The 44,259-nt window shown below is 65.5% G+C and carries 36 protein-coding genes, 1 tRNA gene and 1 pseudogene; 21 read left to right on the top strand and 17 right to left on the bottom strand.

Annotated features, from left to right (window positions below; translation table 11 throughout):
* From ACO2Q5_RS22535 to ACO2Q5_RS22510, 6 genes and pseudogenes are all read left to right on the top strand, one after another.
* A pseudogene (locus ACO2Q5_RS22535) lies at positions 1-117 on the top strand (erythrose-4-phosphate dehydrogenase); the annotation flags it as partial.
* 74 nt (positions 118-191) lie between these two features.
* A complete protein-coding gene (gene fba, locus ACO2Q5_RS22530) occupies positions 192-1,271 on the top strand; it encodes a class II fructose-bisphosphate aldolase (protein WP_423295273.1) in 1,080 nt (359 codons plus the stop codon).
* A gap of 10 nt (positions 1,272-1,281) precedes the next feature.
* Positions 1,282-2,736 (top strand): form I ribulose bisphosphate carboxylase large subunit, encoded by a 1,455-nt coding sequence (locus tag ACO2Q5_RS22525; RefSeq protein ID WP_423295271.1) that lies wholly within the window; start codon positions 1,282-1,284, stop codon positions 2,734-2,736.
* An 11-nt stretch (positions 2,737-2,747) separates the two neighbouring features.
* Positions 2,748-3,137 (top strand): ribulose bisphosphate carboxylase small subunit, encoded by a 390-nt coding sequence (locus tag ACO2Q5_RS22520; RefSeq protein ID WP_423295269.1) that lies wholly within the window; start codon positions 2,748-2,750, stop codon positions 3,135-3,137.
* A gap of 85 nt (positions 3,138-3,222) precedes the next feature.
* Positions 3,223-4,155: a CbbX protein gene (gene cbbX, locus ACO2Q5_RS22515; protein WP_423295267.1), complete on the top strand. Its 933-nt coding sequence runs from the start codon at positions 3,223-3,225 to the stop codon at positions 4,153-4,155.
* Positions 4,152-4,877 (top strand): HAD-IA family hydrolase, encoded by a 726-nt coding sequence (locus ACO2Q5_RS22510; RefSeq protein WP_423295265.1) that lies wholly within the window; start codon positions 4,152-4,154, stop codon positions 4,875-4,877. The genes cbbX and ACO2Q5_RS22510 overlap by 4 nt, the downstream gene beginning before the upstream one ends.
* On the opposite strand, the gene ACO2Q5_RS22505 is transcribed toward ACO2Q5_RS22510, so the two are convergent.
* A complete protein-coding gene (locus ACO2Q5_RS22505; protein ID WP_423295263.1) occupies positions 4,849-5,214 on the bottom strand; it encodes a winged helix-turn-helix domain-containing protein in 366 nt (121 codons plus the stop codon). The two genes, ACO2Q5_RS22510 and ACO2Q5_RS22505, sit on opposite strands and share 29 nt — an antisense overlap.
* Positions 5,215-5,398: 184 nt before the next feature.
* On the opposite strand from ACO2Q5_RS22505, the gene ACO2Q5_RS22500 reads away from it, so the two are divergent.
* Together ACO2Q5_RS22500 and ACO2Q5_RS22495 are read left to right on the top strand one after the other, a co-directional pair.
* Positions 5,399-6,343 carry a GAF domain-containing protein gene (locus tag ACO2Q5_RS22500; RefSeq protein ID WP_423295261.1) on the top strand — a complete coding sequence of 315 codons (945 nt, stop codon included), beginning with the start codon at positions 5,399-5,401 and terminating at the stop codon, positions 6,341-6,343.
* 148 nt (positions 6,344-6,491) lie between these two features.
* On the top strand, positions 6,492-8,009 hold the full coding sequence (locus tag ACO2Q5_RS22495; RefSeq protein WP_423295259.1) for an aldehyde dehydrogenase family protein: 1,518 nt from the start codon (positions 6,492-6,494) through the stop codon (positions 8,007-8,009).
* 105 nt (positions 8,010-8,114) lie between these two features.
* On the opposite strand, the gene ACO2Q5_RS22490 is transcribed toward ACO2Q5_RS22495, so the two are convergent.
* From ACO2Q5_RS22490 to ACO2Q5_RS22480, 3 genes are read right to left on the bottom strand one after another with little or no spacing between them, the layout of a single operon-like run.
* Complete coding sequence (locus ACO2Q5_RS22490) at positions 8,115-9,632, bottom strand: DHA2 family efflux MFS transporter permease subunit (protein WP_423295257.1); 1,518 nt, start codon at positions 9,630-9,632, stop codon at positions 8,115-8,117.
* 9 nt (positions 9,633-9,641) lie between these two features.
* The gene (locus ACO2Q5_RS22485; RefSeq protein ID WP_423295255.1) at positions 9,642-10,757 is read right to left on the bottom strand and encodes an HlyD family secretion protein; all 1,116 of its coding nucleotides are present in this window, start codon (positions 10,755-10,757) and stop codon (positions 9,642-9,644) included.
* Between the two features lie 2 nt (positions 10,758-10,759).
* The gene (locus ACO2Q5_RS22480) at positions 10,760-11,218 is read right to left on the bottom strand and encodes a MarR family winged helix-turn-helix transcriptional regulator (RefSeq protein ID WP_423295252.1); all 459 of its coding nucleotides are present in this window, start codon (positions 11,216-11,218) and stop codon (positions 10,760-10,762) included.
* Between the two features lie 200 nt (positions 11,219-11,418).
* Here ACO2Q5_RS22480 and ACO2Q5_RS22475 point away from each other — a divergent pair, with 200 nt between their 5' ends.
* The 13 genes from ACO2Q5_RS22475 to ACO2Q5_RS22415 all read left to right on the top strand — a co-directional run bounded on the left by ACO2Q5_RS22475 (position 11,419) and on the right by ACO2Q5_RS22415 (position 25,154).
* Entirely contained in the window at positions 11,419-12,261 is an 843-nt protein-coding gene (locus ACO2Q5_RS22475) for an urease accessory protein UreD (RefSeq protein ID WP_423295250.1), read from the top strand.
* Positions 12,258-12,572 carry an urease subunit gamma gene (locus ACO2Q5_RS22470; protein WP_423295248.1) on the top strand — a complete coding sequence of 105 codons (315 nt, stop codon included), beginning with the start codon at positions 12,258-12,260 and terminating at the stop codon, positions 12,570-12,572. The genes ACO2Q5_RS22475 and ACO2Q5_RS22470 overlap by 4 nt, the downstream gene beginning before the upstream one ends.
* Positions 12,573-12,667: 95 nt before the next feature.
* Positions 12,668-12,973: an urease subunit beta gene (locus tag ACO2Q5_RS22465; RefSeq protein ID WP_423295246.1), complete on the top strand. Its 306-nt coding sequence runs from the start codon at positions 12,668-12,670 to the stop codon at positions 12,971-12,973.
* Complete coding sequence (gene ureC, locus ACO2Q5_RS22460) at positions 12,973-14,724, top strand: urease subunit alpha (RefSeq protein WP_423295243.1); 1,752 nt, start codon at positions 12,973-12,975, stop codon at positions 14,722-14,724. The genes ACO2Q5_RS22465 and ureC overlap by 1 nt, the downstream gene beginning before the upstream one ends.
* Positions 14,725-14,835: 111 nt before the next feature.
* Positions 14,836-15,006 carry a hypothetical protein gene (locus ACO2Q5_RS22455; RefSeq protein ID WP_423295240.1) on the top strand — a complete coding sequence of 57 codons (171 nt, stop codon included), beginning with the start codon at positions 14,836-14,838 and terminating at the stop codon, positions 15,004-15,006.
* Positions 15,007-15,036: 30 nt separating this feature from the next.
* A complete protein-coding gene (locus tag ACO2Q5_RS22450) occupies positions 15,037-15,666 on the top strand; it encodes an urease accessory protein UreE (protein ID WP_423295238.1) in 630 nt (209 codons plus the stop codon).
* Positions 15,663-16,295, top strand: coding sequence for an urease accessory protein UreF (locus tag ACO2Q5_RS22445; protein WP_423295236.1), 633 nt, complete (start codon positions 15,663-15,665; stop codon positions 16,293-16,295). The genes ACO2Q5_RS22450 and ACO2Q5_RS22445 overlap by 4 nt, the downstream gene beginning before the upstream one ends.
* Positions 16,292-16,918, top strand: a complete 627-nt coding sequence (ureG, locus tag ACO2Q5_RS22440; RefSeq protein WP_423295234.1) for an urease accessory protein UreG — start codon at positions 16,292-16,294, stop codon at positions 16,916-16,918. Before ACO2Q5_RS22445 ends, ureG begins: the two co-directional genes overlap by 4 nt.
* A 142-nt stretch (positions 16,919-17,060) precedes the next feature.
* Positions 17,061-17,651, top strand: a complete 591-nt coding sequence (locus tag ACO2Q5_RS22435) for an OmpW/AlkL family protein (protein WP_423295232.1) — start codon at positions 17,061-17,063, stop codon at positions 17,649-17,651.
* Positions 17,652-17,866: 215 nt separating this feature from the next.
* On the top strand, positions 17,867-21,193 hold the full coding sequence (locus ACO2Q5_RS22430) for a DUF2126 domain-containing protein (protein ID WP_423295230.1): 3,327 nt from the start codon (positions 17,867-17,869) through the stop codon (positions 21,191-21,193).
* 41 nt (positions 21,194-21,234) lie between these two features.
* Positions 21,235-23,631, top strand: coding sequence for a circularly permuted type 2 ATP-grasp protein (locus tag ACO2Q5_RS22425; RefSeq protein ID WP_423295228.1), 2,397 nt, complete (start codon positions 21,235-21,237; stop codon positions 23,629-23,631).
* Positions 23,631-24,506 (top strand): transglutaminase family protein, encoded by an 876-nt coding sequence (locus ACO2Q5_RS22420; protein WP_423295226.1) that lies wholly within the window; start codon positions 23,631-23,633, stop codon positions 24,504-24,506. Before ACO2Q5_RS22425 ends, ACO2Q5_RS22420 begins: the two co-directional genes overlap by 1 nt.
* Before the next feature lie 87 nt (positions 24,507-24,593).
* Positions 24,594-25,154 carry a hypothetical protein gene (locus tag ACO2Q5_RS22415; RefSeq protein WP_423295224.1) on the top strand — a complete coding sequence of 187 codons (561 nt, stop codon included), beginning with the start codon at positions 24,594-24,596 and terminating at the stop codon, positions 25,152-25,154.
* Positions 25,155-25,193: 39 nt separating this feature from the next.
* Here ACO2Q5_RS22415 and ACO2Q5_RS22410 read toward each other — a convergent pair whose 3' ends face one another.
* The 13 genes from ACO2Q5_RS22410 to ACO2Q5_RS22350 form a co-directional block, all read right to left on the bottom strand.
* Positions 25,194-26,984: a monovalent cation:proton antiporter-2 (CPA2) family protein gene (locus tag ACO2Q5_RS22410; protein ID WP_423295222.1), complete on the bottom strand. Its 1,791-nt coding sequence runs from the start codon at positions 26,982-26,984 to the stop codon at positions 25,194-25,196.
* A gap of 75 nt (positions 26,985-27,059) precedes the next feature.
* Positions 27,060-30,149, bottom strand: coding sequence for a multidrug efflux RND transporter permease subunit (locus ACO2Q5_RS22405; protein WP_423295220.1), 3,090 nt, complete (start codon positions 30,147-30,149; stop codon positions 27,060-27,062).
* 6 nt (positions 30,150-30,155) lie between these two features.
* Positions 30,156-31,325: an efflux RND transporter periplasmic adaptor subunit gene (locus ACO2Q5_RS22400; RefSeq protein WP_423295218.1), complete on the bottom strand. Its 1,170-nt coding sequence runs from the start codon at positions 31,323-31,325 to the stop codon at positions 30,156-30,158.
* A 278-nt stretch (positions 31,326-31,603) separates the two neighbouring features.
* On the bottom strand, positions 31,604-35,833 hold the full coding sequence (gene rpoC, locus ACO2Q5_RS22395; RefSeq protein WP_423295216.1) for a DNA-directed RNA polymerase subunit beta': 4,230 nt from the start codon (positions 35,831-35,833) through the stop codon (positions 31,604-31,606).
* 71 nt (positions 35,834-35,904) lie between these two features.
* The gene (rpoB, locus tag ACO2Q5_RS22390) at positions 35,905-40,038 is read right to left on the bottom strand and encodes a DNA-directed RNA polymerase subunit beta (protein ID WP_423295214.1); all 4,134 of its coding nucleotides are present in this window, start codon (positions 40,036-40,038) and stop codon (positions 35,905-35,907) included.
* A 243-nt stretch (positions 40,039-40,281) separates the two neighbouring features.
* Positions 40,282-40,656, bottom strand: coding sequence for a 50S ribosomal protein L7/L12 (gene rplL / locus ACO2Q5_RS22385; RefSeq protein ID WP_423295211.1), 375 nt, complete (start codon positions 40,654-40,656; stop codon positions 40,282-40,284).
* Positions 40,657-40,724: 68 nt separating this feature from the next.
* On the bottom strand, positions 40,725-41,240 hold the full coding sequence (gene rplJ, locus ACO2Q5_RS22380) for a 50S ribosomal protein L10 (RefSeq protein ID WP_423295209.1): 516 nt from the start codon (positions 41,238-41,240) through the stop codon (positions 40,725-40,727).
* A gap of 227 nt (positions 41,241-41,467) precedes the next feature.
* Positions 41,468-42,166: a 50S ribosomal protein L1 gene (gene rplA, locus ACO2Q5_RS22375; RefSeq protein ID WP_423295207.1), complete on the bottom strand. Its 699-nt coding sequence runs from the start codon at positions 42,164-42,166 to the stop codon at positions 41,468-41,470.
* A gap of 5 nt (positions 42,167-42,171) precedes the next feature.
* Positions 42,172-42,624, bottom strand: a complete 453-nt coding sequence (gene rplK, locus ACO2Q5_RS22370) for a 50S ribosomal protein L11 (RefSeq protein WP_423295205.1) — start codon at positions 42,622-42,624, stop codon at positions 42,172-42,174.
* 96 nt (positions 42,625-42,720) lie between these two features.
* A complete protein-coding gene (gene nusG, locus ACO2Q5_RS22365) occupies positions 42,721-43,257 on the bottom strand; it encodes a transcription termination/antitermination protein NusG (RefSeq protein WP_423295202.1) in 537 nt (178 codons plus the stop codon).
* A gap of 159 nt (positions 43,258-43,416) precedes the next feature.
* Positions 43,417-43,602 carry a preprotein translocase subunit SecE gene (gene secE / locus ACO2Q5_RS22360; protein ID WP_423295200.1) on the bottom strand — a complete coding sequence of 62 codons (186 nt, stop codon included), beginning with the start codon at positions 43,600-43,602 and terminating at the stop codon, positions 43,417-43,419.
* Between the two features lie 117 nt (positions 43,603-43,719).
* A tRNA-Trp gene (locus ACO2Q5_RS22355) sits at positions 43,720-43,795 on the bottom strand.
* Positions 43,796-44,148: 353 nt separating this feature from the next.
* Positions 44,149-44,259, bottom strand: a 111-nt coding sequence (locus ACO2Q5_RS22350) for a hypothetical protein (protein WP_423295275.1), incomplete at its 5' end; no start/stop codon positions are given.

Genomic DNA, 44,259 nt, shown 5'->3' with positions numbered 1-44,259 from the left:
GACCAGACCAAGGTCATGGACGGCACAATGTGCTCGGTCCTGAGCTGGTACGACAACGAATGGGGCTTCTCCAACCGCATGGCGGATACCGCCGTCGCCATGGGGAAACTCATCTGAAACCGCGGAAGGCGGGGGGCCAGCCCCCCGCACCCCCCGGGATATTTCCACCAAGATAAAGGGAGGACAGGGGCATGGCCCTGATCACGCTGCGGCAATTGCTGGATCACGCGGCCGAACGCGGCTACGGCGTTCCGGCCTTCAATATCAACAATATGGAACAGGCGCTGGCCATCATGGAGGCTGCCGCCGCCTGCGATGCGCCGGTGATCCTGCAGGCCAGCCGGGGCGCGCGCGGCTATGCGGGCGATCTGATGCTGCGGCGCATGGTGGAGGCCTTGGCCGAGACCTGGCCGGGCATTCCGATCTGCCTGCATCAGGACCACGGCAATGACGAGGCGACCTGCATGACGGCGATCCGCCACGGGTTCACCTCTGTCATGATGGACGGCAGCCTGATGGCCGATATGAAGACCCCGGCCCCCTATGACTACAACGTGCAGATCACCGAGCGGGTCGCGCGGATGGCGCATTGGGTGGGTGCCAGCGTCGAGGGCGAGCTGGGCGTTCTGGGCAGCCTTGAGACCGGCGAGGGCGAGGCGGAGGACGGCCATGGTGCGGAAGGCAAGCTGGATCACAGCCAGCTTCTGACCGATCCCGCACAGGCCGAGGATTTCGTGGCGAAGACCGGGGTGGATGCTTTGGCCATTGCCTGCGGCACCAGCCACGGCGCCTACAAGTTCAGCCGCCGCCCCGATGGCGAGATTCTGGCCATGTCGGTGATCGAGGAGATCCACCGCCGCCTGCCCAACACCCATCTGGTGATGCACGGCTCCTCATCCGTGCCGCAGGAATTGCAGAACATCATCAACGAGAACGGCGGCCAGATGCCGCAGACCTTTGGCGTGCCGGTGGAGGAAATCGTCCGCGGCATTCGCCACGGCGTGCGCAAGGTGAACATCGACACCGATTGCCGCATGGCGATGAGCGCCGAATTCCGCCGCATCGCCACAAAGAACCCGCGGGAATTCGACCCGCGCAAGTTCCTGAAACCCGCGATGGACGCCATGGCGCGTCTGTGCCGCGAGCGGTTCGAGGCTTTCGGCACCGCCGGGAATGCCCATCGCATCTCGCCCCTCCCGCTGGACGGGATGGCGAAGCGCTACGCCTCGGGGGCGCTGGCCCCCGTCCCTTCCACATCCAAGGCCGCCTGAGGAGGAGCCCATGACCGAGATGAAGGAAATCCGCGGCACCGAGCGCTATCGCGCGGGGGTGCTGAAATATGCGCAGATGGGCTATTGGGACGGCGATTATGTGCCCAAGGACACCGATCTGCTGGCGCTGTTCCGCATCACCCCGCAGGACGGCGTGGATCCGGTCGAGGCCGCTGCCGCGGTGGCGGGGGAAAGCAGCACCGCCACCTGGACCGTGGTCTGGACCGACCGGCTGACCGCCTGCGACCAGTATCGCGCCAAGGCCTACCGGGTGGACCCGGTGCCGGGCCGGCCGGGCGAATATTTCTGCTATGTCGCCTATGACCTGATCCTGTTCGAGGAAGGCTCCATCGCGAACCTGACCGCCTCGATCATCGGCAATGTCTTCAGCTTCAAGCCGCTGAAGGCCGCCCGGCTGGAGGATATGCGCCTGCCGGTGGCCTATGTGAAAACCTATAAGGGCCCGCCCACGGGCATCGTGGTCGAGCGCGAGCGGCTGGACAAGTTCGGGCGGCCTTTGCTGGGCGCCACGACGAAGCCGAAGCTGGGCCTTTCGGGCAAGAACTATGGCCGGGTGGTTTATGAGGGGCTGAAGGGCGGCCTTGATTTCATGAAGGATGACGAGAACATCAACTCGCAGCCCTTCATGCATTGGCGCGACCGCTTCCTGTATTGCATGGAGGCGGTGAACAAGGCGCAGGCCGAGACGGGCGAGGTGAAGGGCCATTACCTGAACATCACCGCCGGCACGATGGAGGAGATGTATCGCCGCGCCGAATTCGCCAAATCGCTGGGCAGCGTCATCGTGATGATCGATCTGATCATCGGCTATACCGCGATCCAGTCGATCAGCGAATGGTGCCGCCAGAACGACATGATCCTGCACCTGCACCGCGCAGGCCACGGCACCTATACCCGCCAGAAAAACCACGGGATCAGCTTCCGCGTCATCGCCAAATGGATGCGGATGGCCGGGGTGGACCATATCCACGCAGGCACCGCCGTGGGCAAGCTGGAGGGCGATCCGCCCACGGTGCAGGGCTATTACAATGTCTGCCGCGAGATGCGGAACGAGGTGGATCTGGCCCGCGGCATCTATTTCGAACAGGACTGGGCCGATCTGAAGAAGGTGATGCCCGTCGCCTCGGGCGGGATTCACGCGGGGCAGATGCACCAGCTGATCGACCTCTTCGGCGATGATGTGGTGCTGCAGTTCGGCGGCGGCACCATCGGCCATCCGATGGGCATTCAGGCAGGGGCGACCGCGAACCGCGTCGCGCTGGAGGCGATGGTCTTTGCCCGCAACGAGGGCCGCGACCTGAAGACCGAAGGGCCCGAAATCCTGCGCAAGGCGGCCAGGTGGTGCAAGCCGCTGGAAGCTGCCCTCGATACCTGGGGCAACATCACCTTCAACTATACCTCGACCGACACGTCGGACTTCGTGCCGACCCCGGCCGTCAGCTAAGGGAGACCGGAATGCGTATCACTCAGGGCTGTTTTTCGTTCCTGCCGGATCTGACGGACGAAGAGATCACCGTGCAGGTGGAATATTGCCTGCGCATGGGCTGGGCCGTGGGGGTGGAATGGACCCACGATCCCCACCCGCGGAACACCTTCTGGGAGATGTGGGGCAATCCCATGTTCGACCTGAAGGACGCGAAGGGCGTGCTGATGGAGTTGGCCGAGTGCCGCAAGGCGGAGCCCGAGGCCTATATCCGGCTGAACGCCTTCGATTCCACCCGCGGGTTCGAGACGGTGACGATGAGTTTCATCGTCAACCGCCCGAAGGTGGAGCCGGTCATCCGCATGACCCGGCAGGAGGTGGACGGCAGGTCCATCCGCTATACCCATGAGGTGGTGCGCTAGTCTGCACCGCCGCCCGGGGGGCTGTCTGCCCCCCGCAGTGCCGCCCTAGGGGGCGGCACCTCCCCCCGAGGATATTTCTGAACAGATGAAAGGGCATGCCATGGACGGCGACGGGCCGCGGCCGGTGAATCCGCAGACGGTGGACCTGCGGGCGGAGTACGAAAGCTCGGGCGTGCGCGAAGTGCTGGACGAGCTGGAGACGGAGCTGATCGGACTGGCGCCGGTCAAGGCGCGCATCCGCGAGACGGCGGCGCTTTTGCTGGTGGACCGGGCGCGGCGGGGGCTCGGCCTGTCGGGCGAGGTGCCGACGCTGCACATGTCCTTTACCGGCAATCCGGGCACCGGCAAGACCACGGTCGCGCTGAAGATGGCGGGGCTTCTGCACCGCCTTGGCTATGTGCGCAAGGGGCATCTGGTCTCGGTCACGCGGGACGATCTGGTGGGCCAATACATCGGCCATACCGCGCCCAAGACCAAGGAGGTGCTGAAGAAGGCCATGGGCGGTGTGCTGTTCATCGACGAGGCCTATTACCTCTACCGCCCCGACAATGAACGCGATTACGGGCAGGAGGCGATCGAGATCCTGCTGCAGGTGATGGAGAATATGCGCGACGATCTGGTCGTGATCCTTGCCGGATATGCCGACCGGATGGACCGCTTCTTCCAGTCGAACCCCGGCTTCCGCTCTCGCATCGCCCATCATATCGAATTCCCCGACTACTCGGATGCCGAACTGGGGCAGATCGCGGGCACCATGCTGGAGGCGCAGGGCTATCGGCTTTCACCCGAGGCGGAGGCGGTCATGGCGCGCTACATCACGCTCCGCCGCGGACAGCCGCATTTCGCCAATGCCCGGTCGATCCGCAACGCGCTGGACCGCGCGCGGCTGCGGCAGGCGAACCGGCTGTTTCAGGCGGGAGGCTTGGTGGATGCAGGGACCCTGTCCACCATCGAGGCCGCGGATATCGCCGTCAGCCGTGTCTTCACCGGCGGGCTGCTGACGGGGGCGCCGGAATGAAGGCGCTGATCTTCGATGTGGACGGCACTCTGGCCGAAACGGAAGAGCTGCATCGCGCCGGGTTCAACGCGGCCTTTGCGGCGGCGGGTCTGGGCTGGCACTGGGACGTGGAGACCTACCGCCGCCTGCTGACCACCACCGGCGGCAAGGAGCGGATCGCGCGTTATGCCGCCGAGACCGGCGCTGGCGCCGTGCCGGTGGCCGCGCTGCATGCCGAAAAGACCCGCATTTTCGGGGCGCTGATGGCCGCAGGCGGGGAACAGCCCGGCCCTTCGGTCAGCGAGCTTCGCCCCGGCATCCTGCGGCTGATGACAGAGGCGCGGCGCACGGGAATCCTTCTGGCCGTGGCCACCACCACCAGTGCCGCCAATGTCGAGGCTTTGTGCCGCGCCGTATTTGACCAGCCCTCGGCACAGGTGTTCGACGTGGTGGCCGCCGGGGATCAGGTGGCGGAAAAGAAGCCTGCGCCCGACGTCTATCTGCTGGCTTTGCGGCGTCTGGGGCTGCGCGCGGCCGAGGCGGTGGCATTCGAAGACAGCGCGAACGGCGTCCGCGCGGCGCGGGCGGCGGGATTGCCGGTGATCCTGTCCCGCGGGATCTATACCCTGCACGAGGCGGACGCGGGGGCCACGCTGGCGCTGGACTGCTTTTCGCAACTGGGCGGGCTGGAGGGGGTGCGGCGCGCGCTGTCCGTCACGCCTTCGGACGCAGGAGCGCGGTGATCGCGGCGATATCATCGGCGCCCGCCTGCAAGGTGGCGGCGATCAGGGCGCGGTAGCGGGTCAGCACCGACTGCCCCTCGGCGGTCAGATGGGCGCCACCGCCGCCTGCGCCGCCACGGGCACTGGCCACAAGGGGCGCGGTGAAGGCGGCGTTCATCTCCTCGACGAGGCTCCAGGCGCGCTTGTAGCTCATCCCCATGCGGCGGCCTGCAGCGGCGATGCTGCCGGTCTCGGCAATGCCCTCCAGAAGATCGGCCTTGCCCGGTCCCAGCATCAGCCCGCCGGGCAGGTAAAGCCGCAGCCGCAGGCGCAGTTCAGGTGGGAGGTCATCGCTCATCCCCCGCAGTCTTCGGGTAAGCCCGGCGCAGGATCAAGCCCCGGAATGAAGCCCTGCTCCGCACGGCCAGCGGCACATTTTCGCCCGGCGCACAAAAAATTCCCCCATAGGCCCGAAATGCGCTAGCCTCAGGCCTTGTGGCAGATCGGTGGAGGAGCTGCCTTCACAGAAAGGGATGGACGGCATGATACGGCACGTCCGCAGCCATGAGGAAGCCGTGGCCGCCGCGCTGGCGCAGGGGGCGGCGGCGAAATCCTCGATCGTGGCCAGCTGGGCCCGGTCGGCCAATGTGCATGGCCTTGATCCCGCGCGCAAACCCCGCGACGAGCGCCTGACCGAGGGCGAGCTGCGCGCCCTTCACCAGCGCATGGAACCTGTGAGCATTGCCGCCCGCCCCACGCTGGAGCGGCTGTTTCAGGCCGTGGGCGGATTCGGCGCCAGCGTGATTCTCGCCAGCGAGGAAGGTGTGGCGGTGGACCGGCTGGGCAAGCCGTCCGAGGACCGCGATTTTGCCGATGCGGGCCTGTGGACCGGCACCCGCTGGTCCGAATCGGCCGTGGGCACCAATGCCATCGGCACCTGTCTGGTGGAACGCCGCCCGGTGGTGGTGAACCGCGACCAGCATTTCCTGTCGCTGAACATCGAACTGACCTGCATCTCGGCCCCGGTGCATGATGCCAATGGCGATCTGATCGCCGTGCTGGACGTGTCCACCGTGCGCAAGGATCTGGGCGAAGGCTTTGCCGGGCTGATCAGCCATTCCGCCACCGAGGCCGCCCGCAAGATCGAGGCGGACCTGTTCCACGCGCGGTTTCCCAAGGCGCGGATGGTGCTTGTCCCCGGCATAGACCGGGGTCTGGGCGCGCTTCTGGCGGTGGATGCCGACGATCTGGTGATCGGCGCCACCCGGGCCGCGCGGCAGCATCTGGGCCTGTCGGGCGATCTGACAAAGGCGCCGCTGCCGGTGTCGGACCTTCTGGGGGTCGAGGCGCATGTCCGCCCCGAAGACGGCGAACGCGCCGTGATCACCCGGGCGATTGCGCGGGCGGGCGGGAATCTCTCGGCCGCGGCGCGGGCGCTTGGCATCAGCCGCGCAACTTTGCACCGCAAGCTGGGCCGGTCAGAGTAACTTTCTTTCTATCATTCGCACCTCCGACTGTCTCAGTTCTGAGACAGCTTTCGCCGATGCAGCACGAAGGTCGGGGTGACGCAGGGGTCGATAAGCCGCAATCTTCTTTCATGGCCGCCAGGGAGGGTGGCTTCTGGAGGAGATGATCATGACCAAGCACGAGGAATTCGGCCTGTCGGCCGCGCCGTTCAAGACCCGCTATGAAAACTACATCGGCGGTCAGTGGGTGGCCCCGAAATCGGGCCGCTATATGGAGAACATCTCGCCCGTGACCGGCGCGGTGATCTGCGAGGTCGCCCGCTCGGACGCCAAGGATGTCGAAGCCGCGCTGGACGCCGCCCATGCCGCCCGCCGCCGCTGGGCCGCCACCAGCGCGACCGAGCGGTCGAACATCCTGCTGAAGATCGCCGACCGGATCGAGCAGAACCTTGAAGCCATCGCCATTGCCGAAACCTGGGACAACGGCAAGCCGCTGCGCGAAACGATGGCCGCCGACATCCCGCTGACCATCGACCACTTCCGCTATTTCGCCGGGGCCATCCGCGCGCAGGAAGGCTCGATCGGGCAGATCGACGATGACACCGTGGCCTATCACTTCCACGAACCTCTGGGTGTCGTCGGCCAGATCATCCCGTGGAACTTCCCGATCCTGATGGCGGCATGGAAGCTGGCTCCCGCTCTGGCCGCGGGCAATTGCGTGGTGCTGAAGCCCGCGGAACAGACCCCGGCCTCGATCCTGTATCTGATGTCCTTCATCGAGGACCTGCTGCCGCCGGGGGTTCTGAACATCGTCAACGGCGTCGGCGAAGAGGCGGGCGCCGCCCTGTCGTCCAGCCCGCGGATCGCCAAGATCGCCTTCACCGGATCGACCCCGGTGGGCAAGATGATCATGAAGGCCGCCGCCGACAACCTGACCAACATCACGCTGGAACTGGGCGGCAAGTCGCCGAACATCTTCTTCGAAGACGTGATGGACGAAGACGACGACTATTTCGACAAGGCGCTGGAAGGCTTCACCATGTTCGCCCTGAATCAGGGCGAGGTCTGCACCTGCCCGTCGCGGGCGCTGGTCCATGAAAAGATCTACGACCGTTTCATGGAACGCGCGCTGAAGCGGGTGGATGCCATCGTGGCGGGCGACCCGCGGGTCGGCAACACCATGATCGGCGCGCAGGCCAGCCAGGAGCAGTTCGACAAGATCACCGGCTATCTGGACATCGGTCGCAAGGAAGGCGCCAAGGTTCTGGCCGGCGGCTCGGCCCAGAACTTCAACGGCGACATCTCGAAAGGCTTCTACGTCCAGCCGACGGTCTTCGAAGGCAACAACAAGATGCGCGTCTTCCAGGAAGAGATCTTCGGGCCGGTCGTCTCGGTCACGACGTTCAAGACCGCGGACGAAGCCATCGAGATCGCCAATGACACGGTCTTTGGTCTGGGCGCGGGCGTCTGGTCGCGCAATGCGAACACCGCCTATCGTGCGGGCCGCGCCATCGAGGCGGGCCGGGTCTGGACCAACTGCTACCACCTCTATCCAGCAGGTGCAGCCTTCGGCGGCTACAAGCAGTCCGGCATCGGGCGTGAAACCCACAAGATGATGCTGGATCACTATCAGGAAACCAAGAACCTGCTGGTCAGCTACAATCCGAAGAAGCTGGGCTTCTTCTGATCCTGCAAGACTCCCGGCCGGAGGCCTTCCTCCTCCCCCTGCGTTCTCTGGCCGAACAGGCCCCCGTCGCAAGACGGGGGCCTTTGCCATTACGTCCGGGGGCTCTCAGCGGGCGGGCCGCCGCATCAGCAGGGCCAGCGGAATGGCCGCCAGCGTCACCCACATCATCAGCCAGAAGTCGTCGACGTAGGAAATCATCGCCGCTTGTGCATTCACCAGCTGGTCCAGCGTGGCCAAAGCCGAGGCATTGCCCGCTGCGGCCGCCGGGCTGGCCTGCTGCAGCACCGGGTTGAACGGGCTGATCGACGCCGCAAGTTCGGCATGGTTGACCTGCACGTTCCGCGTCAGCAGGACCGAGACCAGAGAGATCCCGATGGAAGAGCCGATGTTGCGCACAAGGCTGAAAAGGCTGGTCGCATCGGCGCGAAACTTCGGGTCCAGCGTGGCAAAGGCCACCGTGGACAGTGGCACGAAGACCAGTCCAAGCCCCAACCCTTGGGTGACGCCGGACCGGATCACCGGCCAGGCATCCATCTGCGGGGTGAACCCCGTCATCTCCCACAGCGACAGCGCGGTCAGCGACAGGCCGGTGACAACCAGAAGCCGCGGGTCCACCACCCGGACAAGCCGCCCGACGAGCAGCATCGAGATCATCGTCCCCACCCCGCGTGGCGCCATGACAAGGCCGGTCGTGACCACCGGATAGCCGAAGATCTTGGACAGCATCGGCGGCAGCAGTGCCAGCGAGGACAGCAGCAGCACCCCGATCACGAAGATGAACACAAGACCCGTGGCAAAGTTGCGGTCGGCAAAGATCGCCGGATCCAGAAAGGGCTTGTCCGTGGTCATGATATGGACCGCGAACATCCACAGCCCCGCCGCGGTCAGCACGGTATAGACCCAGATTTCCCCGGCAGCGAACCAGTCCACCTCGGCCCCGCGGTCCAGGATCATCTGCAAGGCGCCGATGCCCAGGGCCAGAAGCCCAAAGCCGATCATGTCGAACCGGCGCAGCCGCCGCGCGCTGCGCGGCAGGAAGGCGGCACAGCCCAGAAAGGCCAGGATGCCCACCGGCAGGTTGATGAAGAACACCCAGCGCCAGTTGAAACTTTCGGTCAGCCAGCCGCCCAGGGTGGGCCCGATGATCGGGCCGACCATGATCCCCGCGCCCCACATCGCCATGGCTTGCCCGGCCTTCTCGCGGCTGTTGATGTCCAGAAGGAAGGTCTGCGACAGCGGCACGATGGCCGCGCCGAACAGGCCCTGCATCAGGCGGAAGCCCACCATGGACGGCAGGCTCCATGCCAGACCGCAGGCCACCGAGGTGGCAACGAAGCCGACGATGGAGACCAGAAACAGCTCGCGCCGGCCAAAACGGTCGGAGAGCCAGCCGGTCAGCGGCGTGGCGATGGCCGCGGCCACGATATAGCTGGTCAGCACCCAGTTGATCGTGTCCTGCGAGGCGCCCAGATCGCCCGTCATCGACGGCAGCGCCACATTGGCAATCGTGGTGTCCAGCACCTGCATGATCGTGGCCAGCATGATGGCCAGCGTGATCAGGCCCTTGTGCCGGACCTGAGGCTCGGAAGCGGCGGGCACAGCCGCGGCGGAAGCGGTGGCCATGGCATCACCTTACTCGGCAGCCATGGCGGCCATGATCCCGGCATCCTGTCCGGTTTCCACCGTCACCTCGGCCGAGAGGCCGGTGGCCAGCCCGCTGACCCGGGCGGGATCGTCCAGACGGATGCGCACCGGCACCCGCTGCGTGACCTTCACCCAGTTGCCGGTGGCATTCTGCGCGGGCAGCAGCGAGAATTCGGCCCCCGTGCCTGCGCCGATCGCCTCGACCGTGCCGTGCAGCGGCTGGCCCGGCAAGGCATCGAAGGTAATTTCGGCCCGCTGGCCCGCGGCCATATCCGCAAGCTGGGTTTCCTTGAAATTCGCCTCGACCCAGACCTCACCGGTCTCGACCAGCGCGAAGACCGCGGTTCCGGCCGCCACCATCGCCCCGGGGCGGAAACTGGCGGCCTGCGTCACGATACCGTCCGCGGGCGCGGTTACCGTGGTCACCGACAGGTTGTAGCGGGCGCGGTCCAGTTCGGCCAAAGCGGCCGCAACGGCGGGATGACTGTCGGTCGCGGCATCGGGATCGCCCCCCAGCGCGGCCCGGGCCGCACCCGCGGTCATGGCGGCCACGGCCGACTGTTCCTCGGCCTGAAGGGCGGCGTGACGGGCATCGTCCAGATCGGTCACGGCGGCAACACCCCGTTTCGCAAGGGCTTCCTTGCGGTCCGACTCATGACGCAGATAGGCCGCATTGTCGGCGGTCAGCTTTTCCTGCGCCAAAGCCTGCGCATAGGCGGCCTTCAACTGCTCGACCTGCAGCCGCGCGGCCGCGACCGCAGCCTCGGCCTGGGTGACGGCCAGTTGATAGGGTTCCGGGTCCACCCGAAACAGCAGGTCGCCCGCCTTCACATGCTGAAGCTCGGTCACCGCCACCTCGACCACGCGGCCCCCGATGGTGGGGGCGATGGACAGCCGCGCTTGGCGCAGCTGGGCGTTTTCAGTGCTCTCGCTGCCACCGCCAGCAAACCACAGATAGCCCGCACCAGCGGCCAGCGCGAGCGGCACGGCCAGAATCAGCGCAAGACGGCGGGGGGATTTGCGGGCGGGGGCTGCGGCGGCAGGCGCCGCCACAGCAGGGGCAGCCGCGGCAGGGGCGGCGGGAAGTTCGGGAATGTCACTCATGATTACGGCTCGGCAAAGGCGGCCGGAGCGGGAGCGGCGGTCGCAAGGGTTTCGATGATCGTCACCAGCGCATGCTGCAGCTGGCGGCGCTGGTCGTCGTTCAGGCGAACCAAAGCTTCGTCAAAGACTTCATGCGCAATGCTGCGCACGCTGTCGGCCACCGCGGCGGCCTTGTCGGTATGGCGCACCAGACGGGCGCGGCGGTCATCGGGATGCGGAATGCGCTGCACCCAGCCCCCCGCCTCCATCCGGTCGACCAGACGCGATACGCTCATCGGTTCGACATCCAGACGGTCGGCCAATGCGGCCTGCGTCATCGGCCCTTCGTGAAAGCTCAGCGCCAGAAGGCGCCATTGCGTCGCCGAAAGCCCATGACAGGCCGTCCGCTCTTCAAACCGGCGGCGGATACCGCGTGAGGCATCGTGCAACAATTGACCAAGACGCTCGATTCTGTGTTCCATGCCCTATGGATATAATAACCATAGTTACTATTCAATCTGGAATGGTAACTATGGATACAATAATCATGCACATGACCTGTGCATTTGCGGAATTGCCCGGTTTTTGGGCAATACGCATTTTCCCGGCGCGCAAAGCGCCCGCCTTCCGTTGCCTTGACCGCAGGCCGCGCCCATCCTGCGGCGGAATGACCGGAGGATACATGACGGCACTTGCCCCGATGCAGACCGCGAGGGCCCCGATGCAGCGCAGCCGGGGCGAAGCGGCCGTGTCCCTGCGCACGCACGGGGCGCGCACGGTGCTGGCCGGCCTGCGCCAGCAGGGCAATGCCAAGGCGATCCTGCCGCATGCAGGCACGGTGCCGGAAGTCGTGTTCCTGAACACCTCGGGCGGGCTGACCGGCGGGGACCGGCTGTCCTACCGGCTGGATTTGGGCGCCGGATGCAGGGCCGTGGCGATGACCCAGACGGCCGAACGCGCCTATCGCGCCGGGGACGGGCAGGCGCAGGTGGACATCGCGCTGACGGTGGGTGCGGGCGGCTGGCTGGACTGGCTGCCGCAGGAGACCATCCTCTTCGACCGCTCTGCCCTGTCGCGGCGCACGCGGATCAGCCTTGCCCCCGGCGCGGGCTGCCTGATGCTGGAATCGGTGGTGCTGGGCCGCAGTGCCATGGGCGAAACCCTCGAAGACCTGACCTTCCGCGACCGGCGCGAGGTCTGGCGCGACGGCACGCCTGCACTGGTGGAGGCGGTGGTGCTGGACCGTGCCGCGCTGACCGGTGGCCGGGCCGTGCTGGACGGATCGCGCGCCTTTGCCACGATTGCACTGGTGTCGCAGGACGCGACCGATGCGCTGGCGCCCCTGCGCGCCGTTCTGGATGAACCGGGGGTCGAGGCTGCAGCTTCGGCCTTCGACGGGAAACTGGTCTGCCGGATGCGGGCGGGGGATGGGTGGCCGATGCGCCGTCAGATCGTCCGCGCGCTGGCGGTCCTGCGGCGCGCGAAAGCCCCGCGCGTCTGGCAAACACTGGAGAGACTGGCATGAACCTGACCCCACGGGAAAAGGACAAGCTCCTCGTCAGCCTTGCGGCCATGGTGGCGCGCGGGCGGCTGGCGCGGGGGGTAAAGCTGAACCACCCCGAGGCGGTGGCGCTGATCACCGATTTCGTGGTGGAGGGCGCGCGCGATGGCCGCTCGGTCGCAGAGCTGATGGAGGCCGGCGCCCATGTCATCACGACCGAGCAATGCATGACGGGCATCCCCGAGATGATCCATTCCGTGCAGGTCGAGGCCACCTTTCCGGACGGCACCAAGCTGGTGACCGTCCATCACCCGATCCGCCACGCCATCCTGTAAGGGGACCCCATGGCCCGCATCCTTGCCGTCTCCCTTGCCCTGCCCGCGCCCGCCGTGCCGCGGGTCCTGCATGTCTTCTTTCGCCGGGGGCAGAAATGATCCCCGGTGAAATCTTTCCGGCCGAGGGCGACCTGATCCTGAACGCAGGCGCCGAAGTGACCGTCTTGACAGTATCGAACACCGGCGACCGTCCGGTGCAGGTGGGCAGCCACTACCATTTTGCAGAAACGAACCCCGGGCTGGATTTCGACCGGGAGGCCGCCCATGGCAAGCGGCTGGACATTCCCGCCGGAACCGCCGTCCGTTTTGAATCGGGGCAAACGCGCGAGGTGGCGCTGGTGCCGCTGTCCGGCGCCCGGACGGTCTATGGTTTCAACGCGCGTGTGATGGGAACGCTCTGATGGCACATATCATCTCTCGCGGCACCTATGCCGACATGTATGGCCCCACCACGGGCGACCGTGTGCGCCTTGGCGATACCGAGATCATCATCGAGGTGGAGCGTGACCTGATCGCCGAACGCACGGGCGCGGCGACCAAGGGCGCCAATGGCCCGGTTTACGGCGAAGAGGTGAAGTTCGGCGGCGGCAAGGTCATCCGCGACGGAATGGGCCAGTCGCAGCTGACGCGCGCGCAGGGCGCGATGGATACGGTCATCACCAATGCGCTGATCCTGGACTATACCGGGATCTACAAGGCGGATGTCGGCCTGCGCGACGGGCGGATCGCCAAGATCGGCAAGGCGGGCAATCCCGACACCCAGCCGGGCGTTGACGTGATCGTCGGCCCGGGGACCGAGATCATTGCGGGTGAAGGCCGCATCCTGACCGCGGGCGGCATGGATGCCCATATCCACTTCATCGCGCCGCAACAGATTGACGATGCGCTGCATTCCGGGCTGACCACCATGCTGGGCGGCGGCACGGGACCGGCCCATGGCACGCTGGCCACCACCTGCACCCCCGGCCCGTGGCATCTGATGCGGATGTTTCAGGCCGCCGATGCCTTTCCGATGAACCTGGCCTTCGCGGGCAAGGGCAATGCTTCGCTTCCCGCCGCGCTGGAGGAACAGGTCCGCGCCGGGGCGTCCTGCCTGAAGCTGCATGAAGACTGGGGCACCACCCCCGCCGCCATCGACTGCTGCCTGACCGTGGCGGATGCGATGGATGTGCAGGTGATGATCCACACCGACACGCTGAACGAAAGCGGCTTTGTGGAAAACACGCTGGCCGCCATCCGGGGCCGCACCATTCACGCCTTCCACACCGAAGGCGCGGGCGGCGGCCATGCGCCGGATATCATCAAGGTGGTCGGCAGCCAGAACGTCCTGCCCAGTTCGACCAATCCGACGATGCCCTATACGGTGAACACCATCGAAGAGCATCTGGACATGCTGATGGTCTGCCACCACCTGGACCGCCGCGTGCCAGAGGATGTGGCCTTTGCCGAAAGCCGCATCCGGCGCGAAACCATCGCGGCCGAGGATATCCTGCACGATATGGGGGCGTTCTCGGTCATCTCCTCGGACAGTCAGGCCATGGGCCGGGTGGGTGAGGTGATCACCCGGACATGGCAGACCGCCCACAAGATGAAGGTCCAGCGCGGCCGCCTGCCAGAGGAGCAGGGCGCGAACGACAATGTCCGCGCCAAACGCTATGTGGCGAAATACACCATCAACCCCGCCATCGCGCACGGGTTGTCGCAGCACATCGGCAGCATTCAGGAAGGCAAACGCGCCGATCTGGTGCTGTGGTCCCCCGCCTTTTTCGCGGCCAAGCCGGAAATGGTGCTGATCGGCGGCGTGATCGTCGTGGCACAGATGGGCGACCCCAATGCCTCGATCCCGACGCCGCAGCCGGTGCATACGCGGCCGATGTTCGGCGCCTTTGGCCGCAGCGTGGAGCGGAATGCGGTAATCTTCACCTCCAAAGCCGGGTATGAGGCGGGGATCAGGGACAGCTACGCTCTGGCCAAGGACCTGCTGCCGGTAGAAAACACCCGCGACATCGGCAAGCGCGACATGAAGCTGAACGACCTGACCCCCATCATCGAAGTGGACCCAGAAACCTATGAGGTGCGGGCCGACGGTGTGCTTCTTACCTGTGAACCCGCCACCGAGCTGCCTTTGGCACAACGGTATTTCCTGTTCTGACGGAAAGGGTTGAGGCAGACGCAATGCCGGTATTCGGTCAGCATGGTTGCCGTTTTTGCTGCACTGCGGCATTGTGGCTTCAGGGAGGGAACGAACCGAAAGGGGATTCCCATGTCGTCTTCAAAATCGCTCTGGACCCGTCTGGTCGCCATCGCCGAGCAACGGTCGGACTTCAAGGCACTGTCGCGGCTGTCACAGCAGTCGGACGCGGAACTGGCCGCGCGCGGCGTCACCCGCCTGGGCGAGATGCAGCGCATTCTGGGCGCGCGCGCCTACTATTGACCTTCCGCGCCGCGGGCGGGAAGGTTCGGCATGGCTGATCTTCCCCCCGCCCGCTCTGTTCTGAAATCCGCGCCCGACCGGGTGTATGATCTGGTCGTTCTGACCTATGACGAACGGCTGATGCGCCGCAAACGTCTGGTCACCGTCCATGACGAAGGGTTTCTGGTCGATCTGCCCGCCGTCACCAATCTGGATGACTATTGGGGCTTTCTGCTGCTGGACGGCCGCGCGGTGCAGGTCGTGGCGGCGGAAGAGCAGCTGATCGAGATCACTGGCGCGGACTTGTTGCGCTATGCCTGGCACATCGGCAACCGCCACACCCCCTGCCAGATCGAGCCGCGGCGGCTGCTGATCCGGGCCGATCATGTGCTGGAGGATATGTTGCGGGGGCTTGGCGCCAGCCTGACCCCGGTTTCCGAACCCTTCACCCCCGAAGGCGGCGCCTATGGCCATGGCCGGACGATGGGGCATTCTCATGGTCCGGAGAACCACCCGGCGCCGCATTCCCATCCGCAGGCCCATGGTCTGGAGCAGGCAGCTGAGCCGGATTTCGGCTGGCATCACCACGGCGACGGGCATCTGCATTATCACCCTCCGGTCAAGCCCGAGGTGGCGACAGAGATGCCCGCCCTGCCCTACGGCCATCGCGAAGCGAAGTGAGCGGCCGCCTTGCGTTGATCCAGTGGCTTTCCCCGGCGTTTCCGACCGGGGCTTTTGCCTGTTCCCACGGGCTGGAGCAGGCGATTGCCGATGGCACCATCCGCACCGCCACCGATTTTGCCGATTGGCTGCACGGGGTTCTGGCCCATGGCGCGGGCTGGCAGGATGCGGTCCTTCTGTCGCTGACCCTGCGGCCCGGGGCCGATCCGGCGGCACTGGCCGCACTGGCGCGGGCGCTCACCCCTTCGGCCGAGCGGCTGGCCGAGACGCTGGACCAAGGCACCGCCTTTGCCCGCACCGTTTCTGCCCTGACCGGGCGCGCGGTGGCCGCTGCGCCGCTGCCGGTGGCGATCGGGCAGGCCGCGGCCCCGCTGGATCTGCCCGCGGAGGAGGTGATCGGGCTGGCATTGCAGGCCTTTGCCTCCAACCTCGTGACCGTGGCCACCCGCGCGGTGCCTCTGGGCCAGACCGCGGGTCAGGCCGTTCTGGCGGGCCTTCTGCCGCTGATCGCCACGCTGGCCGCCCGCGCCGCCACGGCGGGCGAGGATGATCTGGGCAATGCCGCCATCGCCGCCGACCTGCAGTCGATGCGGCATGAGACTCTGGACGTAAGGATTTACCGGACATGACCTCTCCCAACGGCCCCTTGCGGGTGGGAATCGGCGGCCCCGTCGGCGCGGGAAAGACCACGCTGACCGAGCAACTCTGCCGCGCGCTGGCGCATCGCTGCGACATGGCGGTGATCACCAATGACATCTACACGCGGGAGGATGCCGATTATCTGGTCCGCGCGCAGGTCCTGCCCGAGGCACGCATCCGCGGGGTGGAGACGGGCGGCTGCCCGCATACCGCCATCCGCGAGGATGCCAGCATCAACCTTGCCGCCGTGGCCGATCTGAACCGCGCCTTTCCGGCGCTGGACCTGATCCTGATCGAATCCGGTGGCGACAATCTGGCCGCCACCTATTCGCCGGAGCTGGCCGATCTGACGATCTACGTCATTGACACCGCCGCCGGGCAGGACATTCCGCGCAAACGCGGGCCGGGGCTGGCAAAGTCCGACCTGCTGGTCGTGAACAAGACCGATCTTGCCCCGCATGTGGGCGTGGACCTTGCGCTGCTGGAGGAAGACACCCGCCGCGCCCGCGGGCCGCGCCCCTATGTCATGGCCCGTTTGCGGCAGGGCACGGGCGTAGAGGAAATCGTGGCCTTTCTGGAACGCGATGGCGGTCTGATGCTGGCGCCGGGCTGAAACCCGCATCTTTCGTGTATTTTTGTAAATCATGACAATGGTTTACACGAAAATCTGTCGCACCCCGGCTTGACACAGATCAACGCCGGGATGCCGCAACGGGCGCAAGGCTCGGGCCGCAAACAAAAGTGCGAGACCCGATATGAAGACCCTTCTCCCCGCCGTTCTGGCCTGCCTGATCGCCGCCCCCGCTCTTGCGCAGGAAGCCGGACAATTCACCATCGGCCTTGGCGTCGGACTGGTGCAGCCGAAAGATGACAACGGCATCGTCGCGGGCGGCACGACAGAGATCGGCAACAGCACCCGCCCCACCGTGACCTTCGAATATTTCCTGCGCGACAATCTGGGGCTGGAGGTTCTGGCCGCAACCCCGTTCAAGCACGATATCCGGATCGGCGGCACCTCGATCGGGTCGACGAAACAGCTGCCACCCACCGTCTCGTTGAACTGGCACTTCCCGACGGGCGGGGCGATCACGCCCTTCGTGGGCGTCGGCCTCAACTACACCACCTTCTTCGAGGACCGTTCGCCTCTGGGCGATTTGAAGATCAAGGACAGCTGGGGCCTTGCCGCCCATCTGGGCGCCGATTTCGCGGTGAATGACAAGGCCGCCGTCCGGCTGGACCTGCGCTATATCGACATCAACAGCGACGTGTATCTGAACGGCACCAAGGTCGGGGAGGTCGAGGTGAACCCGCTGGTCGCAGGCGTATCCTATGTCCTGACGTTCTGATCCCGGGTTCATCCCGCCATGATCCCTCGGGAACCGCAGGACCAAAGGGGCGCGGGCCAACCGCGCCCCGCTTTCGTTTCCGCGCCCGATTTCGCGGCAGATCAGACACGATTGCCGCTTTCATCGTCAAAATTCCGGGCCGCGCGCCACGGACGCTTCCTTTCAGGCCCGCGCGCGGAAAGAATGGGCGGGAAAAAAGGGACCGGACCGCGCGCATGTCGATCAAGGCCAGCATCTACCACCTGACCCATTACATCTATGACCGGCCGGTCCGCCTTGGCCCGCAGATCATCCGGCTGCGCCCGGCCCCGCACAGCCGCACGCGCGTGATCTCGCACAGTCTGAAGATCTCGCCCGGCGGGCATTTCGTGAACCACCAGCAGGACCCCTACGGCAACTGGCTGGCCCGCTTCGTCTTTCCCGAACCGGTGAAGGAACTGAAGATCGAGGTCGATCTGGTGGCCGACATGACGGTCTACAATCCCTTCGATTTCTTCGTTGAGGAATCGGCCGAGGAATGGCCCTTCGACTATCCGCTGGATCTGCAGGACGACCTGTCGATCTACCGCAAGGCCGATCCGATGGGGCCGGAGCTGGAGGCCTATATGGCCACCATCCCGCGCAAGAAGGCGCGGACGGTGGATTTCGTGGTGGGGTTGAACCGCGATCTGGCCAATCACATCAAATATCTGATCCGGATGGAGCCGGGGGTGCAGACGCCCGAGCAGACGCTGGCGCTGGCCGCCGGATCCTGCCGGGACAGCAGCTGGCTTCTGGTCAACATGCTGCGCCATCTGGGCTTTGCCGCGCGCTTCGTCTCGGGCTATCTGATCCAGCTGAAGCCCGATCTGAAAGCGCTGGACGGCCCCTCCGGCACCGAGGTGGATTTCACCGACCTGCATGCCTGGGTCGAGGTCTATCTGCCCGGCGCGGGCTGGATCGGCCTGGACCCGACCTCGGGCCTTCTGGCGGGGGAAAGCCATATCCCGCTGGCCGCAACCCCGCATTACCGCAATGCCGCGCCGATTTCGGGTGGGTATTTCGGACAGGCCGAGGTCAGCTTTGACTTCGACATGAAGGTGTCGCGGGTGGCGGAGCACCCCCGCATCACCAAACCCTTCAGCGATGAAAGCTGGGACGATCTGAACGCGCTTGGCAAGAAGGTCGATCAGGCGCTGCAGGCGGGCGATGTGCGGCTGACCATGGGGGGCGAGCCGACCTTCGTGTCGATCGACGATTTCGAGGCGGCCGAATGGAACACCGCCGCCGTCGGCCCCACCAAGCGCGACCGCGCCGATGTGCTGATCCGCAAGCTGCGCGACCGTTTCGCCCCCGGCGGCTTCCTGCATTACGGGCAGGGCAAATGGTATCCGGGCGAGACGCTGCCGCGCTGGACCTTCAGCCTGTACTGGCGCCGTGACGGCCAGCCGGTCTGGCAGAACCCCGAACTGATCGCCGCCGAAGGGGTGGATCAGGGCGCCACGACCTTGCAGGCGCAGGAGCTGCTGCGGGAAATCGCGGTCGAACTGGAACTGCCCGAGGACAACATCCTGCCCGCCTACGAAGACCCGGCCGAATGGCTGGTGAAAGAGGCGCAGCTGCCGGACAACGTCACGCCTGAAAACTCCAAGCTGAAAGACCCCGAGGCGCGGCACCGGCTGGCGCAGGTGTTTGACCGCGGACTGACCAATCCCACCGGCTTTGTGCTGCCGGTGCAGCCGTGGATGGGCCGTGACGGGCGGCGGAAGTGGTATTCCGAACGCTGGCGGCTGCGGCGCGGCAAGGTGTTCCTTGTGCCGGGCGACAGCCCCGTCGGCTATCGTATCCCGCTGAACAGCCTGCCCTATCTGACCCCGGCGCAATATCCCTATGTGAACCCGGCGGACCCGACCGTCGACCGCGCCCCCCTGCCCGAGCCGGAAAAGATCGACCCCAACCGCAAGACCCAGCCTATGGCCTCTTTCGTGGCCAATGCGCCCGTGCAGGTGATGCCGGGCCAGTCGGTGGCCGAGGTGGAAGGCTTTGTCCGCACCGCTTTGACGGTGGAGCCGCGCGAGGGGCGGCTCTGCATCTTCATGCCGCCTGTCACCAATCTGGAAGATTACATCGACCTGCTGCATGTGGCCGAAAGTGCCGCGGCCCGGCTGGGGCTGAAGGTGCATGTCGAAGGCTATCAGCCGCCGCAGGACCCCCGGCTGAACGTGATCCGCGTGGCCCCCGATCCCGGCGTGATCGAGGTGAACATCCATCCCGCCACGTCATGGGAGGATTGCGTGGCCATCACCCAGGGCGTCTATGAGGATGCGCGCGACAGCCGCCTTTGCGCCGAAAAGTTCATGATCGACGGCAAACACACGGGCACCGGCGGCGGCAACCATGTGGTGGTCGGCGGCGCCACCACGCTAGACAGCCCGTTCCTGCGCCGGCCTGACCTGCTGAAGTCGCTGATCCTGCATTGGAACCGCCAGCCTTCGCTCAGCTACCTGTTCTCGGGCCTGTTCATCGGCCCGACCTCTCAGGCGCCGCGGATCGACGAGGCGCGGCATGATGCGCTGTATGAGCTGGAAATCGCGCTGAGCCAGATCCCCGCCCCGGGCGAGGGGATGATCCCGATGCCGTGGCTGACGGACCGGCTGCTGCGGAACCTGCTGACCGACGTCACCGGCAACACCCACCGGGCGGAAATCTGCATCGACAAGCTTTACTCCCCGGATGGCCCCACGGGGCGGCTGGGGCTGGTGGAATTCCGCGGGTTCGAGATGCCGCCGGATGCCCGCATGTCGCTGGCCCAGCAACTGCTCCTGCGGGCGCTGATCGCGCGGTTCTGGGCCAATCCGGCCCGCGGCGACCTGACCCGCTGGGGCACCGCGCTGCATGACCGCTTCATGCTGCCGCATTACGTCTGGGAAGATTTCCTCGACGTGCTGCGCGACCTGCGCGAGCATGGCTTTGATCTGAAAGAGGAATGGTTCGTCGCGCAGGGCGAGTTCCGCTTCCCCTTCTGCGGCGAGGCCGAATATCAGGGCGCGCATCTGGAACTGCGGCAGGCGCTGGAGCCGTGGCATGTGCTGGGCGAAACCGGCGCCATCGGCGGAACGGTGCGCTACACCGACAGCTCGACCGAGCGGCTTCAGGTCAAGCTGACCGCGGCCGAGACGAACCGCTATACCGTCACCTGCAACGGGCGCGAGGTGCCCTTGGCGCAGGTCTCTCCGGGCGTTTCGGTGGCGGGCGTGCGGTTCAAGGCCTGGCAACCCGCCAGCGCGATGCACCCCACCCTGCCGGTGCAGGCGCCGCTGACCTTTGACATCTACGACCGCTGGTCGGGCCGCGCCATCGGCGGCTGCACTTATCACGTCGCCCATCCGGGCGGGCGCAATTACGACACCTTCCCCGTCAATGGCAACGAGGCCGAGGCCCGGCGTCTGGCCCGGTTCCAGCCGAACGGCCACCGCGCGGGCACCTTCTGGCAACCCGCGACCGAACGCCGGTCGGCCGAATTCCCGATGACGCTTGACCTCCGGCGCCCGATCGGCGTCTGATCCGGTTTGATCAAACGCCCGCCTTTCGGGCGGAGGAAGCGATGGCCGGCGAGGGGACCGAAGGAATGGAGGAGACGCGCGTGCCCGCACCGCGCGGATATGTGCGCCAGCCCGGCATCCCGGACGAGATGATCGGCCCGGACGGCACGGTCCGGCCGCTGTGGCGCGGGCTGGCCGCGGCATTGGCGCGCGCCTCATCCCATGAGATGGAACTGCGCCGGGCGCGGGCCGACCAGTATCTGCGCGATTCCGGGGTGTTCTACCGGCAATATGGCGCGGGCAGCTCGGACGAACGGCCGTGGCCGCTGTCGCCGGTGCCGGTTCTGGTCGGGCAAGAGGACTGGGACCGGCTGACCCCCGGCCTGATCCAGCGGGCTGAGCTGCTGGAGCGGCTGATGGCCGATCTGTATGGCCCGAACCGCATGGTGGCGGGCGGCCACCTGCCGCCGGAACTGGTGGCGGCCAATCCCGAATGGCTGCGCCCCATGGTGGGGGTGGCGCCGCGGTCTGGGCATTACCTGCATTTTCTGGCGTTTGAGATCGGCCGCGGCCCGGACGGCAACTGGTGGGTACTGGCCGACCGCGCTCAGGCCCCTTCGGGCGCGGGCTATGCGCTGGAAAACCGCGTCGCCACCAGCCGCGCGTTTTCCGAGCTTTACTCGACCGGCAACATCCATCGTCTGGCCGGATTCTTCCGCGATTTCCGCAACAGCCTGTTGCAGGCGGGAGAGGACAACGAAAGCCGCGTGGTCATCCTGACCCCCGGGCCGATGAATGAAACCTATTACGAACACGCCTATATCGCCCGCTATCTGGGCTTTACCCTTGTGCAGGGCGAGGATCTGACGGTGATCGACGGGCGGGTGCATGTCCGCACCGTCTCGGGCCCGCGCCCGGCCGAGGTTTTGTGGCGGCGGCTGGATTCCACCTATGCCGACCCTGTGGAGCTGGACCCGGCCTCGCAGATCGGCACGCCCGGGCTGGTCTCTGCCCTGCGCGCGGGCGGGATGACGATGATCAACTCGCTGGGATCGGGCGTGCTGGAGACGCGGGCGCTGATGGCCTTTCTGCCGCGGCTGGCGCCGATCCTGACCGGCAAGCCGCTGATCCTGCCCAATATCGCCACATGGTGGCTGGGCGGCGCGGCAGAACGGGCGGCGCTGCTGGCCGATCCGGCAAACCGGGTGCTGTCGCGCGCCATGGCAACCGGCGCCCCCTTCGACCATCAGGGGGAACTGGGTCTGGCCGCCGCGTTGCCGCCCGGCCTTCTCGCCGAACGGCTGGCCGCCACCGGGCCGCGGCTGGTCGCGCAAGAGGTGGTGCAGTTGTCCACCACCCCCACGCTGGTGGAAGGGCGGCTTCTGCCGCGCCCCATGACGATGCGGGTGTTTCTGGCGCGGGTGCAGGGCGAATGGCGGGTGATGCCCGGCGGCTTTGCCCGGATCGGTGCCAGCCCGGACCCCGCCGCCATTGCCATGCAACGCGGCGGATCGACCGCCGATGTCTGGGTCGTCAGCCCCGGGCCGGTGCCCGAAGTCTCGCTCTCGGCGCCGGCCTCGGTGCCCTATCGCCGGGTGACGCCGGGCGCCCTGCCCGCGCGCGCCGCCGACAACCTGTTCTGGCTGGGCCGCTATGTCGAACGGACCGAGGCTTCGGTGCGCCTCTTGCGCGCCTGCCATGTGCGGCTGGCCGAAAGCGGTGCCACCGCGCGCCCGCTACTGCGGGCGATCCGGCCCTTGCTGGATTTCAACGGGGTGGACCCGGACAAGGGCATTCCACCCGGCCTTCTGAACACCTTGTCGGCGGCCTTTGCCACGGCGGGCCGGGTGCGGGACCGGTTTTCCCCCGATGCCTGGTCGGCTCTGGCCGATATTGACAAGACCGCCCGGCGGATGGCCGCACGGGTGACGCCCGGCGACGATGCGGCGCGCGCGCTGTCCGCACTGTTGCGCAAGCTGGCCGGGATCAGCGGTCTTGTGAACGAGAACATGTATCGTTTCATGGGCTGGCGCTTCCTGTCCCTTGGCCGCCAGCTGGAACGCGCCATGGGCATGACCGCGGGTCTGGCCCATCTGGCGGACCCCGCCATGCCCGAAGGCGCGCTGGATATGGCGGTAGAGCTGGGGGACAGCGTCATGACCCACCGGCGCCGCTTTGCCGTCTCCACCAGCCGTGACACGGTGGTGGATCTTCTGGCGCTGGACGGGGCAAACCCGCGGTCCGTGCGCCATCAAGTGGACGGGATGGTGGAACAGGTGGCCCATCTGCCCGGCACCCAGGGGGAAAGCACGATCTCCCCCCTCTTGGCGCAGGTGCGGCAGATTCAGCTGGAGCTGGAAGCGGGGCGGCCCGAGGCGCTGACCACCAACGCTCTGTGGCTGATCCGGTCGCGGCTGGCCACCTGGTCCGATCACCTGACGGGGACCTACTTCCGCTGATGGATTACACGCTGCGCCTTGAAATCCGCTACCGCTTTCAACGCCCCTCCGGCGGCGGGCGGCAGATCGTGCGGGTGATGCCTGCCACCCTGCCCGGACGGCAGCTGGTGAAATCCTGCCGTCTGGCGATCCAGCCCGCCCCGCTGGAGGAACACGGGTTCACCGACTTTTTCGGCACCGGCGCGGTCGAGGTGGTGCTGCCCGCCGGGCTGCGCGATCTGAGCGTGGTGATGGCGGCAGAGGTGGATCGCCGCCCCATCCCGTCGGGGCCGGATGCCTCGCCCCCGCTGTCCGCTTTGCCCGGGGAACTGGCTGCGGTGCTGGATGTGTCCGGCGACAGCCCGCATCATTTTCTGTCGCCCTCGCCCCGGATACCGGATGTGGGCGAGATCTGCGCCTTTGCGCTGACCGCCACCGCAGGTGCCGCCACCGCGGTCGAGGTGATCGAGCAGCTGGGTCTGGCCCTGCACGAGGCGATGGCCTTCGACGCCGACGCGACCGAAGTGGACACACCGGTGGCCGAGGCTTTTGCCGGCCGAAAGGGCGTATGCCAGGACTTTGCCCAGATCATGATTGCGGGCCTGCGCCATCTGGGCGTGCCCGCGGCCTATGTCGCGGGCTATCTGCGCACCCTGCCCCCGCCCGGCAAGCCGCGGCTTCAGGGGGCCGATGCCATGCACGCCTGGGTGCGCGCCTGGGCCGGGCACCAGACGGGCTGGATCGAATATGATCCCACCAATGCCTGCCGGGTGGATACCGACCATATTGTCGTGGGCTATGGCCGCGACTATGGCGATGTGGCCCCGGTGACAGGATCCCTGCGGCTGGAAGGCGGACAGCAGGGATCCCACAGCGTGGACATCGCCGAAGCCTAGCGGCGGGCGCATCGGGAATCCCGCGGTTGCGCGGCTGGCAGGGGTCAGGCAAACCTGATGCCGCACCATTCATCGAGAGAGGATTTCATGCGCGCCGTTGCCCTGCTTTTATGTCTTGCCCTGCCCGCCCCGGCGCTGGCCGATGAGGTCAGCGACGCCCTGTCCGAGGCGCTGGCCGCCTATGAGGCCGGCGATCTGAACACCACATCCGCCCGGATGATCACGGCGCAGAAGGCGCTTCAGACGCAATTGACGGCCAAGCTGGCCGCCTTTCTGCCCGCCGCGCCAGAGGGCTGGACGCTGAGCCAGAACACCGACACGGTGGACGGCATGGCAATGATGGGCATGGCGGGTGTGCTGATCGAAGGCGTCTATGCCGATGCCGCGGGCAACAGCTTTACCCTGACCCTGACGGCGGACAGCCCGCTGGTTCTGTCCATGGCGGGGATCCTAGGCAATCCCCAGATGATGGCCATGATGGGCAAGGTCACCAAGGTCGGCGGCCTGGACATGCTGGATCAGGAGGGCAGTCTTTCGGCCCTGATCGCCAACCGCGTGCTGGTGCAGGCGCAGGGCATGGATTCTGCAGCCATGGTGCCGGTTCTGGCGGCCATCGACTTCGACGCTCTGGCGACCTTCGACAAGTAAGGGGCGACGGGGCCGCCTCTCCGGCGGCCCCGGCCCGCATCAATGCGCGGGCGGCTGGTTCAGGTTGCCCAGCAGAAGATCACGCCCGGCATAGATCCCCTCGACCGTTTGCACCGCAAACCGTTCCCGGTCGCGCTGCAACACGCCTTCGATCAGCTCTTCCGCCTCTTCATCGCTGGCGCCCAGACGGATCACCGCCTCGCGCCCCATGGCGACGGCGCTTTCAAAAGTCTCGCGGATCTGCCAGTCCGCACCCTTCGCCACCAGTTCCAGCGCATGGCCGCGGTCAAAGGCGCGGGCCAGCACGGGGATCATGGGGAATTCGTGCTTCAGCATCTCGACGATGCGGGTCGTCGTCTCGGCCTTGTCGGTGGCTACCACGATCAGCCGCGCATGGCCCGCGCCTGCCGCATGCAGGATGTCCAGCCTTGTGCCGTCGCCATACCAGACCTTGAAGCCGAAACTTTCGGCGGCGCGGATCATGTCGGTATCCGTCTCGATGGCGGAAATGCTGTGCCCGCGCGCCAGCAGGGGCTGGCTGACGATCTGGCCCACACGGCCGAAGCCGATGATCAGCACCGGCGCCGACAGCGCCTCGGGTATCTCTACCCCCTCCATGTCTTCGGTCACCATGCGGCGGCCAAAACGGTCATGGAGGATGACCATCAGCGGGGTCAGCACCATCGAGATGATGATGATCGCGGTGAGGTTTGCGTTCCATTCCGGCTCCAGAATACCGAACTGGGTGGCGCTGGCGTAGAGCACAAAGGCGAATTCGCCGCCCTGCGCCATCAGGACGGCACGTTCCACCGCCTCGGACCGGGGCGCGCGGGTCAGGCGGGCGACACCGTAGATCACCAGCATTTTCAGGATCATGAAGGCCGGCACACTGATGACGATCACCGCCCAGTTCGCGGCGATGATATTCAGGTCCAGCGCCATGCCGACACCCAGGAAGAAAAGTCCAAGAAGAAGGCCCCGGAACGGCTCCACATCCGCCTCCAGCTGATGGCGGAAGCTGGATTCGGACAGGAGCACCCCGGCCAGGAACGCCCCCATGGCCATGGACAGCCCGCCCGCCTGCATCAGGACCGCCGCCCCCAGAACCACCAAAAGCGCCGCCGCCGTCATCACCTCGCGCGCGCCGAACCGGGCCAGCAGGCGGAACATCGGGTCCAGAAGGTAGCGTCCCGCCACCACCAGCGCGGCAATGGCCCCAAGGCCAAGCGCGACGGACCACAGCCGGTCCGCCAGCGTGGCGCTTTCGCCGCCCGGCGCCAGAAAAGCCACCAGCGCCAGCAAGGGCACGATGGCCAGATCCTCCAGCAACAGGATGGCGATGATCCGCCGCCCGGGGGGCGTGCCCATCTGGCGCCGCTCCTCCAGCATCTGCATGACGATGGCGGTTGAGGTCAGAACGAAGCCGGTGCCCGCGACGAAACTCGCCTCCATCGGATATCCCAGAGCCCAGCCCACCCAGGCCAGCGCCACGATGGCCAGCCCGACCTGAAGCGCGCCCAGCCCAAAAATCTCGGCCCGCATCGACCAGAGGCGCGAGGGCTGCATCTCCAGCCCGATGATGAACAGGAACAGCACGACGCCCAATTCAGCCACATGGATGATGGCCTGCGCATCGCTGAAAAAGCCCAGCCCGTAAGGCCCGATCGCCAGACCCGCGGCAAGATATCCCAGCACAGACCCGAGGCCGATCCGCCGGAACAACGGCACCGCAACGACCGAAGCGGCCAGAAGGACCACCACCGCCACCAGATCGACGCCGCCACCGTGATGGGCCACGGTCTCGGCCGCCGCTGTCACTTCACCCGCCATGAAATCCCCACGCGTTCACAAACCCGTGTCCAGAATACAGGTCTGGCGGGCGGGCGCCATGCGCGTGATTGCGGGTCAGCCCTGCCCGGTGGTCTTTTTCACCAGCACGTAAAGCGCGGGCACCATGAAAAGGGCAATTGCCGTCGAGGCCAGCATCCCGCCCAGCACCCCGATGCCGATGGCATGCTGCGTGGCCGCCCCTGCCCCGCTGGCGATGGCCAGCGGCAGCACCCCAAGCGCGAAGGCGAAAGAGGTCATCAGGATCGGCCGCAGCCGCAGTTCCGCCGCGTGGCGCGTCGCCTCCAAGAGGGCGACGCCGCGCCGCCTTTGCGCCTCGGCGAATTCCACGATCAGGATAGCGTTGCGCGCGGCCAGGCCGATGGTCGTCAGAAGGCCCACCTTGAAATAGACGTCGTTCGATTGCCCGAACAGCCAGGCCGCCACCAGCGCACCCAGAATGCCCACCGGCACCGACAGCATCACCGCAAAGGGCACGGTCCAGCTTTCATACAGCGCGGCAAGGCACAGGAAGACCACCAGCGCCGACATGGCAAACAGCATCGGCGCCTGATTGCCCGCCAGCCGTTCCTGATACGACAGCCCGGTCCATTCGATGCCAAAGCCGCCCGGCACCTCGGCCAGCAGAGCTTCGATCTGGACCATCGCCTCGCCCGTGGACAGATTTTCACCCGGGTTGGCCGAGATCGAGATTGCCCGCGTGCCACCATAGCGGTTCAGCGAGGGGGAGTTCTCGGTCCAGACCTTGTTGATGAAGCTGGCAAAGGGAACCATCTCTCCGGCGGCATTGCGGGCATGCCAGACGTCGATCTGGTCCGGCTGCATCCGCCATTCCGCCGCGCCCATCACCATGACCGGGCGCAGTTCCGCCCCCAGTTCGAAATCACCGACAGACCGGCCCGAGAAAATGACCGACAGCATGGAATTCACGCTGGAGACGGTGATGCCCATGGCGCGGGCCTTCTGCTGGTCGATCTCCAGCTTCAGCGCAGGACGGCGGTTCGGTTCGTGTCCGCGAAAGCCCGAGGCGACGCCCCGCTCTTCGGCCAGCGCGGCCAGCGCCTGCGCGCCTTCTTCCAGCGCGGCCTGACCCAGCCCCCCCTGATCAATGAGGTAGAACGAAATCCCGGCATTGGCGCCCAACCCCTGAATGGCGGGCGGCTGGCTGAAGGTGATATTCCCCGCCCTGTGGCCGCGGAACTTCGCAGTGCCCGCCTGCTGCAGCATCAGCGCGGATTTGCCGGGGCGGTCGGCAAAGGGCTTCAGCTTCACATACAGCATCGCGGTGTTCTGCCCGCCGCCGCCGAAGGAAAAGCCAAGCGCGGTCATCACGGTATCCACCACATCGGATTGCTCGGCCGCCAGCCAGTCGGCCACCTCGGTCGCCACGGCGGCGGTCTGCGCGGTGGTGGACCCTTCGGCCAGCCGCAGGTTGATCATCAGGACACCCTGATCCTCTTGCGGCACGAAAGAGGACGGCAGCCGCTGGAACATCTGGAACGCGCCGAAGGAAATGCCGGCCAGCAGCACCAAGGACAGCACCGGCACCCGCATGGCCAGCCCGACCGCACGGCCATAACCGCGGGTCACCGCCGCCATGCCGCGGTTGAACCAGCGCGCCGGGGCAAAGCCGCCGCCATGATGCCCCTTCGGCTTCAGGAGCCCCGCGCTCATCGCCGGGGACAGGATCAAGGCCACCGCCAGCGACAGCGCCATGGCCGAGATGATGGTGACCGAGAATTGCCGGTAGATCACTCCGGTCGAGCCGGACATGAAGGCCATGGGCAGGAACACCGCCGACAGGACCAGCGCGATCCCCACCAGCGCGGGCGTGATCTGGGCCATGGACTTGCGGGTGGCGGTGACAGCATCCAGCTTCTCCTCCTCCATCACCCGTTCGACGTTTTCCACCACGACGATGGCGTCATCGACCAGAAGGCCGATGGCCAAGACCAGTGCGAACATGGTCAGCGTGTTGATGGAATAGCCCAGCACCGACAGCACCCCGAAGGTGCCGAGAAGGACGACCGGAATGGCGATCACCGGAATGATCGTGGCGCGCCAGCTTTGCAGGAAAACAAGGATCACAAGGAACACCAGCCCGACCGCCTCGAACAGGGTGGTGTAGACGGTGCCGATGGATTCCTCGATGAAGGGTGTGGTGTCATAGGGGAAGGCGATCTCCACCCCTTCGGGCAAGGCGGGGGCAATGGTCTGCAGCACCGCGCGCACCCGTTCCGCCGTGTCCACCGCATTGGCGCCGGTGGCCAGCGTCACCGAAAACCCGGCGGCATTCGCCCCGTTGAACAGCGCCGAAGCGCCATAGCTGACCTGCCCGATTTCCACCCTTGCCACATCGGACAGGATCACCTGACTGCCGTCTTCATTGGTGCGCAGGGAAATATTGGCGATCTGATCGACCGAACTCATCTGCGTCTGCGCCGACAGGGCCACCGTCAGCTGCTGGCCCGGCACCACCGGCTGGGCCCCCAGATTGCCCACGGAGACGGTGGAGTTCTGGTCCGAAATGGCCGAGGTCACATCCGCCGTGGTGATCTGGTATTCCGCCAGTTTCAGCGGGTCCAGCCAGATCCGCATCGCATAGCCCGAGGAGAAGCTGTCGATGGAGCCGACACCCTCAGTCCGCAGGACGGCATCCTCGATCAGGGCGGTGGTCAGGTCCCCCAGCTCCAGCGTGGAATAGCGGTTGTCTTGCGAGACCAGCGCACCGACGAGAAGCGAGCTTTCGCCAGACCGGTTTACGTTCAGCCCGTTGTCGCGCACGGTTTCCGGCAGCGCGTTCTCCACCAGCTGCAGCTTGTTCTGCACCTGCGCCTGCGCAACATCGGCATCCACACCATCATCGAAGGTCAGCGCCACATTGGCGCGGCCCGTAGACGAGGAGGTCGAGGTCATGAACAACAGCCCGTCGATCCCGGTCATCGCGCCTTCGATCACCGAGGTGACGGAGTTTTCCGTCGCCTCGGCCGAGGCGCCGGAATAGCTGCCCGAGATGCTGATCCGGACCGGTGCAATGTCGGGATATTGCTCGATCGGCAGGCGGCTGAGCGCGAAGGCTCCGGCCAGCATGGTGACGATGGCCAGAACCCAGGCGAAGACGGGGCGGGAAATGAAGAACTGTGCCATGGCGGATCAGTTGCCCGGTGCGGGGGCCGGGCCGGCATCGCGCACGACGCCGGTCTCGTCGATCACCGCCGGAACCGGCGCCACCTCCTGGCCCTCCCGCAGATTGGCGGTGCCATCCAGAAGCAGCCATTCGCCCGGCTGAAGCCCGGCCTTCACGATCCATGCATTCCCCGCGGTGCCGGTCTCGGTCAGCTTGCGCTTTTCAGCCTTGCCGTCCACGGCGACCCAGGCAAACAGGCTGCCGTCGCGTTCACGCCCGGTGGCGCGCTGCGGGACGAGGACACCGGTTTCCGTACCCAATTGCAGCTCGGCATGCAGGAACATGCCCGGCGCGATCAGCCCCTGCGGATTGGGCAGTTCAAAGCGCAGCACCCGCGTGCCGGTGGTGGCCGAAACCGTCGCCCCCGCCGACACCAGCCGCGCCGTGCCCGACACGCGCTGCCCGTCATCCAGCAGAAGCGTCAGCTGCGGGTCGGACAGCGCCACCTCCCCCGCCGCGGCCCGCGCCTCAATCTTCAGGCGGAGGGGCCAGGGTTCGGTGACATCCACCTGAACCGGGTCAATCTGCACGATTTCCACCAGCGCGTCCGATTGGTTCTGCGTCACCAGATCCCCGACGGAGACCTGCGGCAAACCCGCAATCCCGGCAATCGGCGCGCGGATCGTGGTCCAGTCCAGCTGGGCGCGGGCCAGATCCCGTTCCGCCTCGGCCGCGGCCATGGCCGCCTGCGCCTTCAAAAGCGCGGCCTGCGCATCGTCCAGCGCGGCCACGCTGGCGGTGTTCGTCTCGCGCAGCCGTTCGGCCCGGTCATAGGCGGTCTGGGCCGAGGTCAGGTCGGCCTGCACCTGCCGCAGACTGGCCTCGGCCGAGGCCAGAGCCACCTCATAGGTCAGCGGATCAATGGAAAAGAGCGGATCGCCCGCCTGCACCGCCGCACCGGGGGTGTAGAGAAGGGCCGTGATCGCCCCCCCGACCCGCGGCCGGACCCGCGTGGTATTCTGTGCCACCGCCCGTCCCGTCAGCGTCAGTGTGACCGGAACCTTGGCGCTTTCGACCACCGTATAGCCTGCCGCAACCGGCCCGGATGCCCCCCGCTGCTGTGCCGGTGCCTGCAAGGGCAAAAGCCCGGCCAGCACAAAAGACAGGGCGGCGGCAATCAAGACGGGACGCGACATGGGACCTCTTATCCTGGCGGCCCCGGACCCGAGGCGCATGCGGGGCAGCCGCCCCGAAGGAACGGCCAGCTCCGGTTATACGCAGGAAACGCCCCATTCCGTCAGCAGCTTATTCACGAAGCCGTGTGCAGGTGCAGAAACCCGCGACGGAGGGCGGGGGCCCTGTTCCGGCAGGGACATCGGGCGGCACTGCACGGGCCACTCCCGCGCAAAAGAAAACCCCCGCCAGAACTGCTCTGGCGGGGGTTTCCGGTGTCATCGCGGTCAGTGGCGACGGGTCAGTCGCGGCTTTCGACCGGATCGGCCAGTCCGCTGAAGACCGGCTCTTCCATCGGCGCAGCCAGGGCGGCGGCCTGTTCGGCCTCGCTCCGGCGGGCCTCGATCACGGTGTTGTCGCGATCCGAGGCGATGCCTTTGACGCGGCGGGTGGCCCCGCCGGTGCCCGCCGGGATCAGCCGGCCGACGATGACGTTCTCTTTCAGACCGACCAGCTTGTCACGCTTGCCCTGAACCGAAGCTTCGGTCAGCACGCGCGTGGTCTCCTGGAAGGAGGCTGCCGAGATGAACGACCGGGTCTGGAGCGACGCCTTGGTAATGCCCAGAAGCACGGGCTCGGCCTTGGCTTCGCGCAGGCCGCGGGCGCGGGCCTTCGCGTTTTCTTCGTCCAGTTCCTGCTTCTCGACCTGTTCGCCTTTCAGCAGGGTCGTGTCGCCGGAATCCAGCACTTCGAGTTTCTGCAGCATCTGCCGCACGATCACCTCGATGTGCTTGTCGTTGATCTTCACGCCTTGCAGGCGATAGACGTCCTGCACTTCGTCGATCATGTAGTTGGCCAGCGCCTCGATCCCCATGATCCGCAGGATGTCATGCGGAGCCGGGTTGCCGTCCATGATGTAGTCGCCCTTCTGGACGAAATCACCTTCCTGAACCGGAATGTGCTTGCCCTTGGGGATCATGTACTCTTGCGCCTGAAGCGTCTCATCCACGGGTTCAACCGTGATGCGGCGCTTGTTCTTGTAGTCCTTGCCGAAGCGGACATAGCCGTCGGTTTCCGCGATGATCGCGTGATCCTTCGGGCGACGGGCTTCGAACAGTTCCGCCACACGGGGCAGACCCCCGGTGATGTCCTTGGTCTTGGCACCTTCACGCGGAATACGCGCGACCAGATCGCCCGGCTTCAGCTCCTGACCGTCTTCCAGCGACAGGATGGCGTCCACCGACATCGGATAGGTGATCGGGTTGCCATTGTCGCCGCGCACCGGCTCGCCGGTCGAGGGATCGACCACGATGATTTCCGGCTTCAGATCGCTGCCGCGCGGCGCGGTGCGCCAGTCGGAGACGATCTTCTGCGTCATGCCGGTCGCGTCGTCGGTGTCCTCGCGGACCGAGATGCCCGAGATCAGGTCCTTGAACCGTGCAACCCCGGCCTTTTCGGCCACGATCAGCAGGTTGAAGGGGTCCCATTCGAACAGCTTGGCGCCGCGCTTCACCGACTGGCCGTCCTTGACGTGCAGCTTGGCACCATAGGTCAGCTTGTGAACCGCACGCTCGGCCCCGGCATCGTCGATGATGGCCAGCGACATGTTCCGGCCGATCACGATCTCTTCGCCATTGACGTTGAGCAGCGTGTTCGCGTTGCGGAACTCGATCTTGCCTTCCTGGCTGGCTTCAAGGAACGACTGCTGGCCACCCTGCGCCACGCCGCCGATGTGGAAGGTCCGCATCGTCAGCTGGGTGCCGGGTTCACCGATGGATTGGGCGGCGATGATGCCGACCGCTTCACCGATGTTCACCTGCGTGCCGCGGGCAAGGTCGCGCCCGTAGCACTGGGCGCAGACGCCCTCTTCGGCTTCACAGGTCAGCGGGCTGCGGATGCGCACGAAGGGCACATTCGCCGCGCCGATCAGATCGGCCTTCCGCTCGTCGATCAGCTCACCCCGTTCCACGATCACGTTGTCGGTGCCGGGTTCCAGTACGTCATCCGCGGCGACACGGCCCAGAATGCGTTCGGACAGCGGGGCGGTTTCCTGCCCTTCCTTGACGGCGGCCGAGGCGGTGATCGCATTTTCGGTGCCGCAATCCACGACACGGATGATGCAATCCTGCGCCACGTCCACCAGACGGCGGGTCAGATAGCCCGAGTTCGCCGTCTTCAGCGCGGTGTCCGACAGACCCTTCCGGGCGCCGTGGGTCGAGTTGAAGTATTCAAGAACGGTCAGACCTTCCTTGAAGTTCGAGATGATCGGCGTCTCGATGATCTCACCGTTCGGCTTGGCCATCAGGCCGCGCATCCCGCCCAGCTGCTTCATCTGGGTGACCGAACCCCGGGCCCCGGAGTGCGCCATCATGTAGACCGAGTTCGGCTCCTTCTCGGCGCCGTTGTCGTCATACTTGACGTTCGAGATGGTCGACATCATCGACTCGGTCACCTTGTCGTTGCACTTCGACCAGGCGTCCACGACCTTGTTGTACTTCTCGCCCTGGGTGATCAGACCATCCAGGTATTGCTGCTCGAAGCCAGCCACGAGGTCCTTGGTCTCATTGACCAGATCCCACTTGTTCTCGGCGATGACCATGTCGTCCTTGCCGAAGGAAATGCCGGCGCGGAATGCCTCGCGGAAGCCCAGACCCATGATCTGGTCACAGAAGATCACCGATTCCTTCTGACCGCAGTAGCGGTAGACGGTGTCGATGACGGTCTGCACATCCTTCTTCCGCAGAAGCCGGTTGACCAGTTCGAAGGGCGCCTTCGCATTCAGCGGCAGAAGGTTGCCAAGCCGCAGACGGCCGGGCGTGGTTTCATACCGCTTCCAGACGATATTGCCTTCCTCGTCCACCTGACGCAGGCGCGAGGTGATCTTGGCATGCAGATGCACTTCACCGGCGGCGAGGGCCTGTTCGACCTCGTCGATGTCGGAGAAGATCTTGCCTTCGCCCTTCATCCCCTTCCGTTCCATGGTCACGTAGTAGAGACCCAGAACCATGTCCTGCGACGGCACGATGATCGGCGCGCCGTTGGCGGGCGACAGCACGTTGTTCGTGGACATCATCAGAACGCGGGCTTCCAGCTGCGCCTCAAGCGACAGCGGGACGTGAACGGCCATCTGGTCGCCGTCGAAGTCGGCATTGAAGGCCGAGCAGACCAGCGGGTGCAGCTGGATCGCCTTGCCTTCGATCAGCATCGGCTCGAACGCCTGAATGCCCAGACGGTGCAGCGTCGGCGCGCGGTTCAGCAGGACCGGGTGTTCGCGGATGACTTCATCCAGGATATCCCAGACCTCGGGGCGCTCTTTCTCGACCAGCTTCTTCGCCTGCTTGACGGTCGAGGACAGGCCCTTGGCTTCCAGCCGCGAGTAGATGAACGGCTTGAACAGCTCCAGCGCCATCTTCTTCGGCAGGCCGCACTGGTGCAGCTTCAGTTCCGGCCCGGTCACGATGACCGAACGGCCGGAGAAGTCCACCCGCTTGCCCAGAAGGTTCTGGCGGAACCGGCCCTGCTTGCCCTTCAGCATGTCCGAGAGCGATTTCAGCGGGCGCTTGTTGGTGCCCGTGATCACGCGGCCGCGGCGGCCGTTGTCGAACAGCGCGTCCACCGCTTCCTGCAGCATCCGCTTTTCGTTGCGCACGATGATGTCGGGCGCACGAAGCTCGATCAGGCGCTTCAGGCGGTTGTTCCGGTTGATGACCCGGCGATACAGGTCGTTCAGGTCGGACGTGGCAAAGCGGCCGCCGTCCAGCGGGACCAGCGGGCGCAGTTCCGGCGGGATCACCGGCAGAACAGTCAGCACCATCCATTCGGGCCGGTTGCCCGACTCGAGGAAGGATTCAACGATCTTCAGCCGCTTGATGATCTTTTTCGGCTTCAGCTCGCCCGTGGCTTCCTTCAGCTCTTCGCGCAGCGTATCCGCGGTCTGCTCAAGGTCGATGTTGGCCAGCATTTCGCGGATGGCTTCGGCACCGATATTGGCGGTGAACGCGTCGGCGCCATACTGGTCCTGCGCGTCGAGGTATTCCTCTTCCGTCATCAGCTGCTGATAGGTCAGGTCGGTCAGACCCGGCTCGATCACCACATACTTTTCAAAATACAGGATCGCTTCCAGATCCCGCAGAGTCATGTCGACCATCAGGCCGATCCGGGACGGCAGCGACTTCAGGAACCAGATATGCGCAACCGGGGCGGCCAGCTCGATATGGCCCATCCGCTCGCGCCGCACCTTCTGGAGCGTCACTTCCACACCGCATTTTTCGCAGACGACGCCGCGATACTTCATGCGCTTGTATTTGCCGCACAGGCATTCGTAGTCCTTGATCGGCCCGAAAATGCGCGCACAGAACAGACCGTCACGTTCCGGCTTGAACGTGCGGTAGTTGATGGTTTCCGGCTTCTTGATCTCGCCATAGGACCACGACAGGATCCGCTCGGGCGAGGCCAGAGAGATCTTGATCTCATCGAAGGTCTTGACCGGCGCAACCGGGTTGAACGGGTTGTTCGTCAGTTCCTGGTTCATCTTGCTTCCCTAATCAGGAGGTTGCGGTCAGAGGGCGGGGCGGCATCTGCCGCCCCAGAGCGGTTGCCCGCTCACTCCTCCTCCGCATCCAGGAGTTCCATGTTCAGGCCGAGGCCGCGGACTTCCTTCACGAGCACGTTGAAGCTCTCGGGTACGCCCGCTTCGAAGTTGTCCTCGCCCTTGACGATCGATTCATAGACCTTGGTCCGGCCTGCCACGTCGTCCGACTTGACCGTCAGCATTTCCTGCAGGGTATAGGCGGCGCCGTAGGCTTCCAGAGCCCAGACCTCCATTTCCCCCAGACGCTGACCACCGAACTGCGCCTTGCCGCCCAAAGGTTGCTGGGTGACGAGCGAGTACGGCCCCGTCGAACGGGCGTGCAGCTTGTCATCGACAAGGTGGTGCAGCTTCAGCATGTACTTGACGCCCACGGTGACGCGGCGCTGGAACTTCTCACCGGTCCGGCCGTCGAACACATCGGACTGACCCGAGGTGTCGAACCCGGCACGGCGCAGCGCGTCGTTCACATCCGCTTCCTTGGCCCCGTCGAAGACCGGAGTGGCAATCGGAACGCCACGGGTGACCAGAGCCGCCTTTTCCAGCAGATCGTCGTCGCCCATTTCGCCGAAGGCATCCTCATAGGTCTCGTCGCCATAGGCAAAGCGCATGGCTTCCTTGACCGGGGTCAGGTCTCCATGGCGGCGGAAGTCCTGCAGCGCCTCGTCGATCCGCAGGCCCAGACCGCGCGCGGCCCAGCCCATGTGCGTCTCAAGGATCTGCCCGACGTTCATCCGCGACGGCACGCCCAGCGGGTTCAGCACCAGATCAACCGGGGTGCCGTCCGCAAGGAACGGCATGTCCTCGGCCGGGACCACCTTCGAGATGACGCCCTTGTTGCCGTGACGGCCGGCCATCTTGTCGCCCGGCTGCAGCTTGCGCTTCACCGCAACGAACACCTTGACCATCTTCATCACGCCCGGAGGCAGATCGTCGCCACGGCGCACCTTTTCGACCTTGTCGTCAAAACGGGCGTCCAGCGCACGGCGTTGCTGCTCGAACTGGTCGTGCAGCGCCTCGATCTCCTTGGCCTGCGCCTCTTCGGCGACGGCCAGCTGCCACCACTGGCCGCGCGACAGCGTGCCCAGCAGTTCCTCGTCGATGGTCGAACCGGCCTTCACGCCCTTCGGACCCTTTACAGCCTCACGGCCCAGGAGAAGTGCCTTCAGGCGCGCATAGATGTTGCGCTCAAGGATGCCCAGCTCGTCGTCCCGGTCCCGGGCCAGACGTTCGACTTCCTCACGCTCGATCTGCAGCGCGCGTTCGTCCTTGTCCACGCCGTGGCGGTTGAACACCCGGACCTCGACGATGGTGCCATAGGCCCCAGGCGGCAGACGCAGCGAGGTGTCGCGCACGTCCGATGCCTTTTCACCGAAAATGGCGCGCAGAAGCTTTTCTTCCGGCGTCATCGGGCTTTCGCCCTTGGGGGTGATCTTGCCGACCAGAATGTCGCCCGGGTTCACCTCGGCGCCGATGTAGACGATGCCAGCCTCGTCGAGGTTGCGCAGCGCTTCTTCACCGACGTTCGGGATGTCGCGGGTAATTTCTTCCGGCCCAAGCTTGGTGTCACGGGCGGCGACTTCGTATTCCTCGATATGAATCGAGGTGAACACGTCATCCTTCAGGATCCGTTCCGAGATCAGGATCGAGTCTTCATAGTTGTAGCCGTTCCACGGCATGAAGGCCACGATCACGTTCCGGCCAAGCGCCAGTTCCCCCATGTCGGTGCAGGGGCCATCGGCCACCACCTCGCCACGGATGACCGTATCGCCCACCTTCACCAGCGGACGCTGGTTGATGCAGGACGACTGGTTCGACCGCTTGAACTTGCGCAGACGGTAGATGTCGACGCCCGGCTCACCCGGTTCCAGCATCTCGGTCGCGCGGATAACGATCCGCTGCGCGTCGACCTGGTCGATGACCCCGGCCCGGCGGGCCATGATCGCAGCACCCGAGTCGCGGGCCACGACGGCCTCGATCCCGGTGCCGACGAAGGGCGCGTCCGATTGCAGCAGAGGCACGGCCTGACGCTGCATGTTCGAGCCCATCAGCGCGCGGTTGGCGTCGTCGTTCTCAAGGAACGGGATCAGCGAGGCCGCGACCGACACCAGCTGCTTCGGCGACACGTCGATCAGGTCGATGGCATCCGGCGGGTTCAGCATGAATTCACCCGCTTTCCGCGAGGAAATCAGGTCATCCTGGAACTTGCCTTCGGCACTTTGCGCGGCGTTGGCCTGCGCCACGGTGTGACGCATTTCCTCGGTCGCGGACATATAGACCACGTCGTCGGTCACCTTGCCGTCGATCACCTTGCGGTACGGGGTTTCGATGAAGCCGTACTTGTTCACACGGGCAAAGGTTGCCAGCGAGTTGATCAGGCCGATGTTCTGGCCTTCCGGCGTTTCGATCGGGCACATCCGGCCATAGTGGGTCGGGTGAACGTCGCGCACTTCAAAGCCCGCACGTTCCCGCGTCAGACCGCCCGGCCCGAGGGCCGAGAGGCGGCGCTTGTGCGTCACTTCCGACAGCGGGTTGGTCTGGTCCATGAACTGCGACAGCTGGCTGCTGCCGAAGAATTCACGCACCGCCGCCGCCGCCGGTTTGGCGTTGATCAGGTCCTGCGGCATGATCGTGTCGATCTCGACCGAGGACATGCGCTCCTTGATCGCGCGCTCCATGCGCAGCAGGCCGACGCGATACTGATTTTCCATCAGCTCGCCGACCGAGCGCACCCGGCGGTTGCCGAGGTGGTCGATATCGTCGATCTCGCCCTTGCCGTCACGCAGTTCGACCAGCGCCTTGATGCAGGACACGATGTCGCCACGGTCCAGCGTGCGCTGCGTGTCGGGGCGGTCCAGGTCCAGACGCATGTTCATCTTGACCCGGCCCACGGCGGACAGGTCATAGCGTTCCTTGTCGAAGAACAAGGTGTCGAACAGGGTCGAGGCAGCCTCGACCGTCGGCGGCTCACCCGGGCGCATGACCCGGTAGATGTCCATCAGCGCGGTGTCGCGGTTCCAGTTCTTGTCCGCGGCCATGGTGTTGCGGATATAGGGACCGACGTTGATATTGTCGATGTCCAGCACCGGAATCTCGGTGATGCCCTGATCCAGCAGCGTCTTGACCGTGCCGCCCTTGACCTCGCCGTCGCGGTCCAGTTCCCAGGTCAGCTCATCCCCGGCTTCGACCCAGATCTCGCCGGTCTCGTCGTTGATGATGTCCTGCGCCACGAAGCGGCCGACGATATGGTCGAACGGCACCAGAAGTTCGGTGACGGCGCCTTCGTCCATCCACTTCTTGACCATCCGCGGCGTGGCCTTTTCGCCCGCCTTCAGGATGACCTCGCCCGTGGCGGCATCAACCAGATCATAGGTCGGCCGGGTGCCGCGCACACGGTCGGCGAAGAACCGGGTGACCCAACCCTTGTTCTTCACATATTTGAAGGTGACGGTATCGTAGTAGGACTTCATGATCGTGTCCTGATCCATGCCAAGCGCATAGAGCAGGGTCGTCACCGGCAGCTTCCGGCGGCGGTCGATCCGGGCGAACACGATGTCCTTGGCGTCAAACTCGAAGTCCAGCCAGCTGCCGCGATACGGGATGATGCGGCAGGCGAACAGCAGTTTGCCCGAGGAATGGGTCTTGCCCTTGTCATGGTCGAAGAACACGCCGGGCGAGCGGTGCATCTGGCTGACGATCACCCGTTCGGTGCCGTTCACGATGAACGTGCCGTTCTGGGTCATCAGGGGCATGTCGCCCATATAGACGTCTTGTTCCTTGATGTCCTTGACCGAGCGCTGGCCGCTGGTTTCATCGACATCGAACACGATCAGGCGCAGCGTCACCTTCAGCGGTGCCGCATAGGTCAGGTCGCGCTGCATGCATTCGTCAACGTCGTACTTCGGCTTTTCCAGCTCGTAGCGGACGAATTCCAGAACCGCAGTCTCGTTGAAGTCCTTGATCGGGAAGACCGACTGGAACGTGCCCTGAATCCCTTCGCCGTCGCCCGGCTTCGGGCCGTCGCCGGACCGCAGGAACAGGTCGTAGGAGGATTTCTGAACCTCAATGAGGTTCGGCATCTCAAGAACTTCGCGGATCTTGCCGTAATACCGGCGGATGCGCTTCTGGCCAACGTAAGCTTGCGCCATGCTCGTGGTCACCTTTCATCGGTTCGCCGGCGCGCCTCCCGTCGGGTCACGGGGGCACGCCAACTGGCGAGAGGGGAGAGAGGTTCCATACCTGCCACCTGTCCCGTCAGGCGGCTCCCGAACCTTTCATCGCACCTGGAGCGAGGCTTTCGCAAAAGCCCCGTTCAAGACGCGCGTTGGGCCGGGGACGGCAAAGCCATCCCCAGCCCGAAATCAGCGATGCGGGCAGGCCCGCACCGAAGATTACTTGAGCTCGACCTTGGCGCCAGCCGCTTCGAGCTTCTTCTTGATTTCCTCGGCGTCAGCCTTGGCAATCGCTTCCTTGATCTTGCCACCGGCTTCGACCAGGTTCTTGGCTTCGACCAGGCCCAGGCCGGTGATGCCGCGCACTTCCTTGATCACGTTGATCTTGTTGGCGCCGGCTTCGACCAGGACGACGTCGAATTCGGTCTTTTCTTCTTCAGCCGGGGCAGCAGCCGCAGCCGGACCAGCCATCATCACAGCGCCGCCAGCGGCGGGCTCGATGCCGTACTTGTCCTTCAGGATGGTCTTCAGCTCTTGCGCTTGCAGGAGGGTCAGACCGACGATTTCTTCGGCGAGTTTGTTCAGATCAGCCATTTGCTCATTCCGTTCAAGGTTAGATGGGGTCCAACGACGTTTGGATCAACCCACGAAGACATTCAGGATCAGGCCGCAGCCTTTTCCTCGATGGTCGACAGGATGCTTGCGATGTTCGAAGCAGGCGCACCAATGGCACCGGCGATGTTCGAGGCGGGCGCACCGATGCACGACACGATCTGAGCGATAAGCTCTTCACGCGACGGCATGGAGGCCACGGCTTTCACACCGGCAGCGTCCAGAACCGTGTCACCCATCGCCCCGCCCAGGATCACGAACTTGTCGTTCGCCTTGGCATAGGCCTCAGAGACCTTGGCCGCAGCCACGGGGTCTTCCGAGAAGGTCATCACGGTCATGCCCGTCAGCAGGTCACCCATCTTCGCAGCGGGCTTCCCTTCCAGGGCGATCTTGGCGAGCGTGTTCTTGGCAACGCGAACGGACCCTTGAACGTCGCGCATTTTCGCGCGCAGGTCCTGCATCTGTGCAACCGTCATGCCTTCGTAGTGGGCAACCACCACGACGCCAGAGCTTGCGAAGATCTGGCCGAGTTCCTCGACCACTTTCTCTTTCTGGGCTCTATCCACAGTTTCACTCCAAGGTTGGGGTTTCCCCCGGCTCAATTGGCCCCTTTTGCAAGGGGCGTTTCGGTCCGCAACGGGTCGGAACGCCAGGATCGCCGAAGGGCGAAAGGTCGTCGTTCCCATCTCAGGCAGGATTTACGGCGTTTGCGCGCCACCCACCGTCTCGGACAGGACAGGGCGGCGAACCGCCCCGCCATCCCCCGGCTTGCACCAGAGGAATTCTGTCTGGCTTACGCCAGTGCGGTCGTCGCCAGGTCGAGCGAGACGCCCGGGCCCATGGTGGACGACAGCGAAACCTTCTTGACGTAGGTGCCCTTGGCGCCCGACGGCTTGGCCCGTGTCACGGCATCCACGAAGGCGCGGACGTTTTCGGCCAGCTTGGCCTCGTCGAAGGACACCTTGCCGATGCCGGCATGAATGACCCCGGCCTTTTCGACCTTGAACTGGACTTCACCGCCCTTGGCGTTCTTCACCGCATTGGCGACGTCCATGGTCACGGTGCCGACCTTCGGGTTCGGCATCAGGTTGCGCGGGCCGAGGATTTTGCCCAGACGGCCGACCAGCGGCATCAGGTCCGGCGTCGCGATGCAACGGTCGAACTCGATCTTGCCGGACTGGATGGTCTCCAGCAGGTCTTCGGCGCCGACGATATCCGCACCGGCGGCCTTGGCTTCATCAGCCTTGGCGCCACGGGCAAACACGGCCACGCGCACAGTCTTGCCGGTGCCATTCGGCAGCTGAACCACGCCGCGGACCATCTGGTCGGCGTGACGCGGGTCCACACCAAGGTTCATCGCGATTTCGACGGTTTCGTCGAACTTGGCCGAAGCGGCCCCCTTGATCAGCTTCACGGCGTCTTCCACCGGAACGTTGACCTTGCCGACGAATGCTTCCTGAGCCTTCTTCAGGCGCTTTGCGATCTTTGCCATCTGGATCAGCCCTTCACATCGATGCCGCAGGACTTGGCCGAGCCAAGGATGATCTGCATCGCCGCTTCCACGGAATTGGCGTTCAGATCCTTCATCTTCGTCTCGGCGATCTTGCGGACCTGAGCGGCGGTGATCGTGCCGGCCACTTCGCGGCCCGGCTTGGCCGAACCCTTGGCGCGGTTACGCTTGCCCACCGGCGGCAGACCGGCGGCCTGCTTGATCAGGAACGAGGCCGGAGCCGTCTTCAGCTCAAGGCTGAACGACTTGTCCTGATAATAGGTGATGATGACCGGGGTGGGCGTGCCCGGCGGAATTTCGGCGGTCTTGGCGTTGAATTCCTTCACGAACGCCATGATGTTCAGGCCGCGCTGACCCAGAGCCGGGCCGACGGGCGGCGACGGGTTGGCCTGCTGGGCCTTCACTTGCAGCTTGAGGCTGCCCATAATCTTCTTGGCCATCTGGCCCTCTCCTTTTCACGCGGCATCCCGGGGGATGCGGTTTAGCGGTCCGGTCCGTCACGCCCCTTTCGGGTCGCGCTCGCCTCCCGCGGTCGCTCAGATGCCCTTGGTCACCTGAGTGAATTCCAGTTCGACAGGCGTCGCCCGTCCGAAGATCGAGACCGAGACCTTCAGGCGGCTGGCCGCCTCGTCCACTTCCTCGACCATGCCATCGAAGCCCTCGAACGGGCCGTCGGTGACCTTGACCTTTTCGCCAATGTCGAAGCGGATCAGGTTGCGCGGCTGCGCCTCGCCGCCCTCGACGCTGCGGTTCAGCATCGCATTCACTTCGGCATCGCGCATCGGCATCGGGCGGCCTTGCGGGCCCAGAAAGCCGGTGACGCGGTTGATCGACGAAATCAGGTGATAGCCGCGGTTGGTCATCTCCATGTGCACCAGCACATAGCCCGGCATGAACCGGCGCTCCGAGGTGACCTTCTTGCCGCGACGAACCTCGATCACCTCTTCGGTGGGGACCAGAATCTCGTCAATCTCTTCCTGAAGGGCCGCGTCTTCCACGGCCTGCTTGATCTGTTCGGCAACCTTCTTCTCGAAGTTCGAGAGAACGCTCACCGAATACCAGCGCTTTGCCATGTGTCCGCTTCCACTTTCGCTTGCGGGGCCGGAACCCCGTTCTTTCCCGAACAAAAAACAGCGCGCACCCCGAATCGGTGCGCGCCGGTTGTCCTTGCTTCGCCGGGGCAATAGCCGTTTGCCCCCCGGGGATCAAGGGCGAACCGGCAGCCGGAGGGATCAGCTGCCGATGATGGCCTGCAGGCCCCAGCGGATGCCCAGATCGACCAGAGAGAAGAAGGTGGCGGTCAGCGCGGCCAGAATGAAGACCATCACCGTGGTCAGCATGACCTCGCGCCGCGTGGGCCAGTGGATCTTGGCCACCTCGCCGCGGACTTGCTGAAGAAACTGAAGCGGGTTGGCCATGGGCGCCTTCCGGGTAACTGCGTTCGAACGCTGAGCAGATACGGCGGATGCGCGGGGAATTCAAGCGCAGACCGGCGGCTGGGGCGCTGCGGCGTTCCGTCTCGCGATGCGTGAAAATGGCAGGGGCAGCAGGGCTCGAACCCGCGACCTACGGTTTTGGAGACCGTCGCTCTACCAGCTGAGCTATACCCCTGTGGTCGTGATGCGCGGGTTAAGCCAGCCCGCGGCGAAGGTCAAGGGTTCGTTAGCGTTTTCCTGCGGCTGCGCGCCGCCAGATTCACCCTTCTTGCGGCAGGGGCGGCCCGCCCCGCCCTGCCGGGTGCCGGGTGCCGGGTGCCGGGGAACGCAGAAGGGGTGGCATGATCCGCCGGCAAGGGCGGCGATGCGCGCCCCTCAAGACAAAGCTTCGGCCGATGGCGGGCCCTGCTCTCCGGGACGACCATACCGCGCCGTGCCGAAAGATCCGCGCAAAGCAAAAGGGCCGCCCTGACGGACGGCCCTTCTCTGATATCGTAGGGCGGGGTTGACCCCGCCCTGCCGGAAATCTTACTTCAGGATCTTCGAGACGACGCCTGCGCCGACGGTGCGGCCGCCTTCGCGGATGGCGAAGCGCAGCTTTTCTTCCATGGCGATCGGCGCGATCAGTTCGACTTCGAA

This window comes from Neotabrizicola sp. VNH66, assembly GCF_049445895.1.
Lineage (GTDB): Bacteria > Pseudomonadota > Alphaproteobacteria > Rhodobacterales > Rhodobacteraceae > Pseudogemmobacter.
Note: the sequence above shows the minus strand (reverse complement) of the source record. Positions and strands in the feature narration are given on the sequence as shown.

Excerpts from the sequence above, each read along its gene's own strand:
- ACO2Q5_RS22430 (WP_423295230.1), top strand. The coding sequence starts at position 17,867 with ATGTCGATCAAGGCCAGCATCTACCACCTGACCCATTACATCTATGAC.
- cbbX (WP_423295267.1), top strand. The coding sequence starts at position 3,223 with ATGAAAGGGCATGCCATGGACGGCGACGGGCCGCGGCCGGTGAATCCG.
- ACO2Q5_RS22415 (WP_423295224.1), top strand. The coding sequence starts at position 24,594 with ATGCGCGCCGTTGCCCTGCTTTTATGTCTTGCCCTGCCCGCCCCGGCG.
- rpoB (WP_423295214.1), bottom strand. The coding sequence starts at position 40,038 with ATGGCGCAAGCTTACGTTGGCCAGAAGCGCATCCGCCGGTATTACGGC.
- ACO2Q5_RS22520 (WP_423295269.1), top strand. The coding sequence starts at position 2,748 with ATGCGTATCACTCAGGGCTGTTTTTCGTTCCTGCCGGATCTGACGGAC.
- ureG (WP_423295234.1), top strand. The coding sequence starts at position 16,292 with ATGACCTCTCCCAACGGCCCCTTGCGGGTGGGAATCGGCGGCCCCGTC.
- rplK (WP_423295205.1), bottom strand. The coding sequence starts at position 42,624 with ATGGCCAAGAAGATTATGGGCAGCCTCAAGCTGCAAGTGAAGGCCCAG.
- ACO2Q5_RS22435 (WP_423295232.1), top strand. The coding sequence starts at position 17,061 with ATGAAGACCCTTCTCCCCGCCGTTCTGGCCTGCCTGATCGCCGCCCCC.
- fba (WP_423295273.1), top strand. The coding sequence starts at position 192 with ATGGCCCTGATCACGCTGCGGCAATTGCTGGATCACGCGGCCGAACGC.
- ACO2Q5_RS22425 (WP_423295228.1), top strand. The coding sequence starts at position 21,235 with ATGGCCGGCGAGGGGACCGAAGGAATGGAGGAGACGCGCGTGCCCGCA.
- ACO2Q5_RS22500 (WP_423295261.1), top strand. The coding sequence starts at position 5,399 with ATGATACGGCACGTCCGCAGCCATGAGGAAGCCGTGGCCGCCGCGCTG.
- ACO2Q5_RS22480 (WP_423295252.1), bottom strand. The coding sequence starts at position 11,218 with ATGGAACACAGAATCGAGCGTCTTGGTCAATTGTTGCACGATGCCTCA.
- secE (WP_423295200.1), bottom strand. The coding sequence starts at position 43,602 with ATGGCCAACCCGCTTCAGTTTCTTCAGCAAGTCCGCGGCGAGGTGGCC.
- ACO2Q5_RS22485 (WP_423295255.1), bottom strand. The coding sequence starts at position 10,757 with ATGAGTGACATTCCCGAACTTCCCGCCGCCCCTGCCGCGGCTGCCCCT.
- ACO2Q5_RS22450 (WP_423295238.1), top strand. The coding sequence starts at position 15,037 with ATGGCTGATCTTCCCCCCGCCCGCTCTGTTCTGAAATCCGCGCCCGAC.
- ACO2Q5_RS22475 (WP_423295250.1), top strand. The coding sequence starts at position 11,419 with ATGACGGCACTTGCCCCGATGCAGACCGCGAGGGCCCCGATGCAGCGC.
- ureC (WP_423295243.1), top strand. The coding sequence starts at position 12,973 with ATGGCACATATCATCTCTCGCGGCACCTATGCCGACATGTATGGCCCC.
- rplL (WP_423295211.1), bottom strand. The coding sequence starts at position 40,656 with ATGGCTGATCTGAACAAACTCGCCGAAGAAATCGTCGGTCTGACCCTC.
- ACO2Q5_RS22470 (WP_423295248.1), top strand. The coding sequence starts at position 12,258 with ATGAACCTGACCCCACGGGAAAAGGACAAGCTCCTCGTCAGCCTTGCG.
- ACO2Q5_RS22465 (WP_423295246.1), top strand. The coding sequence starts at position 12,668 with ATGATCCCCGGTGAAATCTTTCCGGCCGAGGGCGACCTGATCCTGAAC.
- ACO2Q5_RS22420 (WP_423295226.1), top strand. The coding sequence starts at position 23,631 with ATGGATTACACGCTGCGCCTTGAAATCCGCTACCGCTTTCAACGCCCC.
- ACO2Q5_RS22400 (WP_423295218.1), bottom strand. The coding sequence starts at position 31,325 with ATGTCGCGTCCCGTCTTGATTGCCGCCGCCCTGTCTTTTGTGCTGGCC.
- ACO2Q5_RS22505 (WP_423295263.1), bottom strand. The coding sequence starts at position 5,214 with ATGAGCGATGACCTCCCACCTGAACTGCGCCTGCGGCTGCGGCTTTAC.
- ACO2Q5_RS22490 (WP_423295257.1), bottom strand. The coding sequence starts at position 9,632 with ATGGCCACCGCTTCCGCCGCGGCTGTGCCCGCCGCTTCCGAGCCTCAG.
- rplA (WP_423295207.1), bottom strand. The coding sequence starts at position 42,166 with ATGGCAAAGATCGCAAAGCGCCTGAAGAAGGCTCAGGAAGCATTCGTC.
- rpoC (WP_423295216.1), bottom strand. The coding sequence starts at position 35,833 with ATGAACCAGGAACTGACGAACAACCCGTTCAACCCGGTTGCGCCGGTC.
- ACO2Q5_RS22405 (WP_423295220.1), bottom strand. The coding sequence starts at position 30,149 with ATGGCACAGTTCTTCATTTCCCGCCCCGTCTTCGCCTGGGTTCTGGCC.
- nusG (WP_423295202.1), bottom strand. The coding sequence starts at position 43,257 with ATGGCAAAGCGCTGGTATTCGGTGAGCGTTCTCTCGAACTTCGAGAAG.
- ACO2Q5_RS22455 (WP_423295240.1), top strand. The coding sequence starts at position 14,836 with ATGTCGTCTTCAAAATCGCTCTGGACCCGTCTGGTCGCCATCGCCGAG.
- ACO2Q5_RS22495 (WP_423295259.1), top strand. The coding sequence starts at position 6,492 with ATGACCAAGCACGAGGAATTCGGCCTGTCGGCCGCGCCGTTCAAGACC.
- ACO2Q5_RS22410 (WP_423295222.1), bottom strand. The coding sequence starts at position 26,984 with ATGGCGGGTGAAGTGACAGCGGCGGCCGAGACCGTGGCCCATCACGGT.
- ACO2Q5_RS22510 (WP_423295265.1), top strand. The coding sequence starts at position 4,152 with ATGAAGGCGCTGATCTTCGATGTGGACGGCACTCTGGCCGAAACGGAA.
- ACO2Q5_RS22525 (WP_423295271.1), top strand. The coding sequence starts at position 1,282 with ATGACCGAGATGAAGGAAATCCGCGGCACCGAGCGCTATCGCGCGGGG.